Genomic DNA, 55,608 nt, shown 5'->3' with positions numbered 1-55,608 from the left:
CGCGGAAGAACCCGACGGACGACGAGAACAGGTTGGTGTAGTCCAGGGCCTGGTTGCGGAAGTACGCCGCGTCCTCGGTGTAGCCGAGCGCCTGCCCCATCTGCGCGATGCCGAAGTTGTTCGTCGCGTCCTCCAGGGTCCAGGCCGCCGACTCGCCGAGCACGTCGGTCGCCACGTACCCCTTGAAGACCGACGTCTGGATCCCCTTGCGGCCCTTGTTGCCGGCGCCGGAGTACGTGCTCGCGTTCTTCACCATCGAGGCGTACGCCGCCTGGTAGTCGAAGTTGCGGACGCCCTTGACGTACGCGTCGGCGAACGCCAGGTCCTGGTTGGTGCCGACCATGATGTCGATCGAGCCCGGACCGGTCCAGCGTGGCGTCCAGCCGAAGTTCTTGTACGCGTTGACGATGCCGTCGAGCATCTCACCGGTCTTCGTCGGCGCGAGCAGCGTGTACAGCGGCCACACCGCACGCGACGTGTCCCAGAAGCCGTTGTTCACGTACATCTGGCCGTCGTGCACCGTGTTGTCGTAGGGGCTGTGGTACTTGCGGACCCCGCCGACGATCTCGGAGCGGTTGTTCGGGTACATGAACGAGCGGTACATGTTCGAGTAGAACGTGGTCTGGTTGTCGGCGGTGGCGCCCTCGATACGGACCTTGCCGAGCGTCGAGTCCCACAGGGTCGCGGTCTCCTCGCGCACCGTGTCGAAGCTCTTGCCGCCGACCTCCTGGTTGAGGTTGGCGGTGGCCTGCGCGACGCTCATGAACGAGGTGCCGATCTTCAGGGTCACCTGCTCGTTGGCGGCGGTGGCGAAGCGGACCCAGCTGGTCGCGCCCTGGCCGGTGATGTTGCCGGACGCCGCGATCGCCTTGTCGGTGGTCGCCGAGACGTACATCGTCTGACCGCGGTGGTTGATCGAGCCCTGGATCGTCCGGTTGGCGTTGTTGACCGTCAGCGAGCCGCTCGCGCTGTCGACGGTGTCGAACAGGATCACCGACTCCGCCGCGGAGGGGAAGGTGAAGCGCATGACGCCGGCGTGGTCGGTCGGCGCGATCTCCGCCGTGATGCCGTACGTGTCGAGCCGCGTCTTGTAGTAGTGCGCCTTCGCGACCTCGTTGCTGTGGCTGAAGGTCGACCTGCGGGAGTCCGGCGTCGACTTCACCGCCCCGGTCATCGGCATGACCTGCAGCTGCGCGTAGTCGCCGATCCACGGGCTCGGCTCGTGGCTGATCGCGAAGCCCTGCACGGTGGTGGCGTTGTACTCGTACAGCCAGCTGTCGTTGTTGCCGTTGGTCACCGGCGTCCAGAAGTTGAAGCCGTTCGGGACCGTCGCGCCGGGGAACGTGTTGCCGCGCGAGTAGCTGAAGCTCGAGTTGGAGCCGCGCCGCGTGTCGACGTAGTCCGACAGCCGGCCGGCCGTGCCGCCGTCGGCGCTGATCTGGATGTCGTCGAACCAGCCGCGGAACAGGCCCGTGTTCAGCGGCTGGTCGTAGGCGACCATGATCCGGTCGATCGTCTTGCCGGCCCTGACCGCGCCGATGTTCGACGTGACGAAGTTCCAGCGGTCGAAGCCGAGGGTCGAGCCGTTGCCCTGGAACGTCGGGTGGACCCGCACGCCGTACTGGTCCACCGCGCCGGAGTCGCGGAGGTTGGTGCCGTCGGTGAACACCAGGTCGACCGCGACGTCGAGGTGCCCGCCGGACTGGGGGTACACCCAGTAGGACAGCGTGCTGGCCGCACCGACCGGGATGTCGACGTCGAAGACCCGGTTGTACGAGAAGGACGTCGTCGCGCTCAGGTCGTTGCCGGAGTACAGCAGGGCGGTCGTCCCGGTGTGGGCCGTCCCGGTGCCCGGGATGCTCTCCATGCCGGTCAGCGCGCAGCAGTAGCCGCCGATGCCGTTGCTGTTCTCGACGCTGTTGGTCCAGGTGGGCTGCGGGTCGCCGGCCTCGAAGCCGGTGATGAAGTCGCCGGGGGCGGCCACGGCGGGTTCCGTGGTGACGGCGGCGCTGATCAGCCCGGCGGCGAGGGCGACCGCCGCGAACCAGGTGCGTCGCCTGGGGGTGCTGGACCGTCTTCTGCGGGGGTGGCGGATGGTCATTGCGGCAACCTGCCGTTTCGGTGAGGGTTGTCTCGCGCCGCCGGTGCAGACCGTGGTCAACGTTGTCAGCACGCAAGCCATCACCAGCCGTCGATGCCGGGCGGTGGCACGCGCGCGCCTGGCGGGGCGGCGCCTTCTTCAGGTGGGGCGGGGGCGGAAGCGTTCTTACGGAGATTCGCGCCGATATCGAGTTTTGTCAACTCTTGACAAATGCAGTGAGCGGGGGCAGCGGTCCGCCGCCGCCCCCGCCCGTCGTGCCGCTACTGCTTGAGGAACACCTGGGCGGCGCTGCCGTTGCAGTCCCAGAGCTGGAGGCGGGCGCCGTTGCTCACCGAGCCGTTCGGGGAGTCCACGCAGCGGCCCGACTGCGGGTTGCGCAGCGAGCCGTCCGGCTGCGGGACGAACTGCTGGGCGCCGCCGCCGTTGCAGTCCCACAGCTCGAGCAGCGTGCCGTTGGCGGTGCCGTTGCCGGTGGCGTCCAGGCACCGGTTCAGCGTGCGCAGCGCCGTGCCGTCCCAGGTCCAGTGCTGGTCGACGGCGAAGGGCTGGCAGCCCCACAGCTGCACGGCCGCGCCGTTGCCTCCGGTGTCGTCGGCGGCGACGTCGACGCACTGGCCCGCCGGGCCGTTGACGAAGGTCGCGCCGGGCGAGCCGCCGCCGAGGCGGAAGACCTGCGCGCCGCTGCCGTTGCAGTCCCACAGCTGGAGCCGGGCGCCGTTGGCGGTGGAGCCGCTGGGGGAGTCGGCGCACCGGCCGGACTGCGGGTTGCGCAGCGAGCCGTTGCCCTGCGGGACCCACTGCTGGGCGCCGCCGCCGTTGCAGTCCCACAGCTGCAGCAGCGTGCCGTTGGCGGTGCCGTTGCCGGTGGCGTCCAGGCAGCGGCCGAGGGTGCGCAGCGCCTGGCCGTCCCACGACCAGCGCTGGTCGACGGCGTTGAGCTGGCAGTCCCACAGCTGCACGGCCGCGCCGTTGCCACCCGTGTCGTCGGAGGCGACGTCGACGCACTTGCCGCCGGGGCCGGTGACGTTGCGCCCGGGCGGCGGGCCCGCCGTGTTGAGCCGCTTGGAGGCGGCGATGAGCTGCTGGTTGGCGTTGCGGACCTTCGTCTGGTCGAACTTCAGGACCTGCCGGTCGTAGGTCCAGAAGCCGTTGACCTCGCCCTCGACGTCGAAGGGCTGCGTGTAGACCATCCCCGCGAGGCCGCGGGTGTAGATGAGGCCGAGCGCCTGCTGCTGGATGCTCACGTACCGGTCGGTCGCCGACGTGCCGTCCGGGTGCGCCTCGTAGATGAAGTAGCCGCCGTTCGGGCTGTACTCGTGGCCCGGGGAGCGCACGCCGAGGCCGCCGTACTCGCCGAGGACCGCGGTGCGGGTGGCCGTCGGGGTGGGCGAGTTCGGGCCGACGTACCAGTGCCAGTCCTGGATGTCGCCGTTGCCGGGGTCGCCCTTGGAGTTGCAGCAGTTGTAGCCGCTGTGCGGGTTGACCAGCCGGGTCGGGTCCTGGTTCTTGACGTTGTTGACGACCCGGGTCGTGTCGGCGAGGTTCCACTCGCCCCAGCCCTCGTTGAACGGCACGTACACGATGACGGCCGGTGAGGAGCGGTGCTCGTCGACGATCTGCCCGACCTCGGTCTCCCATTGCGCGTGCTGCGCGGCGGTGCCGGGCGCCTCGCCCATGCTCGGCATGTCCTGCCACACCAGCAGGCCCAGCCGGTCCGCGTGGTAGAACCAGCGCTGCGGCTCGACCTTGATGTGCTTGCGGACCATGTTGAAGCCCAGGTCCTTGATCTTCTGCAGGTCGCCGGCGAGGGCCGCGTCGGTCGGCGCGGTGTAGAGCCCGTCGGGCCAGAAGCCCTGGTCGAGCACGCCGGTCTGGAGCACGAACTGCCCGTTGAGCGTCGGCACGAGCCTGCCGTTGACCACGGCCTTGCCGACCTCACGCATGCCGAAGTAGTGCATCGTGGAGTCCACGGTCGCGCCGGAGCCGTTGCGCAGCGAGAGCCGCAGGTTGTACAGGAAGGGATCGTCCGGCGACCAGCGGCGCGCGTTGGGCACCGGGACGGTGAACTCGGTGAAGCCGCCGGTCGCGGTGCCGACCACGGTCGTGCCGTCGAGGGCCTCGGCGTAGACGGAGTGGCCGGTGACGTCGCCTCTGGTGAAGACCCGGATCCGCAACGTGTTGTTCGCGAGGTTGGGGTACAGGTCCGCGCTGAAGATCGACGACGTCGGGGTCGGCTCCATCCAGACGGTCTGCCAGATGCCCGACGACGGCGTGTACATGATGCCGCCCGGGTTGCGCACCTGCTTGCCCCGGGCGATGTTGAGCCCCGGGGTGTCGGTGGGGTCGTAGGCGCGCACGATCAGCTCGTTGGTGCCGCCGTTGAGCTGCGGCGTGATGTCGAACTCGAAGCGGTCGTAGCCGCCGGTGTGGCCGCCGACCTGCACGCCGTTGACCCACACGGTGGCCTGGTAGTCCACCGCGCCGAAGTGCAGCTGGACGCGCCGCCCGGCCCAGCCGGCCGGCACCGTGAACGTGCGGCGGTAGAACAGGTACATGCGGTTGTCGTTCGCGGCCCGCTTGATCCCGGAGAGCGCCGACTCCACGGGGAAGGGGACGTTGACCCGCTCCGGCAAGGTCTGGCCGAAGACGGGGTTGTCGTTGGTCGTCGACTGGCGCAGCTGCCACTCACCGTTGAGGTTGAGCCAGTCGGGACGGGTCATCTGCGGCCGTGGGTACTCCGGCAGGGGCTGGCCGGCGAGCGCCTGGCTCGTCCACGGGGTGGTCAGCGGCGACGGCTGAGCCGGCGCGGCCACGGCGGGCGGTGCGGCGGACACCGCCGTCCCGAGACCGAGCAGCGCGGCGAGGGCCGCGGTGAGCAGCCTCCGCCGGTGATGCGATGCGGACATGAGGGTTCTCCTATGGCGGACGGAGACCGAACCTGGTTGGCGGACAGGTATCGGCGAGTGTTGATGCGCATGCTAACGATGTCACACGAAAATCAACAGAACCGCTCAAGAAGTGGACACAAAACTACGGTGCGCTCGCCGGTCCTGGCGGCCGGCCCGAATGACGTTTCTTAAAGAAGGGTTAACGCCGCAACGCTACGACCTGCGCACATAGAGGTACTTCTTTTGTGAAAGAAACTTAACTGATACGCTCCCTGCCCATCGAACCATCGATGTGGAGGGCTCGCCCATGAGAGCGCAACGTCGAACATTTGCCCTGATTGCCGGTGCGGCGGTGACGCTCGTGGCGGGTCTGGTCATGGCAACGGTCACGCAGGCCGAGGCCGCCAGCAACGCCGCCGCCGCGGTCACGTGCTCGGCGCCCGCCTGGGCCGAGGGCAACACCTATACCGCCGGGACCCAGGTCACCTACGGCGGCAAGCTGTATCAGGCCCTCGTGACCCATACCGCCTACGTCGGCGCCGGCTGGAACCCCGCGGCGACCCCGTCGCTGTGGACGGACCTCGGTGCCTGCACCGGGGGGACGACCAGCCCGACGCCGTCGCGGACGCCGAGCACCAGCCCGACGCCCAGCCGGACCCCGAGCACCAGCCCGACCCCGAGCCGGACCCCGAGCAACAGCCCGTCCACCTCCACGTCGCCGGGCGGCAGCACCTGCGCGGTGAAGTCCCGCCCCGCCGGCAAGGTCCTGCAGGGATACTGGGAGAACTGGGACGGCGCCTCCAACGGCGTGCACCCCGGCCTCGGCTGGATCCCGATCACCGACGCGCGCATCAAGCAGCACGGGTACAACGTGATCAACGCCGCGTTCCCGGTGATCCGCTCCGACGGCACCGTGCTGTGGGAGAACGGCATGGACGCCGGGGTCAAGGTGGCCACGCCCGCCGAGATGTGCGCGGCGAAGGCGGCCGGCGCGACGATCCTCATGTCGATCGGCGGCGCGGCCGCGGGCATCGACCTGAGCTCCAGCACCGTCGCCGACCGGTTCGTCGCGACGATCGTGCCGATCCTCAAGACGTACAACTTCGACGGCATCGACATCGACATCGAGACCGGCCTGACCGGCAGCGGCAACATCAACACGCTGTCGGCGTCGCAGTCGAACCTCATCCGGATCATCGACGGCGTGCTCGCGCAGATGCCGTCGAACTTCGGCCTGACGATGGCGCCGGAGACGGCGTACGTTACCGGTGGCAGCGTCACCTACGGCTCGATCTGGGGCTCCTACCTGCCGATCATCAAGAAGTACGTCGACAACGGCCGGCTGTGGTGGCTGAACATGCAGTACTACAACGGCAGCATGTACGGCTGCGCGGGCGACTCCTACTCCGCCGGCACCGTGCAGGGCTTCCAGGTGCAGACGAACTGCCTCAACAGCGGCCTGACCATCCAGGGCGTCACCATCCGGGTGCCCTACGACAAGCAGGTCCCGGGTCTGCCCGCCCAGGTCGGCGCGGGCGGCGGCTACATGAGCACGTCGCTGGTGTCGCAGGCGTACAACACGTCGCTCAAGGGCCTGATGACCTGGTCGATCAACTGGGACGGCTCGAAGGGCTGGTCCTTCGGCGACAACGTGAAGGGCCTGCAGGGCCGGTAGCTCAACCAGCGTGCGCGGCGGCCACCACGGCCGCCGCGATACGCGACAGATCCGGAGCCGTCGTCACGTACGGCGGCATCGTGTAGATCAGATCCCGGAACGGCCGCAGCCACACCCCGTGCGCTGCGGCCGCCCGCGTCGCTTTTTCCATGTCGACCTCGTGGTCGAGCTGCACGACCCCGATCCCGCCGAGGACCCGTACATCGGCGACCCCCGCGACATCGCGGGCCTCCTGCAGATCCGCGGCCAGGACGGTCTCGATCCTCTTGACGTCGCCCTGCCAGTCGCCCGCGAGGAGCAGGTCGACCGACGCCCCGGCGACCGCGCAGGCCAAGGGGTTGGCCATGAACGTGGGGCCGTGCGCCAGAACCGGCACCGTACCCTGGGAGATGCCGTCGGCGACCTCGGCGGTGCACAGCGTCGCGGCCAGGGACAGATAGCCGCCGGTGAGCGCCTTGCCCAGGCACATCACGTCGGGGCTGACGCCGGCGTGATCGGCGGCGAACAGGGCACCCGTGCGGCCGAACCCGGTGGCGATCTCGTCGAAGACGAGCAGCACGTCCGCGTCGCGGGTCGCCTCGCGCAGCACCCGCAGGTATTCCGGCGCGTGGAACCGCATCCCGCCGGCGCCCTGCACGACCGGCTCGACGATGACCGCCGCGAGCTCGTGCGCGTGCTCGTGGATGAGCGCGGTCAGCGCCGCCGCGTAGGCCGGGTCGAACGCGGCCGGCGGCTCCGGGGCGAACACCTGCGCCGGCAGCACCCCGGTCCACAGGCTGTGCATCCCGCCCTCGGGGTCGCAGACCGACATCGGATGGAACGTGTCGCCGTGGTACCCCCCGCGCCAGGTCAACAGGCGGCGCTTCGCCGGGCGGCCCAGGGAACGCTGGTACTGCAGGCACATCTTGACCGCGACCTCCACCGACACCGACCCGGAGTCGCTGAAGAACACGTGCCGCAGCGGCTCGGGGGTCAGCTCGACGAGCCGCGCCGCGAGCGACACCGCGGGCTCGTGGGTGAACCCGCCGAACATCACGTGGCTCATCCGGCCGAGCTGGTCCGCGGCGGCCGCGTCGAGGACCGGGTGTCGGTATCCGTGGATCGCCGACCACCACGAGGCCATGCCGTCGACGAGCTCGTCGTGGCCCTCGAAGGGCTCCGCCAGGCGGATCCGCACGCCCTCCGCGGAGGTCGCGACGAGCGGGACGCTCCGGCCGGGCATCGGCCCGTACGGGTGCCAGACATGGGCCCGGTCCAACGCCACCAGCTCTTCGACGCGCATGCCCCCGACCCTATCCGGGGAGTACGCAGCGACCTCGCTGAATGACTGGAGTCCGGTTGGTATCCTGCGGCCTCCACCCGCTGATCCCACAAGGAGCCACGGTGTCGCTCTTACCGTTACGCATCACCAGTGCCAGGTCGCTGAGTACCGGTCCACTGGCGAAGCGCTGATCGCAGCGCGAGGTCCGTCATGGACAGCGAGAGCACGGCGGTCCTGGCCACCGCCTCGAAGGTCGGCAGCGTCGAGGACCTCGCCGGGCTGCTGCGGCACCTGCGCCGCCGGCAGGCCAGGCGGCGCGGCGACCCGCCGCAGACCTACCGGGAGCTCGCGGCCCGCACCGGCTGGTCCCACGGCAGCATCGGCGGCTACCTGACCGGCAAGATCCTCCCACCGGCGGACCGCTTCGACGTGCTCGTCCAGCTGCTCGACGCGGCGCCTGAGGAGCTCGGCGCGCTCGCCGACGCCCGCGACCGCGTCGAGGAGCAGGGCAGAGCCGACGAGCAGGGCAACGCCGAAGAACAGGGCAGTGCCGTCGAGCAGGCCGCCGAGAAGACCGCCGAGCAGGCCGGCGGGACGGCCGTCGAGCAGGCAGGCGAGCGTGACCCGTCCGTGCCGCGGCAGCTGCCCGCCGCGCCGGGTGTCTTCACCGGGCGGGACGCGGCGATCGCCCGGCTCGACGCGGCCGTCGACGCCGGCACCGTCGTCGTCATCGGCACCGCCGGAGTCGGCAAGACCGCATTGGCGGTGCACTGGGCGCACCGGGTCACCGAGCGCTTCCCCGACGGCCAGCTGTACGTGAACCTGCGCGGCTTCGGACCGGTCGCCGAGGTGACCGCCGACGAGACCCTCCGGGCGTTCCTCACCGCGCTCGGCGTCGCACCCGACCAGGTCCCGGCCGGGCTGGACGCCAGGATCGGGCTGTACCGCAGCCTCCTGACCGGCCGCAGGGTCCTCGTCGTGCTCGACAACGCCGCCCACGCCGAGCACGTCCGGCCGCTGCTGCCCGGCGGCTCCGGCAGCCTCGCGCTCGTCACCAGCCGCAACCAGCTCGCCGGCCTCGTCGCCACCGGCGGCGCGGTGCCCGTGCCGCTCGACCTGCTCACCGCCGGGGAGGCCAGGCGGTTGCTCTCCACCCGGATCGGTCCGGCCCGGGTCGAGGCCGGACCCGCCGCCGTCGAAGCGATCGTCGAGGCCTGCGCCCGGCTGCCCCTCGCGCTGGTGATCGTGGCCGCCCGCGCCGCCGCGCATCCGGACCTGCCGCTCGACGTGCTCGCGGGGGAGCTGCGCGCCGAGCGGGGCCGGCCCGCGATGCTGCGGGAGGCCGACGTGCGGTCGGTGTTCGACTGGTCGTACCAGCGGCTGAGCGCACCGGCGGCGACCCTCTTCCGGCTGCTCGCCCGCGCGCCGGGACCCGACGTCAGCCGGGCCGCCGCGGCCGCGCTCCTGCCGGATCCGGGCGACGCGTGGCGGGCCCTCGCCGAGCTGACCCATGCGAGCCTGCTGACCGAGCACGCGCCGGGCCGGTTCGCCGCGCACGACCTGCTCCGCGCGTACGCGGCCGAACTGTCCGGCGCGTTCGACGGACCGGCCGACCGGGACGCGGCGACGGTGCGGGTCCTGGAGCACTACCTGCGCACCGCGCACACCGCGGCTCTGCTGCTCGACCCGCATCGCACGCCGCTGCCCGGGGTCCCCGGGCAGGACGCCCCGCGCACCGAGGCGCAGGCGCTCACCTGGTTCGCCGTGGAGCACCACACGCTGCTCGCCGCCGTGCGGGAGGCGGCGGCGACGGGGCACGACACGCACGCGTGGCGGCTCGCCTGGACGCTCGTCGACCACCTCGACCGGCGCGGGCACTGGCCGGACCTGCTCGCCGTGCAGCGCATCGCGCTCGAGTCCGCGCAGCGGGCCGGCGACGCGTCGGGTGAGGCGGTCAGCGCACACCAGCTCGGCCGGGCCTGCATCCGGATGCGCGACTACGACGCCGCCACCGCCCACCTGGAGCTGGCGCTGGACCGCTACGGGCGGATCGGCGACGACGCCGGCCGGGCCCGCGTGCACGGCAACCTCGGCTTCATCGCCGACCGGCAGGCGCGCCCCCGGGACGCGATCGAGCACCTGCGGCGCTCGCTCGACCTGCTCCGCGCCACCGGCGACCAGGCCGGGCAGGGCGCGGCGCTGGCGAACCTCGGCTGGTCCTACGCCGCGTCCGGCGAGCACCGCGAGGCCCTCGACCACTGCCATCAGGCCCTGGAGCTGCAGCAGCGGATCGGGGACCGGACCGGCGAGGCGTACAGCTGGGACAGCATCGGCTTCATCCACCACCAGCTCGGCGAGCACGAGCCCGCCGCCGAGTGCTACCGGCAGGCGCTCGAACTCTGGTGGGAGATCGGCGACCGGTACGGCGAGTCGGAGACCCACACGCACCTCGGCGACCTGCACCGGGCGGCGGGCGCCGAGGCGGAGGCGCGGACCTGCTGGCTCGCCGCCCTCGCGATCCTCGAGGACCTCGGCCACCCCGACGCGGAGCAGGTCCGGCGCCGCCTCGGATGACCCGTGTCAGCTGCGGTCGGCGAGGTCGGCGCAGGTGGCCTCGTCCGGCAGGAACGGGCGGAACGTGACCTGCCACGACGACCCGGCGGAGCGCCACGGGGTGCGGCTGTTGGCCTTGCCGGCGGCGGCGAGGATCAACGCCGCCTGCTCGCCGGTGGCGCTGACACAGTGCACGCCGGGTCGGTCGGCATACGCCTCGCCGGGCAGCGCCGGGCCGGGCCAGTCCACCGGCTGCTGCGGCTCGACGCCCTGGTCGCCGCCCATCTCGGTCCACGGGGCGGCCACCGCCGCGATCCCGGCCGAGGGGAAGGGCTTCGACTCGGACACCGCTGCCCTGCCGAGCGTCGCCGGCAGGTCGGTGAGCGCCTCGACGAGCCGCTGCATGTGCTGGCGGGCTGCGCGGTGCGCCCCGGACAGCTCGTCCTCGCCGATGCCGAGCGCCGGGATGTCGCTGACCAGCTCGCCGGCGCCGGTGCGGACCATGATGTGGGTGGTGGGCGCGTCGGCGACGTTGGGCATGCCGAAGTCGGTCTGCTTGCCGACGCCGGCGTCGACGGCCCGGTCGACGAGCTTCGCCACGTCCGCGGTGCTGATCTGCTGCACCTGGACGTTCGGCAGGGCGGGACCGGGGAAGATCTCGATCATGGGCCCGTTGGTGACGACGCGGCCGTCGCCGTACACGCTGAGCGCCGGGACCTCGGTGACGGTCATCGCGACCGGGACCAGCCCACCGGCCACGTCGACACGCAGGACGAGGTCGTCGGGGGCATACGACACACCGCCGCCGGACGACCCGCCGGACTGTCCGTCGCCGCAACCGGCCAGCAGCGCCAGGGGGAGGGCCAGGGTGGCGGCGAGCGCGCGCAGCTGAGTCATACCCGGTCTGACGCGGCGGGCCACCCTCCGGTTCCGCCCCCGGGTGAGGTTCGCCCCCCGTGACGGTGGGCAGTGCGCCACCATGCCACCAGTGAAGAGCACGACGACAGCGGCGAAACGGAAAGGCAGCAGCCAGCCATGGCTGCACCAGCAGGGGCGGGAGATCCAGCGGTTCGGGACCGTGCGGCAGTTCCCGCTCGCGCTGTCCGTGGACGCCAGGATGTACTCCTGCGAGCGGCTCAATCAGGTGCTCGCCGACACCCAGATCCTGTACGCCTTGTACAAGAAGCACCACTGGCTGATGCGCGGGCCGACCTTCTACCAGCTGCACCTGCTGCTCGACAAGCACGCCGGGGAGCAGTTGGAGCTCGTCGACGCGATCGCCGAGCGGGTGCAGACCATGGGCGGGATCGCCGTCGGCGACCCCCGGCACGTCGCGGAGCTCACCCGGGTCCCGCGGCCGCCGGACGGTGCCGAGGAGGTGCCGGCGATGCTGTCCCGCCTGCTGGAAGCCCACGAGATGATCCTGACCGAGGCGCACGACGCCGCGGCGAAGACGGCCGCGACGGGCGACGACGGCACCAACGACCTGCTGGTCTCCGAGGTGATCCGCACCGGGGAACTGCAGGCGTGGTTCCTGGCCGAGCACCTGGTCGACACCCCGCTCGTCCGGACGGAGGAAGCCACCAAGACCAGACGTTGACGGCAAGGGGGTGTCCTGCCGGCGTGCCGGGCAGTCCGACCCGCAGCCGGGCGTCGACCTGGGGACCACCCACACGGTCGCGGCCGGCCCCTGTCACGCGAGGGCGACGCCAGGAGACCGTCCGACGTGGCCGAGCCCGACGTGGTCGTCAAGTAGGCGGCTCGCCCGGAAAAGCGTCCGGTTCTACCGGTTTCTCCGAACCGGAACGGTAGTCCGACCCCCCGCAGATGGAACCCGCCCATGCGAACCCCCTCGGCTGGGCGACCGGGCGCTGGTGGGGTTCTGGATGATCCGGAAGAGTTTGTGCTGCTATGACGACATGAAGTCTTCCGGATCATGGGAAATAGGCCGTCGTCGATGGGTGGACCGGGGAGTACCACGGTTTGGACGGTGATCTTCGGCCTGGGCGGGCTCGACCGCATGACGGTTTCGGAGCGCGGTGGGGGCACTCGTACACCACCGACGCAGACGGCAACCCCCGCGATGCCATGCGCACGCGTGTGAAGCTGCCGCGCGCTCCGCGCGCTGGCAGTGCGTCGCGGAGCGGCGCATTGGGGGTCCGGGGTGAGAATCCCCCGGCGGGACCCGCGCGGAGCGTGGGGCAGCGAGCCATCGCCGAAGGCGACCGGCGGGAAACAGCTAGCGGGCGCCGCCGTTGACGTAGAGGGTCTGGCCGGAGACGTAGGAGGCCTCGTCGCTGGCCAGGAAGGCGATGACGGCGGCGACCTCCTCCGGCTGCCCGACCCGGCGCAGCGGGGTGCGCGCGGCGACCTCCTGCTGGTGGTCCTCCGGGGTGCTGCCGACGCGGGTGGCCGTGGCGGCGGTCATCGCGGTGGCGATGTACCCGGGTGCGACGGCGTTGACGGTGATGCCGAAGGGGCCGAGCTCGATCGCCAGGGTCGCGGTGAGGCCCTGGACGCCGGCCTTCGCCGCGGCGTAGTTGACCTGGCCGCGGGCGCCCAGCGCGGAGCGGCTGCTGAGGTTGACGATGCGGCCGGAGCGGGCCGGCACCATGTGCCGTTGCGCGGCCTGGCAGCACAGGAACATGCTGGTCAGGTTGGTGGTGAGGACCGACTCCCACTCCTGCGCGGGCATCTTGAACAGCAGGTTGTCGCGGGTGATGCCGGCGTTGTTGACGAGGATGCCGAGCGAGCCGTGGTCCTGCACGACCCGGTCGAACGTCCGGTCGACGGCGGCCTGGTCGGTGACGTCGCAGGAGTACGCGGTGCCGACCCCGTCCGGGACCCGGGACGCGTCGAGGTCGAGCAGCGCCACGGTCGCGCCCTGCGCGGCGAGCAGGCGGGCGGTGGCCAGGCCGATGCCCTGGGCGGCCCCGGTCACGACGGCGGTCTTCCCGGCGAATCTGGACATGATCACCTTTCCACGAGGACGGCGGAACCCTGCCCGACGCCGACGCACATGGTGGCGAGGCCGCGGGTGGCGCCGGTGCGGCGCATGCGGTGCAGCAGGGTGGTCAGGATGCGGGCACCGGAGCAGCCCAGGGGGTGGCCGAGCGCGATCGCGCCGCCCGACGGATTGACCAGCGAAGGGTCGAGGCCGAGCTGGTCGGTGACGGCGAGCGCCTGCGCGGCGAAGGCCTCGTTGAGCTCCGCGGACTGCACGTCGCCGAGCTTCCAGCCGCTGCGGGCTAGGACCCGGCCGGTGGCGGGGACCGGGCCGATGCCCATCACGTCGGGGTGCACGCCCGCGGAGGCGCCGGCGACGTAGCGGCCGAGCGGCTCCAGCCCGAGGTCGCGCAGCGCGTCCTCGCTGACCAGGAGCAGGCCGGCGGCGCCGTCGTTGAGCGGGGAGGAGTTGCCGGCGGTGACGGTGCCGCCCGACCTGAAGACCGGCTTGAGGTTGCCGAGCTTGGCGAGGCTGGTGTCGGCCCGGATGCTCTCGTCGGCGTCGACGCCCTCGACGGGGATGATCTCTTCGGCGAAGTCTCCGGCGTCCCGGGCGAGCGCGGCGAGCTGGTGGCTGCGCAGCGCGAACGCGTCCTGCCGGTCGCGGGAGACGCCGTAGCGGGCGGCGACCTCCTCGGCGGTGTCACCCATCGACAGCAGCCCGTGCAGGTCCTTCATGAGCGGGTTGACCAGGCGCCAGCCGAGACGGGTGTCGGCGATGGCCATCGCGTTGGGCAGGGCGTCGTCGGGGCGGGGGAGCACGAACGGCGCCCGGCTCATCGATTCGGACCCGCCGGCGACCACGACGTCGGCCTCCCCGGCGGCGATGGTGCGGGCGGCGACGGTGACCGCCTCCATGCCCGACGCGCAGAGCCGGTTGACGGTCGCGCCCGGCACCGAGCCGGGCAGCCCGGCCAGCAGGACGGCCATCCGGGCGACGTTGCGGTTGTCCTCGCCGGCCTGGTTGGCCGCGCCCCAGTAGACCTCGTCGACGCGGGCGGGGTCGATGCCTTCGACCAGGGTCCGGATCACGGTGGCGGCGAGGTCGTCGGGGCGGACATGGCTGAGGCCGCCGCGCAGCTTCCCGATGGGGGTCCGCCGCGCGGTGGCGAAGTAGACGGCACGCATGGCCTTAAACTAACACTGTTAGTCTGGGGAGGCGACGGTCGGCTCGGCGCCCTGGACGGCGCGCCACAGCCAGATGCCCGATGCGCGGCGGGACATCAGGCCCGTCACGCGGTAGGGGAACGGGTTGACCGACCCGTCCGGGAGGTGCTCCTCGCCGTCGGCCTCGGCGAGGACGAACGCCCCGCCCGGCACGGTGTGCACGGTCGCGGCGGTCGCCTGCCAGCTGTAGGACTCCGCCCGGGCGAAGAGGCTCTCGAGGAGCTTCTCGACCTCGGTGCGCCCGGTGGCCGACTCGCCGGCCTCGCTGCCCACGTAGGTGATGTCGTCGTCGGGGACGAAGCAGGCCAGTACGCCCGCGACATCCTGCGAAAGGAACGCCATCCCCAACCGGTCGACCATCTCGATGGGGTCACTCATGCCGTCGCCTCCGCTGCGCTCCGGCGCCGGCCTGAGCCGAACCTGCACACATGATGAGTGGTCTCTCCGCTTCGCTCCGGATCACTCATGAGGTGCTCACCACCAGTTGCCGGGGCGAGCGCATGCCCGGCAGGAAGAGGAAGGCGAAGGTCACGATCGCGCCGAGGACACCCGCGCCGACCAGGGTGTTCTGCACGCCGATGGCCGAGGCGACCGGGGCGGCCAGCGCGTAGGACAGCGGCACCAGGGAGATCGAGATGAACCAGTCGACGCTGGACACCCGGCCGAGCATCTCCTCCGGCACGAGCTTCTGCTTCGCCGTCGCCCAGGCGATGGTGCCGGCCGCCTCCAGGCCGTTGACCAGGGCGCACGCGATGGCGAGGTGCCAGGAGGCGGTCGCCATTCCGTAGCCCGCCACGGCGAGGGTGGCCAGGGTCCAGGTGACGTAGATGAAGGGCATGTACTTCTTCGGTACACCACGCTGGCCGACGATCAGCGCGGCCGCGATAGCCCCGATGCCGCCGCTGGCGAGGACCAGGCCGAGGTCGCCCGCGGTGCCGTGCAGCTCGTTCTTCACCACGAACGGCAGCAGGACCTCGGTCGGGCCGATGAAGAGCAGGTAGGCGAAGGTCGCGGCGAGGAAGGTGCCCCACAGCCACACGTTGCGGCGCACGTAGTTCATCCCCTCCCTGAACTCCTCCCAGACCGAGCCGGCCTCCTCGTCGTCCTGCACGCTCGCCACCGGCCGCATCAGCCACAGGCAGGTGGCGGAGATCGCGAACGTGGCCGCGTCCAGCGCGAACGCCAGTCCGCTACCCCCGATCGCGATCAGGATGCCGCCGATCGAGGGTCCGGCCATCTGCAGCGCCGCCGGCCGGACGAACTGGTCCAGGGCGTTCGCCTGGACCAGGTCCTTCGCCGGCACGAGCTGCGGCACGATCGAGTCGAACGCCGGGCCGAAGAAGCCGGAGGCGGCCCCGTAGACCGCCACGAGGGCGACGATGTGCCAGACCTGGACGACGCCGGTCAGGCTGAGCACGGTCAGGACGGTGAGCACCGCGCCCCGCACCAGGTCGGTGCACAGCATGATCTTCCGCCGGTCGAACCGGTCGCTGATCACCCCGCCGAACAGCAGCGTGGCGACCTGGGGCAGCGAGAGGGCGAACCCGACGACGGACATCGCCGCGGGCGCGCCGGACAGCGCGTACACCTGCCAGGCCAGCGCGACGAGCAGGATGCCGTCGCCGATCAGCGAGCTGCTCATCCCCGTCCACAGCAGGCGGAACTCCCGCTCGCGGAGGGGGACGAGCAGCCCGGGCAGCTCCCTGGGAGCACGGTGCTTGGACATCAGGCGGCGTTTCGCAGCTGCTGCCGACCCGCCAGCTCGGTGAGCACGACGTTGAGCTGGTCGAGCTCCTCGTCGGTGTTGGCGGCGGTCACCTGCACGCGGAAGCCGACCTGGTCACGGGGGACCAGCGGGTAGGCGGCCAGGGTGACGTAGATGCCCCGGTCCCAAAGGAACTGCCCGATCCGCTGGATGTCCTGGCCCTCCGCGAGGGGCAGCTCGATGATCGGCGTGGTGCCGGTGTTCGGCGTGTACAGGCCGAGGTCGCGGACGTGGTCGAGCACCTTCATCGTCTTGCGGTACAGGTCGGCGCGGATCTCGTCGCCGCGCTTCTCGTTGACGTCGAGGCCGGCCATGACCGTGGCGAGCGACGCCGTCGGCGACGGGCCCGAGTACAGGTACGGCGGGGCGGCGACCTTGAGGTGGTTCTTCAGCCACGTCGGCAGCGCCAGGAACGCCATCAGCGACGAGTACGACTTGGAGAAGCCGCCGACCAGCACGATGTTGTCGTAGGTCTCGCCGGCGTACTTGACGATCGCGTTGCCGCGGGAGCCGTAGGGCGAGGTCTCGTCCGGGGTGCGCTCGCCGATGACGCCGAAGCCGTGCGCCTCGTCGACGTAGAGCAGCGCGTCGTTCTCGCGGCAGACCTGCGCGAAGCGGGCCAGGTCCGGGGCGAGGCCGGTCATCGAGTTGACGCCGTCCATCGCGACCAGCCTGGTGACCCCGGCCGGCGCGGCCTTGAGCAGCTCCTCGAGGTGCTCCGGGTCGTTGGCGCGGAAGCGGGTGACGGTGGCGCCGAGGCCCTTGGCGTACATGCAGCCGTCGTAGATCGTCTTGTGTGACTGCGAGTCCAGGAAGATCATGCCCTGGCCGGCGAGGATCGGGATCACCGACATGTGGATGTGGGTGATGGTCGGCAGCAGCAGCGTGTCGGGCGCGCCGAGCAGCTCGGTGAGGCGCTCCTCGATCTCGACGTAGGGCTTCGGGTTGCCCAGCAGCCGCGACCAGCTGGGGTGGGTGCCCCAGGTGCGGATGTACGGGTCGACCGCGTCCATGATCTCCGGCTCCAGGTCGAAGCCGAGGTAGTTGCACGAAGCGAAGTCCGACAGCCAGTGCTGGCCGACCCGGATCCGGCGGCCGGCGATCTCCTCGATCGTGGCGTCGTACATCGGGCTGCTCGTGCGCAGGCGCTCCAGGTCGGCCCAGCGCCCGTCACGGCGGATGTAGCTGGCCTCAGTGCTGTGCAGCGGGCTGACGGTCATGCTTCGTCCTGCCTTTCGTGGAAGGGTGGTGCAATCCATTGCAATGGCCGCTCGGAGCCGCGGTGGGTCCGTCCCGGGTGCGGTCCGGTTGGGTGACCTACGCCATCGCGGCGAAGGGCGCCGCTTTGGGGATCAGGGCGAAGGCGTCCGGCTCGGACAGCGGCTTCGCGAACAGGTAGCCCTGGCCGTACGGGCAGCCCATCTCGCGCAGGGCGACCGCCTGCGCGGCCTCCTCGACGCCCTCGGCGACGACCGCCAGGTCGAGCGTCTCGGCGAGGGTGACGATGGCGGTGACGACCGCCCGCTGCTGCTTGGACTCCAGCATGTCGTCGATGAACGACTTGTCGATCTTGAGCACGTCGATCGGCATGTGCTGCAGGTACGACAGTGACGAGTAACCGGTGCCGAAGTCGTCGATCGCGAGCCGGACGCCCATCGCCCGGAGCGCGTCGAAGTCCGCTCTGACCTGTTCGTCGTTGCGCAGCAGCAGGCTCTCGGTGATCTCCAGCAGCAGCGTGCCGGGCCCCACGCCGGAGGCCCGCAGCAGCTGCCGGACCTCCTCGACGAAGCCCGGGGTGCGGAACTGCCGGACGGAGACGTTGACGCTGATGTACCGCAGCGCGCCCGGCGCCGTGGAGCGCTGCCAGCGCCCGACGGTGTTGAGCGCCTGTTGCAGCACCATCCGCCCCATCGGCACGATCAGGCCGCTCTCCTCGGCCACCTCGATGAAGTGGCCGGGCGCGATCATGCCCCTGGTCGGGTGGTTCCACCGCACGAGCGCCTCGAAGCCCAGCGGTGCGCCGGTGTCCAGGTCCACGATGGGCTGGTACTGCAGCACGAACTGCTGCTCCTTGACCGCCTGGTCGAGCGCGGCGCGCAGCTCCAGGCGTTCGAGCACGGCCGTGTGCAGGTCCGACTGGTAGCGCCGCCACTGGCCCTTGCCGGCGCCCTTCGCCACGTACAGGGCGAGGTCGGCCTGGCGCATGAGCTCCTCGGCGGAGCTGGCGTCGACGGTCGTGGACAGCCCGACGCTGCAGATGCCGTTGACGTCCTGCCCGGCGATCTCGAACGACTCGGCGAGCGCGAGGACGATCCGCTCCGCCGCGAACTCCAGGTCGGTCATCGAGTCGGCCTCGATCAGCGCGGCGAACTCGTCGCCGCCGAGCCGGGCGACCGTGTCGGTGGCCCGCAGCGCCGCGGTGATCCGCTCGCCGACCGCGACCAGCAGCGCGTCGCCGACGGCGTGGCCGAGCGTGTCGTTGACGATCTTGAAATCGTCGAGGTCGATGAAGAGCACCCCGACCAGCCCCTGGTCCCGCTCCGCGCGGGCCACGGACTGCTCGACCCGGTCCTGGAACAGCACCCGGTTCGCCAGACCTGTCAGCGCGTCGTGGAACGCCTGGCGGATCAGCTGCTCCTCCAGCTGCCGGCGCTCCGTCACGTCCCGCACGGTGAGCACCAGCCCACCGACCGTCTGGTCGTCGCGCAGGTCCCGGCAGTCGACCTCGACCATCAGGCCCTGGCCGTCGACGCGCTCGGCGCGCAGGTCGATCTGGTTGTGCGCGTGCAGCCCGCCGCGGACCTGGGAGAGCAGCTCCGCGAGGCGGGACCGCTCGTCGGCGGCCACGAACTCCCACAGCTCGAAGCCGGCGAGCCGCTCGTCGCCGAACACGGTGCCCGCCGACGGGCTCGCGTACTGGATGACGTTGTGCTCGTCGACGATGAGGATCACGTCGGACGTGTTGTGGATCAGGGTCCGGAAGTAGGCCTCGCTGTTGCGCCGGTTGACCTCGGCGGTCAGCGTCATGCGCTCCAGGGCCATCGCGGCCTGGGAGGCGAGCACCTCGAACGTGGTCTGCAGCGCCTGGAGCGCCTCGGTCGGCGCGCCGACGTACAGCATGTCGCCCTCGACGCCCATCGGGTGGCGCAGCGCCGAGCTGTACGCGCGCAGGAGCTCCCGCACGTCGGGGTCGAGCCCCGACACGCGGACCAGGCCCGGCTCGTCGGCCCGCTCGGCGCGCACCAGCGTGACGGTGTGCACGACGCCGTCCGGCAGCAGCCGGTCGACCGCGTGCCGCACCGCGGCGAGGGTCTCGGCGGTGTCGGCGGCCGACACCAGCGTGGTGGTCGCCTCGCGGAGCTCCCGCTCGCGGGCCATGGACTGGCGGTGGTTGCCCATCACGCCGGCGAGGCGGGCGAGCACCAGCACGAACATGACGCCGGACATGACGGCGATGACGGCCGCGTCGCGGACCGTGCCGAGGCTCGCCTCGACCAGCAGCACGCCGGGCGCGATCAGCGAGGCCGCGCCGAGCAGCGCGATGCGGCGCACCCCGACGTCGGACGCCTGGGACCTGGCGGGCTCCGTGAGCTCGACCATCGACGGGTGCAGGGCGGCCGCGGCCCAACCGGCGTAGCAGAGCACCCAGCCGAGGTCGGTGGGGCCGCCGACGCGCCAGTCGCCGTTGAGCTGGATGAGGCCGTACGCGACGTCGGCGACGAGCAGCCCGGCGGTGCCGAGGCCCAGGATCACGATCGACGGGCTGCGGCGGCCGCCACCGGTGATCAGCCGCGCGAACACCGCGAGGGTGAGCACGTCACCGAGGGGATACGCGACGGACACCAGCTTCTGCACGAGCGTCAGCTCGGTGCTGCGCACGTACGGGTCGATCAGGAAGATCCAGGACAGCAGCGCCAGCCCGATGGTGAGCGTGGTCGCGTCGAGCAGGCTGTCGCGGTCGTGCCGCCCGGTCCGGGACCGGATGAAGCCGAGCAGGCCGCCGGCGACGAGGGGGTACATCGCCAGGTACAGCACGTCGGAGAACGACGGGAACGGGTTCGCCATCCCGAACACGTCGGTGAGCAGGTTGTAGAGGAAGTCGCCGAAGCCGAACGCGAACAGGCCCGCGGCCAGCAGGAACCACGGCCAGCGCTTGCGCGGGCGGTGCACGAGCACCCCGACGAGCACGCCGGCGGTGCTGGACACGCCGATCGCACCCCACCAGAGCATGTGCTGGCCCGGCCACAGGTAGAACGCCACGGTGAGCAGCGCCATCCAGGCCGCGAACCAGGTGCTGAGCTGGCGTGTCACCAAGTCGCCCGCCTCCATCCCGCTCGCCGTCGTTCGCTTCTCCCCGCGCATGACCAGATCGGTCGGCGGGGGAAGGTCTGAACAAATACCGGGGTGCGGGTCGGGTCGGCTGTGTTGCCGGGCGGTTCGCCCGAACGGCCGACGCCGCTGCCCTTCCGGCTGCCGCGCTGATGCCGGGAACGCCGGGCGCCGGCCTTCGCGAGCCGGCCGAGGGCGATCAGCGCCACGAGCACCGCGAGGACCGGCACCAGGCGGCCCTCGCGCGACCACAGCGCAGGCAGTCCCACCTTCGGCACCCGCAGCCGGGCCAGGCCGCGCAGGTTCGCCACCGGGTCGGGCACCACCAGGTCGCCCGGGGCGATCCCGGGCCGCATCGAGCCGGTCGGCACGACCTGGCTGTCCCAGCCGGACACCGGCGGCGCGAGCGTGGCGGCCGGCAGGGTGCCGGCGCAGGCCGGCGTGGCGGCGGCAATGCCCCGCACGACGATCCTGAGCAGCTCCGGCACGACCTTGTGCTCATCGGCAGCCGATCACCGCACTGAACCTGTTCGCCGCCTTGAACGGCAACCCGGCAGGAGCAGTGTTCCCGTCATGGGGCCGGGCTCGCCGGTCTGCCGGACCGGCCGCCGAGCGGCTACTGCACCGGCGTCATCGACGAGTTCACCGGCGTCATCGACGAGCCGGCGGTGTATGCGGCACAACTGAGCGGGCAGCGGCTCGCCTGGCACTTCCACGCGAACCATTGAGCACGAGGGTCTTCGTCTCGCGGGTGATCTGGTGGTGGTGCTGCGGCTCGGCGTAGAAGCTCAGCCCGATGACGCTGCCGAGGGTGACCACGAAGCCGGCCGCCACCAGCCACTCCCGGCCGGGCCAGACGCCGTCGCCGAGGAACAGCAGGCCCACCACGGCGGCGGGCACCGCGCCGGCCGCGTCCATGGCGGCGACCGCGGCGGTGGTCGAGCCGCGCTGCATCGCCAGGCCGAGCAGCAGCTGGCCGACGAGCGAGTGGGCGATCAGCAGATAGGACAGCGGGTCGGTGAAGAACTGCCCGAGATTGTCGGCGGAGGCGAGGGGCCGCGACGCGACCGCCGCCGCGCCGAAGGCCACGCCGGACAGCGCGCCGAGGGCCACAGATCCGGGGGCTCCGTGGAGTCGCACCGCGAAGAAGCCGGCGACGGCGAGCGCCCCGAGCGCGACGATGAGCCCGATCACGCCGGCCGTGCCGAGCTGCCGCGACGGGGCGGGCTTCGCGGCCAGCACCAGCGCGGCGATGCCGAACGCCAGCATGACCAGCAGCGCGAGCTCGGTCCTGGGCAGCTTCCACTTGAGGATGAGCACGCCGAGCAGGGCGGTGACGCCGAGCCCCGCGGCCATCGCCGACTGCACCAGGAACAGCGGGAGGTCGCGGCGGGCGAAGAAGGCCAGGGCGAAGCCGCCGAACTGGCAGGCGACCCCGATCAGATACGACTTGTGGCGTCCCAGCCGCAGCAGCAGCATCGGGTGGAACCCGTGGTGCAGATCGGTGCGTGCTGCGGCGACGGACTGCAGCAGGTTGGCCACCCCGTAGGCAGCGATCATCGCGCCGAGGAAGAACCAACTCCATGATGCCACCCGGAGAGGATAGACCCGGTTCGGAGCGGCGGCATGCGGACCTTTCGGTTTAGCCTGACAAACCGGACAATCTGGGGCTTCCCAAACGGGTGAGAACGTCCTCGTGAAGGTGACCGTTCGTAGCGACGGCGCTCCCACCGCCGGGCCCGGGCTCGCCCTGCAGGTCGGTGAACGTGCCGCCGGCCTCGGTGACGATCGGCACCAGGGCCGCCAGGTCCCACAGCGACAGTTCCGGCTCGACCATGATGTCGACCGCGCCCTCGGCGAGCAGCATGTAGCCGTAGAAGTCGCCGTAGGCCCGCTGGCGCCAGGTCCGGCGGGTCAGGTCGAGGACGGCGTTGAGCCGCCCCGCCTCCTCCCAGCCGCGCAGCGACGAGTAGCAGAAGCTCGCGTCGGCGAGCCGGTCGACGCCGCTGACCCTGATCGGCGTCGCCGCGGCCGTGTGGCGTCCCGCATACGCACCGTGACCTAGCGCGCCCCACCAGCGCCGCCCCAGGGCCGGCGCCGACACCAGGCCGACCACCGGCTGGGCGCCCTCCATCAGCGCGATCAGCGTCGCCCAGATCGGCACCCCGCGGACGTAGTTCTTGGTGCCGTCGATCGGGTCGATGACCCACTGGCGGGTCCCGGGGCCGGCGGCCGCCTCGGTCGCGCCGTACTCCTCGCCCAGCACGCCGTCGCGCGGCCTGGCCCGCTGCAGGGTGGCGCGCAGCGCCTTCTCCACCGCCGTGTCCGCCTCCGTCACCGGCGTCAGGTCCGGCTTCGTCGACACGTGCAGATCCTGGGCGCGGAAGCGCGGGACGGAGATCGCATCCGCGGTGTCGGCAAGCATGTGAGCAAGGGCCAGGTCGTCCGCGTAGCGCGCCATGCGCGGAAACTTAGCCGACGATCGCCATCTTCTGGCAGTACTGTCGCCGTTTGTGACCTCCTCACCCGCCCACTCGCCTGCCGCGCTCTGCGGCCTGCTCGCCGAAGAGGACCGGCTCCGCGTCTATGCCGCCGTGGTGCTCGGTGCGCAGGGCCTCACCGCGATCGAGGCCGCGACCGGTCTGCCGGCCCGCGCCGTCGCCGCCGCCGTCGGCCGCCTCCAGCAGGGCGGGCTGCTCGGTGTCGTCGACGGCGCCCCGCACGCCGATGTCGAGGTCTTCAAGGACTCCGTCCGCGCGCACGCCGCGACCCCGGCGACGGTCGAGCCGATGGATCCCGACCGGCAGCGCGACCAGATCCTGCGCACGTTCGTCGTGGACGGCAGGCTGACCCAGATGCCGGCCGCGCACGGCAAGCGCATGGTGGTGCTGGAGCACATCGCCTCGTCGTTCGAGCCGGGCATCCGCTATCCGGAGCGCGAGGTCAACGCCGTGCTGCGGGCCTGGTTCGACGACTATGCCGCACTGCGCCGGTATCTGGTGGACAGCGACCTGCTGTCGCGCGCCGACGGCACGTACTGGCGCAGCGGCGGCCCGGTCGTCCTGTAGCGGTCCGGCTCAGGGCAGCGGGAGATCCTCGTTGCCGGCGTCCTGGGGGTCGTGGGTGCCTTCCTTGGAGGCCAGGAGGCGGCGGAACGACGCGAGGCGCCTGGGGTCCGCGCCGCCCTCGGCGACCAGCATGTCCAGGCCGCACTCGCCGCCCGCGCCGGTGTGGTCGCAGTTGGGCGCGCATCTGGTCGACGCCTCGACGAGGTCCGGGAACCCGTGCAGGACGCTGTCCGCCGACACGTGCGCCAGGCCGAACGACCGGATGCCCGGGGTGTCGATGATCCAGCCCAGATCCCCGGGCAGGCGCAGCGCCACCGCGCTGGTCGACGTGTGCCGGCCCTTGCCCACGGCGCTGACCACGCCGACCGCCCGGTCGGTGCCGGGGACAAGCCGGTTGACCAGGGACGACTTGCCGACCCCGGAATGGCCGATCATCACCGACAGCTTGCCGCTGAGCGCCTCGACGAGCTCGTCGAGGGGCGCGTCCGGCCGGCACAGCACATACGGCAGGTCGAGCTCGGAGTAGTAGTCGAGGACCGCCTCCGGCCCCGCCAGGTCGCCCTTGGTGAGGCACAGCAGCGGCTCGATCTCGGCGTCGTACGCCGCCACCAGGCACCGGTCGATGAAGCCGGTCCGCGGCGGCGGGTCGTGCAGCGAGTTGACGATCACCAGCTGCTCGGCGTTGGCGACCACGACCCGCTCGAAGCGGCCCTCGGTGGTGCCCTCCTCGTCGTCGGCCGTGCGCATCAGCATCGAGCTGCGGTCGTCGATGCGGACGATGCGGGCGAGGGTGTCGGGGCGCCCGGTGACGTCGCCCACGATCTGGACGTTGTCGCCGACGACGACCCCGCGGCGGCCGAGCTCCCGGGCCCGCATGGCCGTCACCACGGCATCCGTTTCCGCGACGTGGCAGGTGTACCGGCCGCGGTCGACCGCCACGACGAAGCCCTCGACGGCGTCGCTGTGCTTGGGGCGGGTGCGCGTGCGGGGTCGCGAGGACCGGCTCGGGCGGACCCGGACGTCATCCTCGTCGTACTCGCGCTTACGCGTCAGCCTTGCCCTCCAACCGAGCCCGGACCATGCACCATCGTTGACCATAGCCGGGGAAACTCCGGCATTGTCTTCGCGGTGCATGTCACGTCGTCGAGCCGGACCCCGTCGACGGCGAGCCCGATGACGGCGGCGGCGTGCGCGAGGCGGTGGTCGTCATGGGTGGCGAACGTGCCGCCGTGCAGCGGGCGGGGCCGGATCCGCAGGCCGTCGTGGTCCTGGGTCACGTCGGCGCCGAGGCTCGTCAGCCCCTCGACCAGCGCGGCGACCCGGTCGGTCTCGTGCCCGCCCAGGTGTGCCATGCCATAGAGGTGGGAGGGGGAGTCCGCGACGGCGGCGAGGGCGGCGAGCACCGGGGCCAGCTCCGAGACGTCGGTCAGGTCCGCGGTGACGCCGTGGACCGTGCCGGTGCCGCGCACGACGAGCCCGTGCCGGGTGACCGCGGGCGAGCCGCCCATGTCGCGCAGCAGCTCCAGCAGGCGCGCGCCGGCCTGGATGCCCGAGCGCGGCCGGCCCGCGACGGTCACGGTGCCGCCGGTGACGATCGCCGCGGCGAGGAACGGCGCGGCGCCCAGCAGGTCCGGTTCGATGTCCCAGGCGCGGCCGTGCAGCCGGCCGGGCTCGACGACCCAGACGTCGGGCCGGCTGTCGTCGATCCCGGCGCCGGCGGCGCGCAGCATCTGGACCGTCATCCGCAGGTGGGGCGCGCGGGGGACCGGCGGCCCGGCGTGCCGCACCGAGAGGCCGCGGTCGAACTCGGGCGAGGCGAGCAGCAGCCCCGACAGCAGCTGGCTGGAGGCGGACGCGTCGATGGTGACCGAGCCGCCGGTGACCCGCCCGATGCCGTGCACCGTCAGCGGCAGCCCGGCGGTGAAGTCGACCCGGGCGCCGAGGCTGCGCAGCGCGCCGATCAGCGGCGCCATCGGGCGGGTCCGCGCGCGCTGGTCGCCGTCGAACGTGACCCGCCCGTCGGCGAGCCCGGCGACCGGGGGCAGGAAGCGCAGCACCGTGCCCGCCGCGCCGACGTCGATCCGGGCGGGCCCGCCGAGCGGTCTGGGGCGCACCAGCCACAGGTTGTCGTCGGCGGTGGACACGTGGCTGCCCATGGCGCGCAGTCCCGCGGCCATCAGCTCGGTGTCGCGGGCGCGGAGCGGGCCGCGCAGGGTGCTGGCGCCGAGGGACAGCGCGCCGAGGACCAGGGCCCTGGCCGTCATCGACTTCGAGCCTGGGAGCCGGACGGTGGCGGTGACCGGCCCGGAGGCGGTCGGCGCGGTCCACGGCAGATGTGCGGGGGCGGTCAGGTTCGGCACGCGTTCAGTGTGCGGCCCGTCTCCGTGCGTAGCGACCGCTGGGGATGTCTTCCTGGCCGTGATCGGTACCGTAACGGATATGTGTGGTCGGTATGCGACATCCCGCAGCAACGTTGACCTGAGCGCGCTGTTCGAGGCCGCCGACGAGACCGACGGGCTCGAGCCCGACTACAACGTCGCGCCCACGGACCAGGTGCCCGTCGTGCGCGTCTCGCAGTCCGCCGGCGGCCGGGTCCTGACCGCCGCCCGCTGGGGCCTCGTCCCGTCGTGGGCGGCCGATCTGAAGGTCGGCGCCAAGATGATCAACGCGCGGTCCGAGACGGTCGCGGAATCCAAGGCATTCGCACAGTCGTTCGCCAAGCGCCGCTGTCTTGTCCCGGCCGACGGCTGGTTCGAATGGAAACGCGGCGACGGCGCCGGTTCGGGCAAGCAGGCGTATTTCATGACGCTCGGTGACGACGAGCCGTGCGTATTCGCCGGAATCTGGACGGTCTGGGGTCAGGGCGACGGCCGGGTGCTCACGTGCAGCATCATCACCGCCCCTGCCGTCGACGATCTGACGCTCATTCACGACCGTATGCCGCTGCTGCTGCCCGAGTCGCGGTGGGACGAGTGGCTGGCGGCCCCGGTCGATGAGCGGCTGCTCGCGCCGACGCCGTCCGAGCACGTCGGACGGCTGGAGCTCCGCCCGGTCGGCGCGCGGGTGGGTGACGTACGTAACGACGGCCGTGATTTGCTGGACCGCGTGCCGGCGCCGGCGCTGCGGCCGGGCGATGTGGAGTCGATCGATCTGACCCTCTTTTAGGCCGTACGTCCACTTTCTCCCCGGCAAGTTTTGCCGATCCGCGTGAAAACTCTTGTATTTGCAGGTGTTTGTGCGATAGAACACAGCGCCGGTAGGTCAATGTCGGATGGGGGCATCCCGACGTTTTCCTGCCTTGTGTTCGTTTGACCCACGGGGGAGGTGGGTGTATGACCCGGGCGAGGATGCCACGCCCGCATGAGGTCGCTGCCGCCAAACGCGATCCGCGCCTTTTGCGCGCGGTTCGCGAACAACAGGGCGATGATGCCTGGCGGACACGCGGCGCGTGCCAAACCGTAGATCCGGAGACGTTCTTTCCGGCCCCGAGCGAGCCCGCCGACGCTGCCGTCGCGTTGTGCCGCACCTGCGACGTCCAGGGCGCGTGTCTCGCCTGGGCGCTGGAGGTCGGCGACTGCCACGGGGTGTGGGGAGCGACCACACCGCGTGAGCGGCGTGCGATGCTCGTCGCATGGCGCAGCGACGCTCCACAACCCGCCCTGACGGGCGCGGCACAGGGACCCGAGCATCGGGTGGGCCCGGTGGCGTGCCTGCCGCTGGTGCCGATCCAGCGGCGGGACCCGGTGGGAGCCGCCAGCGGCTGACCGGCGGCGTTCCGCCGGGCTCTTCAGCCGACGACCTGTCGAGCTTGCCGGCCGGGTCCCGATCCGGCCGGCCGGCTCGCCCTTCTGCCGGTCCGCAGAGTGGTCCGCGGCGCCGTCCGCAGAGCCGCTCGCGGGCCCGGCGGTCGCTCGCCGGGCAGGAGGTCGAGACCCCGCACGGGGTCGCGCGCTTCTCGCTCGACGTGCCCGCCGGATACACGGGGACACTGCTCGTGCTGGGCCACGGTGCCGGCGGCGACGTCGACGCCGTGGACCTGGTCGCGGTCCGCGCCGCCGTGCTCGAAGCCGGCGCCGGGGTCGCGATGGTGACCCAGCCCTACCGGGTCGCCGGCGCCCGCCGCCCGCCCGCACCCGCCAGGCAGCTCGACGCCGCCTGGCTCGCCGTCCTGGCGGAGCTGCGCCGCCGGGTGGCGGTCGACACCCTCGTCGTCGGCGGCCGGTCCAGCGGCGCCAGGGTCGCCTGCCGCACCGCGGTCGAGGCCGGTGCCGACAGGATCGTGGCGCTCGCCTTCCCGCTCCACCCGCCGGGCCGCCCCGAGGTCACCCGCGCGGATGAACTGCTCACCGGCGTGCCGACGCTGGTGCTCAACGGCGACCGCGACGCCTTCGGTGTCCCGCCGGCGGGACCGTCCGTCCACGTCGAGGTGCTGCCCGGCGAGACCCACGCCCTGTCCAAGGCGCCGGCCGTGCTCGCGCGACTTGCCGTGGCGTTCGTCACCGCTCCCGGCGTCCCTCGTTGAACAGGATGTGACCGGTGCAAATCGGACACACTCTCCACACCGCGGACCGATGTCGTTTCCGCGAACTCCCAGGCCCTTCCTGTTCCCGGCGGCCGGCCGGTCCCGAATGCAATGGCCGGCCGCCGGGACAGGCGGGTAGGAATTGCCGGGCGGGTGCGGGCGTTACACAGTCCGTGCGACGCTGCAGAGGCGTCGCCTGTGGAGGGAAATCTCGTGGCCATCCTTGAGCGCGAGGATCAGCGCATCCGCGAGTTGCTGTTCAGCCCGTCGTGGCCGGCGGCGACCGACGCGGAGCCCGATCCGTCCTGGCAGCCCATCGCCCGCGAGCGGTTGACGGGCGCCACAAACTCAGAAGTCGCTCAGCAACTCGGCGTATCCTCGTCAGGACGGTCGAGGGTTGGAGTCGCACGAGTGGTCAGCAGCGAGAGCGCGGTGCAGCAGCGCATCCGGTTCGAGCACGACGCGTTGCCCTTCATCGATCAGCTGTATGCGGCGGCCCTGCGCATGACGCGCAACCCCGCCGACGCGGAGGACCTCGTCCAGGAGACGTTCCTCAAGGCGTATGCGGCGTTCCACCAGTTCGAGACGGGCACCAATCTCAAGGCCTGGCTCTACCGCATCCTGACCAACACCTACATCAACTCCTATCGCCGCAGGCAGCGCCAGCCCGTCCAGGCGCCGACCGAGGAGATCACCGACTGGCAGCTCGCCGAGGCCGAGTCGCACACGTCCAGCGGTCTGCGCTCCGCCGAGACCGAGGCGCTGGACCGGCTGCCCGACTCCGACGTCAAGGAGGCGCTGCAGTCGCTGCCGGAGGAGTTCCGGCTCGCGGTCTACCTCGCCGACGTCGAGGGCTTCTCCTACAAGGAGATCGCCGACATCATGAACACGCCCATCGGCACTGTGATGTCCCGTCTGCACCGCGGCCGCCGCAACCTGCGGCGCTCGCTCGAGACCTATGCTGCCGACCGGGGCTTCACCCGCACCCCGTCCGCTGAGCCGAGCGAGGTCTGAGATCGATGAGCTGTGGAGACCCGCACGAGACTGACTGCGGCGAGGTCCTCGCCGAGGTGTATATCTACCTCGACCTGGAGTGCACCGACGACCGCCGGTCACTGATCCGCGACCACCTCGACGAGTGCTCGCCCTGCCTGCGCGAGTTCGGCATCGAGCAGGAGGTGAAGGCCCTCGTCGCCCGCTGCTGCGGCTCCGAGCTGGCCCCCGCCGAGCTCAAGAGCCGCCTGCGGTCCAAGCTGTCCGAGCTCGTCGTCAACGCCGAGGCCCGAGAGCTGCGCACTGAATAAGCCCCACCGCAAGCGGTGGAGCCCGGGGGATTCTCACCCCGTACCCCCAATGCTCGCTCTGCTCGCACTGCCTGCGCTGCGCGCGGCAGCTTCGGACGCTTGCGCGTGGCATCCGGGGGCGGCCCCGTCCGGGAGATCTTGTGCACCTCTGACCGCACAAGGTCTTCCGGATCACGGCGTTTGTTCCGCCCCCCAGCTGACCCTGGCCTGCGCGGCGGTGCTGTGCTGCTTGCCACACCGTGATCCGGAAGAGTTCGTGCGGCTGTTGGTGCGCGAGGTCTTCCGGATCACGGGTCACTGTCAGCGGAGGCGGAAGACGGGGGCGCGTGGGGTGAAGGGGAGGCGGGCGGTGGCCGGGATCAGGAACGCGTGCTCGCGGCGGACGCGGACCGGGTCGCAGTAGCCGTCGGTGATGACGAGGATCGGGGCGTCGGCGGGGAAGTCCGGGGCGCGTTCCAGGAGCCGGACGCCCGGCTGGAGCACGGTGCCGCCGCGGCCCTTCACCCTGACCCTGCCGGCGATCTCGGCGACGGGGAGGTAGCCGGCGTCGTAGGCGGCCGCGTCGCAGAACACGACCCGCGCGGCGGGCACGTCGCGGGCGGTGGCGTAGGAGGCGATCGCGCCGAGGGCCTTGCCGAGCAGGGTGTGGTCCATCGAGCCGGAGGTGTCCAGCACGACGCCGAACGTGACGCGCGCGACCTCCTCCTCCGGCGGCCGGAGCCACCCGGGCCGGGGGATGTCCGGGGTGACGCTCTGCCGGCGGGACGCGCGGGCGTAGGAGCGGCGCGGGGCAGGCCCGCGGACGTGCTCCTCGAACCAGCGGGCGAGCTGCGCGTCCCAGGGCAGCGGCGGGTGGTCCAGGGCCTGGATCTCCTGGACCAGGCCGGCCGGCAGCCGGCCGCGGCCGTTGGACTCGTGGTAGGCCAGGCCGGTGGCGAGGGCCCGCCGGTAGTACTCGTCGAGGTCGGTGCCCCGGTGTGCGCCGCGGCCGTCGCCGAGGATGTCGCCGAGGCCGCGGCCGCGCAGGGTGCCGAGCCGCCGCAGCCGGCGCAGGTCGGTGGCGATCAGGTCGTACACCTCCTCGGCGCCGGAACCGGAGAACCTCGGGTCGTGCAGGGCGCCCTCGGGCAGGTCGCCGACGGCCATCTCGACGAGCCAGCCGTTGATGACGTAGTCGGTGGCGACATTCCAGAGGTACGGGTCGCGGTGTGCGACCCGGTCGCCGTGGCGCAGGGCGGCGTGCAGCATCTCGTGCGCGATGACGAAGCGGCGCTCGGCGTCGGTGAGCGGCGCGAACGGGTTGACGTAGATCTCGGCCGCGGACGGGTCGACGGCCGCGACGCTGATCGACAGGTCGCGGGCCACGGCGGCGTCGCTGACGATGGTGAACCCGGCGGCGAGGCCGGCCAGCAGCGGGTACGACGACACGAACCAGCGCCGCGCGGTCTCCCACGCCCCGTCGACCTTGCCGGCGGCAGGGGACCGGAGCGCGCCGGCCTCGTCGACGGCGGCGGCCGCGGCCTGGCCGAGTCCCAGGGCGAAGCGGTCCGGCCACGACATGACGGTCGCCACGGCCGGCGGCATCGGCGCGAACGGGGTCAGCTCGGTGTCGGCGCCGGCGCCGCCCGTGGAGCAGCCGGGCATGCCGTCCGGCACGCCGGAGATCCGCCAGCGGTCGGCGAGCTGCTCCTCGGGCGCGGTCGGCAGCTCGGGCAGCAGGACCGGCGGGCGGCCGAGCCGCAGCGCCTCCTGGAAGCGGGCCACCACGACGCAGCGGGCGACGGCGAGGTCGGCGTCCGCGAAGGCGTCACCGTCGAGGTGGCCGAAGCCGAGGTGCAGGGCGCAGTGCGCGAACACCCAGATCCACTCGTCCGGCTCCAGCGGCGAGTGCTTGTTGACGACCACGGTGCCGTCGGCGTGGACCCGGGCGTGGCCGCGGTCGCGGATCAGCTGCGGGTCCTCCGCCCACCGCATGCGCAGCACGCGAGGGTCGGCGCCGGTCGGGTCCCTCGAGAGCGCCTGGAACATCGAGTTGTCCGAGACCGCCGACCAGGCGTGCCGGGCCACTTCGAGGCGCCGGTCGACCTTCCTGTCCGGTCTCATGTGCGTGCGGCGACCAGGCGCGGCAGGTCGCGGGTCACCTCGACCAGGAACCACGCCGGCATCGCGGGCATGCCGTTCTCGTCGGTGGCGACGACGAGCTGCGCGCACTCGAGGGAGATCTCGGCGAGCTCGACCAGCAGCCCCTTCGCCCGGACCGAGAAGCGGCGCACCGACGGCGAGGCGTGCTCGCGGCTGGCCGGCAGGTCCTTGACCAGCCGGGCCCGGAACGCCTCGGCGAAGAAGTACAGCAGGTCACGGTCGGTCGGGTCGCGGGGCCACGGCGCGTCGCCGCGGACGATGGCGTCCAGGCCGTAGCGGTGGCGGACGGTCTTGACGTACGCACAGAACGCCGACGCGTGCGAGGGCGTCAACGTGCCGGCGGTGAGGACCCGCAGGACGTCCTCGTCGAGGTCGCCGCCGAAGGACAGCAGCGCGTCGGACAGCATGTGCCAGGAGCGCGGGGTGGAGAACGGCTCCTCGGTCTTCGGTGGCTTCGACCAGAGGTGGTCGGGCCGGGCCGTGAGGTATTCGATCACCCAGGCATGCAGACCGGCGCCCACGGCCCACCCCAGCCAGTCGTCGGCGCTGGCCCGCAGGTGTACGTGGATGAGCCGGTTGAGCAGCGCCGACGCCATCGGGCGGGCGAGCGCGTTGTCGGAGGCCCGGTTGCCCGCGCCGATCACGATCGACCCGGCGGGCAGCTCGTACGCGCCGATGCGCCGGTCGAGGATGAGCGAGTAGAACGCCTTCTGCACCTCGGGCGAGGCGGAGTTGAGCTCGTCGAGGAACAGGCAGTAGGGCTCGTCGCGGGCGATCGACTCCGGCGGCGCGAAACGGCTCCGCCCGTCCCGCAGCTCCGGCACCCCGATGAGGTCCTCGGGCGCGAGCTGCGTGCCGATGAGCGTGACGCAGTCCAGCCCGAGCGCCGCCGCGAACTCCTTGACCAGCGAGCTCTTGCCGATGCCCGGCTGCCCCCACACGAAGACGGGCCGCACCACCGCGACGTGCAGCAGCACGCCGGGCAGGCCCGCCGGGGTCACCGTGATCGCCGATTCCACGCCGCCATGATGCGTTCGCCCCGGCACTGAGCGCGACCTGGTTTCGCGCGGATATGCTGCGGTCGCAGATCCGATGTCAAAGGAGACCGGGATGTCCGACGAAGTCCGTGCCGAGATGGTGGCGAACGTATGGAAGATCACCACTGAGGTCGGTGCCGAGGTCAGCGAGGGGGACACCCTGGTGATTCTCGAGTCGATGAAGATGGAGATCCCCGTCATCGCCGAGTCGGACGGCACGGTCAGCCAGATCGCCGTCAATGAGGGCGACGTGGTGCAGGAAGGCGACCTCATCGCCGTGATCGGGTGACGCACGAGGTGCCGGCGGTCCGGCGAGCGGTGCCGGACGACTACGCGGAGGTCGCGCGGCTGACCGTCGAGGCGTATCGCGCCGACGGTCAGCTCGAGGAGGACCACGGCTACGGCGCGCGGCTCGCCGACGTGCGGACCCGCGCCGAGCACAGCGAGGTCCTGGTCGCCGAGGACAGCGGGGTGTTGCTGGGCGCGGTCGCGTTCGTGCTGCCGGGCACCAGCTATGCGGAGCTTTCGAAGCCGGATGAGGCCGAGTTCCGCATGCTCGCCGTCGACCCCGCCGCGCAGCGGCGCGGGGTGGCCCGGGCGCTGGTGCGCGCCTGCGTCGAGCGGGCGGCCGTGCTCGGCTGCGGGTCTCTGGTGATCTCCACACGGGACCGCAACGCCGCCGCGTTCGCGCTCTACGACAGCTTCGGCTTCGTGCGTGAGCCCGCCCTGGACTGGTCGCCGGTCGAGGGCGTCCGGCTGCTCGGCCTGCGCCTGAAACTGCCGGCCGCCGCGACCTGACCGCCCGGGGCCGCCGCCGGCCGTCAGTCGAAGCCGGCCGTCAAGCGAAGCCCGGCCGTCAGTCGAAGCCGGCGGTCGTCATTCGGAGGCAGCGGCGGCCGCCGCCTGGCGCATCAGGTCCTCGGCGACCACCAGTGTCGCGTCGCGGCGCTCCTGCGGGGTGAGGTCGTCGCGGCCGCGGAGCACGAAATGCCCCGCGTGGATCGTGAAGATCGCCATCGCGCGGCGCATCTGCTGAACGGTGGACTCCGAGGGGTCCATGATGAAGGCGAAGACCCGCTCCATCTGCCCCTTCATGAGCTTGCCGGCGGGCAGGGTGTTGATGAGCGTCTGGTTGCGCTCGAAGAACCGGATCACGTGCTCGTGCTTGGCGACGTCGTGCAGCACCGAATAGCGGCGCACGAACTCCATGCGGGTCGGCTCGTCGCGCGGCTGCGCCTCCGCCCACTCCATCAGCGCGTCGACGGCGGCGATGCGGTGCTCGATGAGGCTGTTGACGATGTCGTCCTTGGTCGGGAAGTGGTAGTAGAGCGCGGCCTTGGTGACGCCGAGTTTCTCCGCGATCTCCCGCAGCGAGGTCTTGTCGTAGCCCTCTTCGATGAACAGCTCCAGGGCGACACGCTGGATGTGCGAGCGCACGTCGTCGGAGCCCGCGTCCGCGGTGCGGATCCGGTTCCGGCCCCGCACCACACGGGCGGCGGTCTGGTTCTGCTCCATCGGGACCATCCTACTGAACCGGCTTGACGAGCGGCTGGTAGCCAGCTTACCGTGCGGCTAGTAAGTTAACTAGCCGGCCGACAAGTAAGGTGTGCCGCGATGTCCGACAAGCGCATTCGCGTGGTTCTCCCAGGGCTGCTCATGGCGATGCTCCTGGCGATGCTCGACAACGTCATCGTCGGCACGGCGATGCCCCGCATCGTCGGCGACCTCGGCGGCGTCGACCATCTGTCCTGGGTCGTCACCGCGTATGTCCTCGGTGCCACCGTCTCGACCCCGATCTGGGGCAAGCTCGGCGACCTCTACGGACGCAAGACCGTCTTCCTGACCTCGATCGTGATGTTCCTGCTCGGCTCGGCCCTGTGCGGGTTCGCGCAGGACATGGTGCAGCTCATCGGCTTCCGGGCCTTCCAGGGCCTCGGCGCCGGCGGGCTCATGGTCGGCGCGATGGCCGTCCTCGGCGACCTCGTGCCGCCCCGCGAGCGCGGCAGGTATCAGGGCCAGATGGCCGCGGTCATGGCCGTCGCGATGGTCGGCGGGCCGCTCGTCGGCGGGTTCATCACCGACCACGCCGACTGGCGCTGGGCGTTCTTCGTCAACCTCCCGCTCGGCGGCGCGGCCCTCGCGCTGCTCGCGCTGCGGCTCGACCTGCCGAAGCGGCGCACCGAGCACCGCATCGACTGGGTCGGCGCCGCGCTGCTCTCGGTCGGCGTGACGTCGCTGGTGCTGATCACCACGTGGGGCGGCAACCAGTACGCGTGGGGCTCCGCGCAGATCTTCGGGCTCGCCGCGCTCGCCGTGGTCACGCTCGCGACGTTCGCGATCGTCGAGCGCCGGCACCCGGAGCCGATCCTGCCGCTGGGCATCTTCCGCAACCGCAACTTCAGCCTGATCTCCGGCGTCGGCTTCCTGGTCGGCTTCGCGATGTTCGGCGCCATCACCTTCCTGCCGCTCTACCAGCAGATCGTCCAGGGCGCCTCGGCCACCAACTCCGGCCTGCTCCTGCTGCCGATGATGGGCGGCCTGCTGGTCACCTCACTGGTCTCCGGCCGGCTGATCACCAAGACCGGGAAGTACCGGGCGTATCCGATCATCGGCGGTCTCGTCATGGTCGTCGCGATGGTGCTGCTGTCGCGCCTGGACTCGGACACCTCGAAGCTCGAGTCGGGGATCTACATGGCCGTCCTCGGCCTGGGTATGGGCTTCCTGATGCAGACCTCGATGCTCATCGCGCAGAACAGCGTCGAGCTCAAGGACCTCGGCGTGGCGAGCAGCACCGCGACGTTCGCCCGCTCGATCGGTGGTGCGTTCGGCGTCTCGGCGTTCGGCGCGATCTTCAACCACAAGCTGCACGACCTGCTGGCGGGCAAGGTCGGCCCGCAGGCGGCGGAGCAACTGTCCGGCGGCGGTGGCGGCGGCGCCACGATCGGCCCGGCCACGCTCGGCCGGCTGCCCGCCGAGGTGCGCACCGCGGTCATCGACTCGATCGCCGGCGCCACCTCGAGCGTGTTCCTGTGGGCGGTCGCGGCGACGGTCCTCGTGCCGGTGCTCGCGCTGTTCGTCCGCGAGATCGCACTGCGCGGCGGTCCCGAGAAGCCGGACGGGGCGTCCAAAGACCCGGACGCGCAGCCGGAGAGCACGCTGGTTGCGCAGGAGGGGTAGTTTCGCGCACGCAATGCGCGAATAAGCAGGAGAAACTGGCGTCTGGTGCGCGAAGCTGGCAAGCTTTGAGCAGTAACGCGCACCAGACGATCAGAGGAGACAACCGTGACGGAGCAGCCCGGTGCCGGAATGCAGGCGGACATCGCCGAGCAGCCGGCGGTGTTCGCAAGGCTCGTCGACGAGCAGGCGGGCGCCATCGCCGCCGTCGCCGAGCAGATCGCGCGGTGGCAGCCGCGCAACGTGATCTTCACGGCGCGGGGCACGTCGGACCACGCCGCCCTCTACGCGGCGTATCTCACCGAGATCCGCCTCGGCATCCCCGTCGGCCTGGCGTCGCCGTCGGCGATGACGCTCTACGGCGCCCGCCCCGACCTGCGCGACACGCTCGTCGTCGGGGTCAGCCAGAGCGGCGGTTCACCCGACCTGCGCGAGGTGCTGCGGGTCGCCGGCGAGCAGGGCGCGCACACCCTCGCCGTCACCAACAACGCCGCGTCGCCGCTGGCCGAGGTCGCCGAGCTGCACGTCGACGTCGTCGCCGGGCACGAGGTCGCGGTCGCGGCCACCAAGACCTACACCGCCGAGCTGCTCGCGCTGCTCATGCTGGTGGAGAGCATCAAGGGCGGCGGCGCGCTGCCCGCCGAAGAGCTCGCCGCGCTGCGCGAGCTGCCCGGTCACGCGGAGCGGGTCCTGGCCGACAGCACGGCCGCCGACCTCGCCGCCCGCTACCGCTTCGCGGACCGGATCGTCACCACCGGCCGGGGCTACGCGTATCCGACCGCCCGGGAGACGGCGCTCAAGCTCATGGAGACCTCCTACGTGGCGGGTCTCGCGTTCTCCGGCGCCGACCTGCTGCACGGCCCCCTGGCCATGGCCGACCCGGACGTGCCGGTCCTGGCGGTCGTCGGCGGCGGCCCCGCCGGCGCGTCGATGCGCGACGTGGTCGGCCGGCTCGGCGAGCGCCGCGCCGACGTGGTCGTCTTCGGGCCGTCCGCGGTCGACGGCGCCGCGGGCTGGGTGCCGACCCCGGCGGTCGACGAGCGTTACGCGCCGCTGCTGGACATCCTGCCGCTGCAGCGGCTCGCGCTGTCCCTCGCCCTGCACCGCGGCGAGAACCCGGACGCCCCGCGCGGCCTCAAGAAGGTGACGTCGACGCTGTAGCGACGTCGACGACGGCGGGCCGCCCCTCGCGCAGGGCCCGCGTCTCGAACGACACCGGGGGCCGGTCGCCGACCAGGATCTGGTAGGTCGGCCGGCTCCCGGACAGGTTCAGCAGCTCGAAGGAGAAGTTGCAGCGGTACGCCCCGCCCGCCGCCGCCAGTACACCCGCCGCCAACGTGGTCACGGCGACCACCTTGCCGTCCTGATCGGCCACCTTCACCGTGGCGCCCGAGACGATGTCCTGCGCCGCGGCGAAGGGGGCCAGGCACGGCGTGCCCGGGACGCCGGTCGCCGCGCCCGCCACGCTCACATAGCCGTGCAGCAGGAAGCCGTCGGGCTTGCTGGTCTCGTCCGCGCGGCCCACCCATCCGCAACCGCCGAGCGTGAGCACGAGGGCGAGGGCAGGCAGCAGACGGCGCACCGGCCCACCATAGTCTGTAGTGGTGTCGACCCTGCGTGACCTCGTCGAGGAGCACACCTCCCTCGCGCCCGAGGACATCGAGCACCTGCACCGCCTCGCCGGCGACTGGCAGATCGTGTCCGACCTGTCCTTCGCCGACCTGCTCATGTGGGTGCCGATCGCGGACCGCGGCGAGTTCCTGTGCGTCGCGCAGGTGCGGCCCACCACCGCCCCGACCGCCTATCAGGACGACCAGGTCGGGCGGGTGTCCGGTGGTCCCGAGGTCGCGCACCTGGCGATCGTCCGGTCGCAGGGGCGGATCTGGCGCGAGGGCGACCCCGTCTGGTACGGCGACATGCCCGCCCGCCACGAGGCCATCCCCGTCCGCCGGCGCGACGAGGCGCAGGTCATCGCCGTCGTCGGCCGCGACACCAACCTCAGCACCGCGAGGACCCCGGCGCAGCTGGAGCTCAACTACCTGACCACCGCCGACGACCTGGCGCAGATGATCGCCGACGGCACGTTCCCGCCGCCGCGGCACCCGGGGGAGACCACCAGCGCCCCGCGCATCGGCGACGGCCTGGTCCGGCTCGACGCGTCCGGCAAGGTCACCTACGCCAGCCCGAACGCGCAGTCGGCCTACCGGCGGCTCGGGCTCGCCGCGCACCTGGTCGGGGAGAGCCTCGCGGAGATCACCGGCCGGCTCGTCGACGACCCGCTGGAGGGCAAGGACGCGACCGACCGGGTCCACTCCGCGCTGCGCGGCGACGCACCCGCCCGCAAGGAGCTGGAGGCGCGGGGCGCGACCGTGCTCATGCGCGCCCTGCCGCTGATGCCCGCCGGGGTGCCGATCGGCGCGCTGGTCCTGGTCCGCGACATCACCGAGGTCCGCCGCCGCGACCGGCAGCTGATGACCAAGGACGCGACGATCCGGGAGATCCACCACCGGGTCAAGAACAACCTGCAGACCGTCGCCGCGCTGCTGCGGCTGCAGGCGCGACGGGTGGGTGTGCCGGCCGCCCGGCACGCGTTGGAGGAGTCGGTCCGCCGCGTCGCCTCCATCGCGCTGGTGCACGAGACCCTGTCGATGTCGGCGTCGGACAGCGCGGACGAGGCGGTCGAGTTCGACGGCATCGTGGACCGGGTCGCCGCCGCGGCCGTCGAGGTCGGCGCCGCCGACTTCCTGGTGGCGCTGCGCCGCGACGGCGACTTCGGGGTGTTGCCGGCAGAGATCGCCACGCCGCTGGTCATGGTGCTCAACGAGCTGCTGCAGAACGCCGTCGAGCACGCCTTCGAGCCCCGCCCGGAGGGCGTCGAGCCCGAGGTCGTCGTGTCGGTGCACCGCTTCCGCAAGCAGCTGCACGTCACCGTCGCCGACAACGGCCGGGGCCTGCCCGAGGGGTTCGACCTGGACAGCAGCGAGCGGCTCGGGCTGCAGATCGTGCGCACCCTCGCCACGGGGGAGCTGCGCGGCACCATCGAGCTGCGCACCCGCGCCGGCGGCGGCACCGAGGCCGTGATGGTCGTCCCGCTGGCAAAACGCTGAAACCTACCGCACTGTGGGACTCGTTGTTCGAGCACGTCGCGGTTCAGGTGTTTCCGGGCTGCTTTTCCTATCGGCTGAGTCGTATTTTTGTTGCTTCCCGGTTACGTGGGTTTGAGACAACCCTCACGCCGACGTGGCGTAAGGACCGGTCGGCGTGGAAGACTGCACCCTATGCACGCTGCTTCTCTGCGGCTCGTCAGCCGCCGACACGTCGACTACGGTCGCGTGCGCAGCGCCATGTGTCCGGCTTGCTGAACGCCGCCCGTTGATATTTTCCCGGGCGCGCGACTTCGCGCCGGATTTCCTATGACATCGACGTCATCCATCGCGCATCTTCCGCGATAGGCCGGCGCAGGCTCGCGTGCTCTCAACCCTGAGAGGACGCCGACATGACGGTGAACACCGTCCCGGCAGAAAACGCCGCACCCGCTCCCCGCCCCGCCGCTCGCGGACGGGCCGGAGCCGGTGGGCGCCCTCGCGGCGAGGGGCAGTGGGCGCTCGGTCACCGTGAGCCGCTCAACCCCAACGAGCGCAGCAAGAAGGACGACAACCCGCTCAACGTCCGGGCCCGCATCGAGAACATCTACGCGCACGGCGGCTTCGACTCGATCGACCCCGCCGACCTGCGCGGACGGTTCCGCTGGTTCGGCCTGTACACGCAGCGCAAGCCCGGCATCGACGGCGGCCGCACGGCGATCCTCGAACCCGAGGAGCTCGACGACAAGTACTTCATGCTGCGCATCCGCAGCGACGGCGGCCAGCTCAGCCTCGCCCAGCTGCGCACCATCGCGTCGATCGCCACCCGCTTCGCCCGCGACACCGCCGACATCACCGACCGGCAGAACATCCAGCTGCACTGGATCCGCGTCGAGGACGTCCCGCGGATCTGGCAGGAGCTCGAGGCCGTCGGCCTGTCGACCACCGAGGCCTGCGGCGACACCCCGCGCGTCGTGCTCGGCAGCCCGATCGCCGGCGTCGCGGAGAGCGAGGTGCTCGACCCGACCGAGGCGATCACCGAGATCACCGCGAAGTTCGTCGGCGACCCGACGCTGTCCAACCTGCCGCGCAAGTTCAAGTCGTCGATCTCGTGGCTGCCCGACACGCCGTACGAGGCGAACGACATCTCCTTCGTCGGGGTCATCCACCCCGAGCACGGCCCCGGCTTCGACCTGTGGGTCGGCGGCGGCCTGTCGACCAACCCGATGCTCGCCCAGCGCCTCGGCGTGTGGGTGCCGCTGCACGAGGTCGTCGACGTGTGGCACGGCGTCATCCAGATCTTCCGCGACTACGGCTACCGCCGGCTGCGCAGCCGCGCCCGGCTGAAGTTCCTGGTCGCGGACTGGGGCGTGGCGAAGTTCCGCGAGGTCCTGGAGGCCGAATACCTCAAGCGCCCGCTGATCGACGGCCCGTCCCCGGACCTGCCGGAGAAGCCGATCGACCACATCGGCGTGCACAAGCAGTGGGACGGCAAGTTCTTCGTCGGCGCGGCGCCCATCGCGGGCCGCAGCTCCGGCAGCCAGCTGGCGGAGGTCGCCGACCTGGCCGAGCGGCACGGCAGCGACCGGGTGCGGCTCACCCCGTACCAGAAGCTCATCGTCCTGGACATCGCCGAGGCCGACACCGAGGCGGTCGTCCTGGGCCTGCGCGAGGCAGGGCTGGAGGCGCGCCCGTCGACCTGGCGGCGCAGCACGATGGCCTGCACCGGGATCGAGTTCTGCAAGCTCGCGATCGTCGAGACCAAGGCCCGTGCCGCCGAGCTCATCGAGCACCTGGAGGCGAAGGTCGCCGAGCTCGACGCCGACATCTCCATCCACCTCAACGGCTGTCCGAACGCCTGCGCCCGCACCCAGGTCGCCGACATCGGCCTCAAGGGCATGCTCGTGAAGGACGACACGACCGGCGACATGGTCGAGGGCTTCCAGATCCACCTCGGCGGAGGCCTCGGCATGGCGGCCGGGCAGAACGCCGGCTTCGGCCGGAAGCTGCGCGGCCTGAAGACCACCGCCGCGGACCTGCCCGCATACGTCGAGCGGGTCGCCAACCACTACCTCGCCGAGCGTGAGTCCGGCGAGTCCTTCGCCCGCTGGGTGATGCGGGCCCCCGAGGAGCAGTTGCGATGAGCGAACGCATGGCGCCGCTCTATTGCCCGTACTGCGGGGACGAGGACCTACGGCCACACGAGGACACGCACGGCGCATGGGAGTGCCGCAGTTGCGCGCGGGTCTTCTCACTGAAATTCCTGGGGCTTGCGGCACACATGTTGGAGGCGAAGCGATGAGCACAGCCGTTGCACGTACGAGGGAAGAGTCCATTGCGTTTGCCAAGGAGGCGTCCGCGCGCCTCGAAGGGCAGACCGCCGACAAGATCGTGGAATGGGCCGCCGGCGAGTTCGGCGACCGGTTCTGTGTGACCAGCTCGTTCGCCGACGCCGTCCTCGCCCACGTCGTGTCGAAGGTGGTGCCGGGCGTGCCGGTCATCTTCCTCGACACCGGCCTGCACTTCGCCGAGACGCTGCGGGTCCGTGAGGTCGTCCAGCGCACGCTGCCGGTGACGGTCCGCTCGATCCGTCCGCGGCAGACCGTCGCGGAGCAGGACGCCGAGTCCGGCCCCCGCCTGTACGCCCGCGACCCCGACGAATGCTGCTTCCTGCGGAAGATCGAGCCGCTGGAGCGGGCCCTGGACGACTACGACGCGTGGGCCGCCGGCCTGCGCCGCGACGAGTCGCCGAGCCGCGCCAACACGCCGATCGTCAGCTTCGAGCAGGCCCGCGGCAAGTTCAAGGTGTCGCCCCTCGCGCAGTGGTCGCAGGCGGACGTCGACGCGTACATCTCCCGCTACAACGTGCCGGTCAACGCGCTCATGCGGCAGGGCTACGCCTCCGTCGGCTGCTGGCCGTGCACCCGGCGGACCCCTCCGGGCGGCGACCCGCGCGGTGGCCGCTGGCCGATGTTCGACAAGACCGAATGCGGTCTGCACGCCGGATGACCGCGGTTTTACTGGTGGCGCACGGGTCCTCCGACCCGCGGGCGGCGGCCTCGACGAGAGCCCTCGCCCGCGCGGTCGCGGCCCAGCGCCCCGGGCTGGACGTCCGGACGTCGTTCCTGGACCACGCCGGTCCGCGTCCTGACGGGGTGCTGATCGACATGCAGCGGCTCGGTCACCGGTCGGCGGTGGTGGTGCCGCTGCTGCTCACCTCCGCGTTCCACGGCCGGGTCGACCTGCCGGGCGTCATCGACCGGGCCTACGCGAACGGCCTGGCCATGCGGGTGCGGGTCACCGACGTCCTCGGGCCGGTGGGCGGTGCCGTCCCACCGCTGCTCGTCGCCGCGTTGCGCCGCCGGCTGCCGTCGCTCGGTGCCGACGGGGCCGACGGGGTCGTCATGGTCGCCGCCGGCACGAGAGACGACCTGGCCAGGCACACCGTCGACCTGACCGCCGCCGAGCTCGGGCGGGCGATCGGGCTGCCGTGCCGGGCCGCCTTCGCCTCCGGGTCACCGGTCACCGGAGCGGTTGCGGTGTCCGCGCTGCGGGCGCAGGGCTGCACGCGGATCGCGATCTCCTCGTACTTCCTGGCCACCGGCAAGCTGCACGAGAGCGCGATCGCCTCCGCGGTGTCCGCCGGCGCGCTGGAGCCGGCCGCGCCGCCGCTCGGCCGCGCGCTCGACCTGGCCCGGCTCGTCGTCGCCAGGATCGGCCGGGTGTCGCCGGAGACCGTGCACCTCGCCGCCTGAGCGCTCCCATGGTGGCGGGCGGCTACCTTGGACGTATGCAGATGACATGCCCGAAGTGCCGCGGCGAGATGCGGCAGTACGAGCGCAGCGGTGTCACCATCGACCAGTGCCTGGAGTGCCGGGGGATCTTCCTCGACCGCGGTGAGCTGGAGAAGATCACCGACGCGGAGAACGCCTGGCGCGGGCGTCAGCAGCAGCCCGGTGCCCCCGGTGTCCCGCCCGCCGCCCCTGGGTTCCCGCCGCCCGGCGCCCCGCAGGCGTATCCGCAGCAGCCCGCCTACGGCCAGCAGCCCTACGGCCAGCCAGCGCACGGCCAGCCGGGCTACGGCCAGCCGGTCCACGGCCAGCCCGGATACGGTCAGCCGGCCTACGGTCAGCCTGCGTACGGCCAGCCGCAGCACGGTCAGCCGCATTATCCGCGGGCGCACGGCCACTACGGTCACCACAAGAAGCGGAAGAAGCACCACCGCGAAAGCTTCTTCGAGGAACTGTTCGACTGAGCCGCACCCGCGGGCCGGGAGAACGGCTGATCTCGCGCTTGGTGGCCGAGGGCTACCTTGGGGGTATGCAGATGACATGCCCGAAGTGCCGCGGCACGATGCAGCAGTACGAGCGCAGCGGCGTCACCATCGAACAGTGCCTCGAGTGCCGGGGGACGTTCCTGGACCGGGGTGAGCTGGAGCGGCTGATCGACATCGAGGGCGGCGCCATGCGCGGACAGCAGTATCCGCCCGGTTACCCGCCACCCGGCTACGGTCAGCCCGGATACGGCGGCTATGGGCAGCCCGGCTATCCGCCGCCCGGCTACGGCCAGCCGCCATACGGTGCCCCCTACTACGACGGGCCGAACTTCCCGCCGCCCGGCCCGAACGACCCCCACTATCGTGGGTAGTCCCCATTTGTTGCGGCCCGCACGTGAAACGCCCCGGCGCATAGGCCGGGGCGTTTTCGTCTTCATCGCCGCTCTGCTCTTCGGCGCGCTTTCGGCTTCGGTGCGCCTCGGGGCGGAGCTGCGATGTATTTGGTGCGCTTACGGGAAGGCTATGCGGAGTGAGCGCGGACCCGGAGGCCGCCGCGACGCTTCATCAAGCGACGCTCGTCTTCGCTCATTCCGCCCCAGACACCTGCGTCCTGACCCGAGTCGAGTGCCCATTGCAGGCAGTCACTGGTCACGGAGCAGCGCTGGCAGACTGCCTTCGCCTGCTCGACCTGCAGCAATGCCGGGCCCGAAGTCCCAATGGGGAAGAACAGTTCCGGGTCCTCGTCGCGGCAGAGGGCATGGTGGCGCCAGTCCGACATGGCGGCAACACTCCTTGTTGTTTTCGCGGATCGTTGTTAATGATTCCCTATGTGCATCTCGCGTACGTCTCGGCTAGGCGGAGCCTGAAGATCCGTAACGCGCCTGCGGGCAACGCTCAGTGTTCGTTTCGCTTGTGAATGCTTTCACGAACTACCGCGATGTCAAGGGGTCCAAACCAAGAAAATCCAAGTCGGTGAGCAAGCTCACGCGCTGTTTGTCCGATTTTATTGTATTTAGGGACCATGAATCGCAACAGCCAGTTACCAATGTAGTACGGTTCGGTCAACGACCGGAGGGGTTTCGGAGATGCGGCCGCGGTGTCTCTCTCGCGACTCTCTGCAACTTTCTCCCCCCTTCGGTGGATGATCGCCCGGGGTGACTCAACACACTACGCGTAACGCCCCCGGCACGGACGCGAAATCCAACTTGTCGCACTCTCCGAGGTACTCACCGTCAACCTGGAAAGCGATCGGTTTGGCAGCGGTGAGCGTGAACCCGGCGAGATCGTGCATCCGCAGCACCTGTCTGCCCTTCGGATCTGCGCCCCGCACCAGCTGGGCCATCGTCCGGGCCGTGCTCCCGACCTGCATCTGCAGCAGGCCGAGCACGTCGAGACCCGTGTCGAACGAGGCCCGCGGATTCGGATCCACCGGCCGCTCGCCGATGTATGTCCACGGTGCGGTGTTCTGCACCAACATCCACGTTAGCCCGGATCGGGCCGGTTCGCCCGGTAGCTCGAGCGTGAGCAGCGGCACGCGCCGGTTCGTCGACGCGTACTGCTGCGCGATCGCCCGGAAATACAGCCACGGCGTCGACGTCGAGCCCTTGTGCCGGGCCTGATCCACGCGCCGCACGACCTCGGCGTCCAGGCCCATGCCGGCGCAGAACGTGAAATACCGGTCGTCGGCGCGGCCGAGCCCGATGATCCGCTCCCGCCGGTCGCGCAGCGCCTCCAGAATGGCGCCGGTGCCCTCGGCCCAGTCGCTCGGCAGGCCCAGTGCCCGCGCGAACACATTCGTGGAGCCACCCGGCACCACCGCGAGCGCCGGGCGATCCTGCGCCCGCCCCTCGGCCGGACCCGCGTCGAACGTCATCAGACCATTGACGGCTTCGTTGACGGTGCCGTCGCCGCCGAGCGTCACGACGAGGTCGAAGCGCTCCCGGGCGGCGTCGCGCGCCAGCTCCACGCCGTGGCCTTTGCGCTGGGTGTAGGCCACCTCCAGGTCGACCTGGCTGCGCAGCGCACGCACCAGGATGTCCCGGCCGCGCTCGGTGGTGGTCGTCGCGTTCGGGTTGACGACCAGGAGGGCACGCATGGGCGGCACTGTACCCGCTCTCCTGCGCGATAAGGTGAGGTGCACGGACCGGGTCGAGCGAGGGGAATGCCAGGTGAGCGGCACGGCAGCGGCGGAGCGGGAGCCGGCGACCCTGCGGTGGGCGGTGCGGCTGCTGTTCGCCGAGGGCGTGGGACTCGCCCTGCTCACACTGGTGATCGTGTATCTCGACGTCACCAGCGAGACGACGTTCCTGTCCGTGGCGCTGTCCTTCACCGGCTACCTGGCGCTCATGACGGTGCTGTTCCTGGGCATCGCCGTGGCGCTGCACCGCCGGAAGCGGTGGGCCCGCGGGCCCGGGATCGTCACGCAGATGCTGCAGATGCCGATCGGCTGGACGATGCTCACCAACGGCCAGCCCTACATCGGCGCGCCGCTGTTCGCGCTCGGCCTGGCCGGCGCGATCCTGCTCTTCGCGCCTTCGACCCGGATCGCGCTCGGCATCCGCTGAATTTCGGCACTTGTTCCGGCCGAACGTAGGAGGCTTGGCCCAGCCGGTCCCCATCACGGCCGGTGTGACCTACCCTCGGATCTCGTGACGGTCGCACCCGCGTATCAGCTGCTCGCCGACCGGCTCCGCGTCGAGATCATGTCCGGTCGACTCCTGCCCGGCGCGCGGCTGCCGACCGAGCCGCAGCTGTGCGAGCAGTCGGGCCTGAGCCGCTCCACCGTCCGCGAGGCGCTCCGCCTGCTCAGCAGCCAGCACCTGATCGTCACCACCCGCGGGGTCAACGGCGGCAGCTTCGTCGCCGAGCCCGACGCGCACACGCTCGGCCAGTTCCTCACCGACGGCGTCGGTCTGCTGCTGGCCAGCGGCTCGGTCAAGGGCGACGACTTCCTCGAGGTCCGGCGGATGCTCGAGGTCCCGGCGGCCGGTCTCGCCGCCGCCCGCCGCGAGCCGTCCCACCTGCGGGAGCTCGATGCGGCGATGTTCGATCCGGACACCGCCGGCCTCGACGAGCGCATCGCCGCGCACGCGGCCTTCCACCTCGCCGTGGCCAGCGCGTCGGGCAACACGCTGCTCTGTCTGATGGTGCGTCCGCTGTACACCGTGAGCGACCGCAAAGCGGCGGCCCACAACGCACCGTTGCCGATGTGGAGGGTGATCGACCAGGATCACCGGGCCCTGCTGGCGGCGATCCGCGCCCAGGACGTGGAGCTGGCGATGGAGCTCGCCCGCGGGCACATCGACAACGTCCGGCCGTCGGAGGTCCCTCCCGAGCACACCCGCCGGCCGGTGCCCGGCGTGGCGGCGCTCAAGCAGCGGGTCGTCCCCTGAAGGCCTACTTCGGGCGGCGCTTCGTCAGCCGGATGCTCGCCTGATGCCCGTCGACGGACGCCGACACCTCGTCGGCCAGGGCGCTGAGGACCTGCCACGCGAACGACTCGCCACCGGGCAGCCGCTCCGTCGGCGAGCCCAGCGGCACGGTCGTCTCGACCGTCAACGCGTCGACCGTCACCGTGAAGCGGCAGGCCAGCTCGACCGTGTCGCCGAGCTGCGGCGTCTCGCTCGCCACCGCGAGCAGCATCGCGCACGCCTCGTCGACGGCGATGCGCAGGTCTTCGATCTCGTCGAGCGTGAACTGCAGCCGCGCGGCCAGACCCGCCGTGGCGGTGCGCAGCACCCCCAGATAGGCGGGTGAGGCGGGCACGGCCAGCAGGACGACGTCGTCGCCGTCCGAGCCCGACCTCTTCGAAACGACCTGAGTCACGCGATGAACCCCCTTGCCCGCGACTCTACGACGTGGCCGCACGCGCCGTTGCGGCGAGTGCGTCCCCGGAGAGCCGGTAGGGCAGCCAATCCGACTTGTGTCGCGCGCCGAGCGCCTCGTAGAAGCCGCGGGCCGGGTTCCAGTCCAGCACCGACCACTCCAGCCGCGGGTATCCGGACTCCACGCAGATCCGCGCCAGGTTCGCGATCAGGGCCTTTCCGGCACCCGTACCGCGGGCGCCCGGACGCACGTAGAGATCCTCCAGGTAGATGCCGTGCACGCCCTCCCACGTGGAGAACGTCCTGAACCACAGCGCCATCCCGACCGTCTCGCCCCCGGTGCGGGCGACGTGGCAGAACACCGCCGGCGCCGGCCCGAACAGCGCGGCCCGCAGCTGCTCCGCGGTCAGGTGGCACTCCTCGGCGGCCTTCTCGAACTCGGCGAGCTCGTGGACCATCGCGACGATCGCCTCGACGTCCTCGTCCCGTGCCTCGATGACTTCCACGCTCATCTATGCGCCTCCGGTAAAGAAACGCCCCCCACCCCGCCGTGGCGGGGTAGGGGGCGCCGGTTGCCTCGCAGGTCAGGCCTGCTTGGTCTCCCAGAAGATCTTCGCGATCTCGTCGATCTTCCCGAGCAGCTGCTCGGCCACGGCCGGGTCGACCGAACCCTTGGCGCCCGACGCGCCCGCGAGCTTCGTGGCCTCGTTGAACAGGCCGTGCAGCTGCGGATACTTCTCGAAGTGCGGCGGCTTGAAGTAGTCGGTCCACAGCACCCACAGGTGGTGCTTGACCAGCTCGGCGCGCTGTTCCTTGATCAGCAGCGCCCGGGTGCGGAACTCGGGGTCGCTGTTGGCCTGATACTTCTCGCTGATTGCCTTGACGGACTCGGCCTCAATTCGGGCCTGCGCCGGGTCGTAGACACCACACGGCAGGTCGCAGTGGGCGCTCACCACGGTGCGCGGGGTGAAAAGCCGCGACAGTCGCATCGAACCCTCCAGGGTGATTTGCGATGATCCTCAGTTGGTGACCCTACTCCTATCCAAGTCCGGGGATTTCATGCGGCTACCGTGGTTCACGGCACTGGTGAACGGCCCGTCGATGGTGCCGACGCTGCGCCACGGCGACCGGATCCTCGTCCGCCGCACGCGCGGGGCCCGCCCGGGTGACGTCGTCGTCGGGTCTTTCCGCAGCCGGCCCGGCCTTCTGGTGGTCAAGCGCGTGGCCCGCGCCGAGGCCAGCGGATGGTGGCTGACCGGCGACAACTCCTTCGGATCCGATGATTCGGCGTCGTACGGCGTCGCCGACGTCATCGGACGTGTGACATTTCGCTGGTGGCCACAACCGGTGCGGTTGCGGCGGACCGCGGCGTAAGGTGATGCGGATACCGGGTCACCCCCGCTGAATCGCATCTTGAGCGCTTTCACCACCCGAGCGCTTCGCGGAAACACCAGCATTGTCAGACGTGGCAAAGGAGCCCCCGTGTCTGCACCCGTGACCAAGCACTTCGAGGCGCATACCGTCGAAATCGACAGGTCGTTCGCGAAGGACCCCCATGCCCTTGAAGGGCCCGTTTTCGACCTGCATCGGGGCGGCAAGATGTCCGTCCAGTCCAGCGTCCCGCTCGCGACCCGTGAAGATCTCGCTCTGGCGTACACGCCGGGCGTCGCCCAGGTCTGCGAGGCCATCGCCGCCGACGAGTCACTGGTCCATGAGCTGACCTGGGTCGGCCGCGCCGTCGCCGTGGTCACCGACGGATCCGCCGTGCTCGGCCTGGGCAACATCGGCCCGCGGGCCGCGATGCCGGTCATGGAGGGCAAGGCCGTCCTCTTCAAGCAGTTCGGCGGGGTGGACGCGGTGCCGATCTGCCTCGACACCCAGGACCCGGACGAGATCGTCGCGATCGTCACCGCGCTCGCACCGTCGTTCGGCGGGATCAACCTCGAGGACATCTCCGCGCCGCGCTGCTTCGAGATCGAGCGCCGGCTGGAAGCGACCCTGCCGATCCCCGTCTTCCACGACGACCAGCACGGCACCGCGATCGTCGTGCTCGCCGCGCTGCGCAACGCCGCCCGAGTCCTCGGCCGCGAGCTGCGCGACCTGCGCATCGTCGTCAGCGGGGCCGGCGCCGCCGGGGTCGCGGTCACCAAGATGCTGATCAGCGGCGGCGCCGACGCCGGCGAGATCGTCGTGCTCGACTCTCGGGGCTGCCTGCACAACGGCCGCACCGACCTCAACCCGGAGAAGGCCGCCCTCGCCGCCCTCACCAACGCGGGCGGGATCACCGGGGACATCGCCAACGCCCTGCGCGGAGCCGACGTCCTGATCGGTGTCTCCGGCGGCACCATCGGCGAATCCGCCCTCGCGGGCATGTCACCCGGTGGAGCGATCTTCGCCCTCGCCAACCCGACGCCCGAGGTGCACCCTTCGGTGGCGTCGCGCTACGCGGCGGTCGTCGCCACCGGCCGCAGCGACTTCCCCAACCAGATCAACAACGTGCTCGCGTTCCCCGGCATCTTCCGTGGCGCCCTGGACGTCGGCGCCACCCGCATCACCGACGGCATGAAGGTCGCCGCCGCCTCGGCCATCGCGTCGGTGCTGGCCGCCGAGGAGCTGAGCACGGACGCGATCGTCCCCAGCGCCCTGGACCCGCGCGTCGCCCCGGCCGTCGCCGCCGCGGTCAGCGCTGCGGCCCGCCACGACGGTGTGTTGAGATAACCGTTATGCGTGCCGCTTTCGCGTCCAGCTTCAACGACGCCGACCCTCTCGCCGGCCTCACCGTCGGCGACGCGCCAGCGCCGGCCCCGCAAGACGGCTGGGTCGTGGTGGACGTGCGCGCCAGCGCGCTCAACCACCACGACCTGTGGTCGCTGCGCGGCGTCGGCCTGCGCCCCGAGCAGCTCCCGATGATCCTGGGCTGCGACGCCGCCGGCATCGGCCCCGACGGCGCCGAGGTCGTCGTGTATCCGGTCGTCTTCACCCCCGGCGGAGACTTCTCCATCCTGTCGGAGCACTACCAGGGCACCGTCGCGGAGCAGGTCACCGTCCCCGCGTACAACCTGGTGCCGAAGCCCCCGGAGCTCACCTTCGCCGAGGCGGCCTGCCTGCCCACGGCGTGGCTGACCGCATACCGCATGCTCACCACGAAGGGCCGGATCGAAGCCGGCGGCGCCGTCCTGGTGCAGGGCGCCGGCGGCGGGGTGGCCACGGCCGCGGTCCTGCTCGCCAGGGCCCTCGGCGCCCGCGTGTACGCCACCTCCCGCGACGCCGCGAAACGGGACCGGGTGGCCGCCCTGGGCGCCACCGCCCTCGACTCCGGCGCCCGCCTCCCGGAACGCGTCGACGTAGTGATCGAAACGGTCGGCGAGGCCACCTTCGACCACTCTCTGAAGTGCGCCAAGTCCGGCGCCCGCATCGTCGTCTCCGGCGCCACCAGCGGCCACCTGCCGGCGGTGAACCTGCGCCGGCTGTTCGCCTCACAGCTGGAGATCCTCGGCACCAGCATGGGCACCCCCGAGGAACTCGCCGACCTGATGACCCTGCTCGCCAAGACCGGCGTACGGCCCCTCATCGACTCGGTCATCCCCTTCTCCACCGCCCGCACCGCCTTCGAAAAACTCCACTCCGGCGACGTCTTCGGCAAGATCGTCCTGGACCACACCACCTGACCCGCTGCTCATCCGTCCCCGAGGGGCGTGCCCGGCCCAGCCTTCCGCTGCCTCCGGGGCACGCCCCTCGGTCCTTTGCCGGCCTGCTCCCCGAACCCACCCCCACGCGCGGAGTGACCGGATGACTTCACAACTGGTCGTCGAAGGAGGAGGAGGAGTGGGGGAGCTGGCGGCGGGCGGAGAGGTCGCCGTACAGCGAGAGGCGCAGGAAAGCGAGCGTCACGGTGCGGACCTCGGTGAAGGACCGCATGTCCGGGCGGAGGTACGGGTCGTTGTGGTTGCCGCCGGGCACGGTCAGCATGGCCTTGGACCAGGGGACGACGTCGTACGTGGCCTTGCCGGAGGCATAGGAGACCATGGGGTCGGCGTCGCCGTGGACGAAGAGGAGGGAGGCCGGCGTGCCGGTGAACGCGGTGCCCACGCCCAGGCCGCTGCCGGCCAGGATGATGCCGGCGTGCAGGCGGGCGTCGCGGTCGGCGGTGAAGAGGCCGACGGTGGTGATGGCGCCCGCGGAGTGGCCGGCGGCGGCGAGGCGGGTGCCGTCGATGCGGTTGCCGAGCGGGCCGGCGAGGACCTGGCGCAGCACGAAGGAGGCGTCGGCGGGCTGGTTGAGCACGTCGTAGACGTCGAGGCGCGGGGCGCTGCGGGTCGTGTTGGGGTACGCCGGGGCGATCACCGCGAACCCCGCCGCGGCCCAGGCGGTGAGCAGCGGCTCGAACGACTCGGGCGTGCCGTTCAGGCCGTGGCTGAACACGACCGCGGGGACCTTGGCCGTCGTGGCCGGCTGCCAGATGACGGTGCGCAGGACGCGCCCTTGCCGGTTGTACGTCACCTCCTGCCGCGAGACGTCGAGCGTGCCGCGCGGCAGTGGCAGCGGCGACAGCGGCGTGACCTGGGCGAGGTGGGGAGCGATGGTCGGGGGTGGCGGGGACGGCGTCACCCACCGGGCGGGCGCCGGCCGGACCGTGCAACCGGACAACGACAGCAGCAGGGCCACACACAAAAGCCGGCGCATGGCACCAACCGTACGAGGCCGCCGCCCCGGCGAAGGCTGGCCCGGAGGGCGATTTCCGGCTAGGTTGCGGCCATGTCCGTCGTCTTCCGGGCGCTCATCGCGGTGAGTGCGCTGGCCGGGATCATCCTGCTGCTCGACTACACCCACGGTGACGGGGGAGTGTTCGTCTACTTCACCGTGCAGAGCAGCGTGATCATCGCCGTGGTGTCGGCGTCGGCGACGATATGGACGGTGCCGGCCTGGGTGCGCGGGGCGGCGACGCTGTACAGCTGCATCACCGGCACGGTGTATCACGCGCTGCTGGCCAACCCGTCCAGCCCGTTCCACGTGGTCGACTCGGGGGCGCACGCTCCGCACAACCTGCTGCTGCACACGGTGACGCCGATCCTCGCGGCGGTCACCTGGCTCTTCGTCGACCGCGAGCCGGTCCGCTGGTGGTTCGCGGCGGTCTGGCTCTGCTATCCCCTCGCATATCTGGCGTTCGCGCTGGCACGAGGTGCGATCGTGCACGAGTATCCGTATCCGTTCGTGGACGCGGGCGAGCTCGGGTACGGCGGCGTGACGATCTCGGCGCTCGGCTTCACCGTGGCGTTCTTCCTGCTCGGGCTGCTGCTCATCGGGCTCGGCGCGGGCGTGCGCAGGCTACTGCGGCAGCAGCAGCGCACCCGGGTTGAGGATCCCGCGGGGGTCTAGCGTGCGTTTCGCGGCCCGCAGCACGTCGGTGAAGAGCGGGTCCCGGGCCAGCCACGGCAGGTGGTCCCGGCCGACCGCGTGATGGTGCGTGATCGTGCCGCCGGCGGCGGTGATGGCCGAGCTGACCTCGGCCTTGATCTCGTCCCAGATCGTCACCTCGGCGCCGCGCCGGGCCGGCGTGATGACGGTGAAGTACGGCGCGGGCCCGTCCGGATAGGCATGGGTGATGCGGCAGGTGACCACGGCGACCCTGGCCGGCGCGGCGGCCTGCGCGGCGGCGGTCACGGCCGCGTGCAGCGCCTCGAACCGCGTCCAGGTGCACGCCGTCTCCACCGTCTCGACGATGAGGCCGAGCCTGATGAGGGCGTCGCGCGTGTACGGCGCCCGCAGGAACGACGATCGCCAGACGCCCTGATCACCGGAAGCGCCGTCGCCGATCCGGTTGAGCCGGCCCAGGTCGAGGGAGATCCACGGCGCGTCCCCGCGGTATTCGACGCCGCCCACGACGGAGGTGCCGCCACCGTACGGGACGACGGCCGCCCCGACCGCCTCCGCCCAGTCCAGCGTGGCGACGACGTCATGGGCGGTGCGCGGGAAGCAGACCAGGTCGGGCGGGTGGTCGAGCCGGCCGTGCAGGGCCCGGACCACGTCGCGGAAGGCTTTGCCGTACGTGTGCGCCGCCCGCGTCATCGCGTCGGCGGCGAACGCCTCCTGCATGATCGACGGCGGGATCAGCCGCGGCGGGGGCAGGACCGGGTCGTACGGCACCGGCAGCACCGACCCGTCGATCGGCATCCACGGCCGCAGCGACGTCTCCGCCAGGCGCCGGCACGCGTCGTCGTCGAGAGCCTCGTCGGCCCAGCCCCAGCCCCACCACGACCGCTCACGCCAGCTGGCCATTGACGGAGAGTGCCACAATCCGACACGTTCGGCCACTGTTCCCAGGTCAGGTCATAGGTATTCTGTCGGCCATGCCCGATGAGCGCATTGACCCAAGTCAGAACACTCAGGCATTCCAGGCATGGGTGGACAACAACAACACCAACCAGGCGCCTCAGCCCGCCGCGACCGGCTCCAAGCTCGGCCTCATCGTGGGCGCCGCCGTCGTCGCGGTCGTGGTCGTCGTCGTGGTGCTCGTGCTGGTGCTGTAGATCCCGACCGATTCGAAGCGCGTCACACCGTCGAGCGTGGCGTCGTTGCTCAGCCGGAGCCGGGCGCTGTCGTCACCGTCGAGTGCCCAGGTGAGGAAGTCGAGCAGGGTCGCCATCGCCTGGTGGTGGCCGCGCTCCGCGTCGTTGGTGCCGGCGCCGTGCTCGCCGCCGATGATCGTCAGGAACGCCTTCGGCCAAGGGTTCGCGGCGTAGGACGTGCGGCCCTGCTCGTAGGCGACGACGGGGTCCTTGTCACCGTGGATGAACAGCAGCGGCACCGGGCTGCCCTGGTACTTCCCGGCGGGCCGGCCCGCGAAGATGACGCCGGCCCTGAGGCGCGGGTCGCGGTGCACGGTGAACAGGCCGTCGGTGGTGGTGCCGCCGCCGGAGTGCCCCACGGCCGCCATCCGGCCGGGGTCGATGCTGTCGGCCAGCGGGTTGCCGGGCTGGAGCATCTGCGTGATGACGAACGACGCGTCCAGCGACTGGTTCGGTACGTCGAGCTTGTTGAACTTCGGCGTGTCCTTCTTCGTGAAGGGGTACGCCGCGGCGACGACCACGTATCCCGACTCAGCGAGGAACTTGGTCATGCCTTCCTGCATCTGCGGATTGCTGTAGAAACCGTGGCTCCACACGATCAGCGGCAGCTTCCCCGGCAGCGGCGCGGCGTCGCGCTGCGCCTGCCCCTTGGTCCTGCGGGCCGAGCCGCGCGTCGGATACCACACGGTGGTGGGCAGCGGACGGTCCTTGCCCCGGGCAAGATCGAAGTGCCGCACGCCGATCGCATGGCTGCTCGCGCCGGCGGCCTGGGCTCCCGCCGCGGCGGTGAGGGGCTCGCTGGGCGTGTCGGCCCCTGAGGCCGAAAAAGCGCCGCCCAGGAGGAGCAGGGCGGCGGCCAGGAGCGACACGGTTGCAGAACGGTTGCGACTCGGGGGCACGTACAGAATGTAGGTGGCCGATGCGCTAAGGCGTTATCACCCGTCTGGGGACAATCGATTGGCTTGCCGGACTACGCCAGCTTGTACTTGTACGACCCATTTGGTGGACATGACCGGCGCCGACGATCGAAGGACCGCCGGCGCCGGCACGCTAGTCAGCCGGTGACGACGGTCACTCCGAAGTCCCGGAACGCCGTCAGTCCTCGTCGTCGTCCAGGCGGGCCAGGTGGACGGCGAGCCGCTCGATCGGGACCTCGAACTCGGGGTTCTGGTCGACGAACTCCCGCAGCCGCTCGGCCAGCCACTCGAACGTGACTTCCTCCTCGCCCCTGCGGGTGGCGAGCTCCTCGATGCCGCGGTCGGTGAAGTACATGACGCCCCCAAAGAAACCGGGGAGGGCGCGAGCCCTCCCCGATACGGATACCACGAAAGAACGGATCAGCGCTTCGGCAGCGCGGCCTCGATCAGGGCCTGCTGCTCGGCGTCGTGCAGCTTCGTCGAGCCGACCGCCGGGGCGGCCGCCGCGGGCCGGGAGATGCGGCGCAGCCCGACGCCCTGCAGGTGCTCCAGGAGGTTGAGGGCGATGAACGACCACGCCCCCTGGTTCGCCGGCTCCTCCTGGACCCAGGCGAAGTCCTCCGCGTCGGGGAACTGGGCCAGGGCCTCGCGCAGCTCCTCGACCGGCATCGGGTAGAGCTGCTCGACCCGGATGATGGCGGTGTCGGTGATGCCGCGCTCGGTGCGGGCCTGCAGCAGGTCGTAGAAGACCTTGCCGGAGCAGAGCAGGACGCGCTTGACGGCGGCGTTGTCCAGCGCCGTGCCCTTGATGCCGGGGTCGCCGAGGACGGTGGCGAAGGTGCCGGTGGTGAAGTCCTCGACCGGGGACACGCACAGCCGGTGCCGCAGCAGCGACTTGGGCGTGAAGACGACGAGCGGCTTCTTCTTCGGCGACAGCGCCTGTCGGCGCA

General features: G+C 71.4%; 54 protein-coding genes (2 of these 54 running past the window's edge). 25 read left to right on the top strand and 29 right to left on the bottom strand.

Going from position 1 to position 55,608, the window contains the following annotated elements:
* On the bottom strand, positions 1-2,101 hold the 5' portion of the coding sequence (locus tag ABZS58_RS22675) for a GH92 family glycosyl hydrolase (RefSeq protein ID WP_354784444.1). It extends 1,178 nt beyond the left edge of the window; 2,101 of the gene's 3,279 nt are visible here — the first part of the coding sequence; it begins with the start codon at positions 2,099-2,101; the stop codon falls past the left edge of the window.
* 260 nt (positions 2,102-2,361) lie between these two features.
* Positions 2,362-5,007 (bottom strand): ricin-type beta-trefoil lectin domain protein, encoded by a 2,646-nt coding sequence (locus tag ABZS58_RS22670; protein WP_354784442.1) that lies wholly within the window; start codon positions 5,005-5,007, stop codon positions 2,362-2,364.
* Between the two features lie 289 nt (positions 5,008-5,296).
* Between ABZS58_RS22670 and ABZS58_RS22665 the strand changes: the two genes are divergently transcribed.
* A complete protein-coding gene (locus tag ABZS58_RS22665; RefSeq protein ID WP_354784440.1) occupies positions 5,297-6,664 on the top strand; it encodes a glycosyl hydrolase family 18 protein in 1,368 nt (455 codons plus the stop codon).
* Position 6,665: 1 nt separating this feature from the next.
* Here ABZS58_RS22665 and ABZS58_RS22660 read toward each other — a convergent pair whose 3' ends face one another.
* Positions 6,666-7,946, bottom strand: a complete 1,281-nt coding sequence (locus tag ABZS58_RS22660) for an adenosylmethionine--8-amino-7-oxononanoate transaminase (RefSeq protein ID WP_354784438.1) — start codon at positions 7,944-7,946, stop codon at positions 6,666-6,668.
* A 189-nt stretch (positions 7,947-8,135) separates the two neighbouring features.
* On the opposite strand from ABZS58_RS22660, the gene ABZS58_RS22655 reads away from it, so the two are divergent.
* Positions 8,136-10,499 (top strand): tetratricopeptide repeat protein, encoded by a 2,364-nt coding sequence (locus tag ABZS58_RS22655; protein WP_354784436.1) that lies wholly within the window; start codon positions 8,136-8,138, stop codon positions 10,497-10,499.
* A gap of 6 nt (positions 10,500-10,505) precedes the next feature.
* Here ABZS58_RS22655 and ABZS58_RS22650 read toward each other — a convergent pair whose 3' ends face one another.
* On the bottom strand, positions 10,506-11,375 hold the full coding sequence (locus tag ABZS58_RS22650) for a hypothetical protein (RefSeq protein ID WP_354784434.1): 870 nt from the start codon (positions 11,373-11,375) through the stop codon (positions 10,506-10,508).
* Between the two features lie 91 nt (positions 11,376-11,466).
* Between ABZS58_RS22650 and ABZS58_RS22645 the strand changes: the two genes are divergently transcribed.
* Positions 11,467-12,078, top strand: coding sequence for a DNA starvation/stationary phase protection protein (locus tag ABZS58_RS22645; RefSeq protein ID WP_354784432.1), 612 nt, complete (start codon positions 11,467-11,469; stop codon positions 12,076-12,078).
* Between the two features lie 639 nt (positions 12,079-12,717).
* Here the strand turns inward: ABZS58_RS22645 and fabG are convergent.
* From fabG to hisN, 9 genes are all read right to left on the bottom strand, one after another.
* A complete protein-coding gene (gene fabG / locus ABZS58_RS22640; protein WP_354784430.1) occupies positions 12,718-13,449 on the bottom strand; it encodes a 3-oxoacyl-ACP reductase FabG in 732 nt (243 codons plus the stop codon).
* A gap of 2 nt (positions 13,450-13,451) precedes the next feature.
* Positions 13,452-14,612, bottom strand: coding sequence for a thiolase family protein (locus tag ABZS58_RS22635; protein ID WP_354784428.1), 1,161 nt, complete (start codon positions 14,610-14,612; stop codon positions 13,452-13,454).
* A gap of 18 nt (positions 14,613-14,630) precedes the next feature.
* Positions 14,631-15,029, bottom strand: a complete 399-nt coding sequence (locus ABZS58_RS22630; protein WP_354784427.1) for a nuclear transport factor 2 family protein — start codon at positions 15,027-15,029, stop codon at positions 14,631-14,633.
* Between the two features lie 85 nt (positions 15,030-15,114).
* Positions 15,115-16,377: an MFS transporter gene (locus tag ABZS58_RS22625; protein ID WP_354784425.1), complete on the bottom strand. Its 1,263-nt coding sequence runs from the start codon at positions 16,375-16,377 to the stop codon at positions 15,115-15,117.
* Positions 16,377-17,636 carry a pyridoxal phosphate-dependent aminotransferase family protein gene (locus ABZS58_RS22620; RefSeq protein ID WP_354784423.1) on the bottom strand — a complete coding sequence of 420 codons (1,260 nt, stop codon included), beginning with the start codon at positions 17,634-17,636 and terminating at the stop codon, positions 16,377-16,379. Before ABZS58_RS22620 ends, ABZS58_RS22625 begins: the two co-directional genes overlap by 1 nt.
* A gap of 97 nt (positions 17,637-17,733) precedes the next feature.
* On the bottom strand, positions 17,734-20,727 hold the full coding sequence (locus tag ABZS58_RS22615; protein ID WP_354784421.1) for an EAL domain-containing protein: 2,994 nt from the start codon (positions 20,725-20,727) through the stop codon (positions 17,734-17,736).
* The gene (locus ABZS58_RS22610; RefSeq protein ID WP_354784419.1) at positions 20,724-21,233 is read right to left on the bottom strand and encodes a hypothetical protein; all 510 of its coding nucleotides are present in this window, start codon (positions 21,231-21,233) and stop codon (positions 20,724-20,726) included. Before ABZS58_RS22610 ends, ABZS58_RS22615 begins: the two co-directional genes overlap by 4 nt.
* Before the next feature lie 163 nt (positions 21,234-21,396).
* The gene (locus ABZS58_RS22605; protein ID WP_354784539.1) at positions 21,397-22,305 is read right to left on the bottom strand and encodes a hypothetical protein; all 909 of its coding nucleotides are present in this window, start codon (positions 22,303-22,305) and stop codon (positions 21,397-21,399) included.
* Between the two features lie 82 nt (positions 22,306-22,387).
* Positions 22,388-23,206, bottom strand: coding sequence for a histidinol-phosphatase (gene hisN, locus ABZS58_RS22600; protein WP_354784417.1), 819 nt, complete (start codon positions 23,204-23,206; stop codon positions 22,388-22,390).
* A gap of 52 nt (positions 23,207-23,258) precedes the next feature.
* Between hisN and ABZS58_RS22595 the strand changes: the two genes are divergently transcribed.
* Positions 23,259-23,813: a DUF2087 domain-containing protein gene (locus ABZS58_RS22595; RefSeq protein ID WP_354784415.1), complete on the top strand. Its 555-nt coding sequence runs from the start codon at positions 23,259-23,261 to the stop codon at positions 23,811-23,813.
* 9 nt (positions 23,814-23,822) lie between these two features.
* Here the strand turns inward: ABZS58_RS22595 and rsgA are convergent, their stop codons facing one another.
* Positions 23,823-24,911 carry a ribosome small subunit-dependent GTPase A gene (gene rsgA / locus ABZS58_RS22590; RefSeq protein WP_354784413.1) on the bottom strand — a complete coding sequence of 363 codons (1,089 nt, stop codon included), beginning with the start codon at positions 24,909-24,911 and terminating at the stop codon, positions 23,823-23,825.
* Complete coding sequence (gene aroA, locus ABZS58_RS22585; protein ID WP_354784411.1) at positions 24,863-26,173, bottom strand: 3-phosphoshikimate 1-carboxyvinyltransferase; 1,311 nt, start codon at positions 26,171-26,173, stop codon at positions 24,863-24,865. The genes rsgA and aroA overlap by 49 nt, the downstream gene beginning before the upstream one ends.
* A 79-nt stretch (positions 26,174-26,252) precedes the next feature.
* Between aroA and ABZS58_RS22580 the strand changes: the two genes are divergently transcribed.
* The 5 genes from ABZS58_RS22580 to rsrA all read left to right on the top strand — a co-directional run bounded on the left by ABZS58_RS22580 (position 26,253) and on the right by rsrA (position 29,639).
* Positions 26,253-26,978 carry an SOS response-associated peptidase gene (locus ABZS58_RS22580; RefSeq protein WP_354784537.1) on the top strand — a complete coding sequence of 242 codons (726 nt, stop codon included), beginning with the start codon at positions 26,253-26,255 and terminating at the stop codon, positions 26,976-26,978.
* Positions 26,979-27,145: 167 nt separating this feature from the next.
* Positions 27,146-27,577: a WhiB family transcriptional regulator gene (locus ABZS58_RS22575; RefSeq protein ID WP_354784409.1), complete on the top strand. Its 432-nt coding sequence runs from the start codon at positions 27,146-27,148 to the stop codon at positions 27,575-27,577.
* 200 nt (positions 27,578-27,777) lie between these two features.
* Positions 27,778-28,335: an alpha/beta family hydrolase gene (locus ABZS58_RS22570; protein ID WP_354784407.1), complete on the top strand. Its 558-nt coding sequence runs from the start codon at positions 27,778-27,780 to the stop codon at positions 28,333-28,335.
* 198 nt (positions 28,336-28,533) lie between these two features.
* Complete coding sequence (locus ABZS58_RS22565; protein ID WP_354784405.1) at positions 28,534-29,349, top strand: sigma-70 family RNA polymerase sigma factor; 816 nt, start codon at positions 28,534-28,536, stop codon at positions 29,347-29,349.
* Positions 29,350-29,354: 5 nt separating this feature from the next.
* Positions 29,355-29,639 carry a mycothiol system anti-sigma-R factor gene (gene rsrA, locus ABZS58_RS22560; protein WP_354784403.1) on the top strand — a complete coding sequence of 95 codons (285 nt, stop codon included), beginning with the start codon at positions 29,355-29,357 and terminating at the stop codon, positions 29,637-29,639.
* A 300-nt stretch (positions 29,640-29,939) separates the two neighbouring features.
* Here the strand turns inward: rsrA and ABZS58_RS22555 are convergent, their stop codons facing one another.
* Both ABZS58_RS22555 and ABZS58_RS22550 read right to left on the bottom strand, forming a co-directional pair.
* On the bottom strand, positions 29,940-31,742 hold the full coding sequence (locus ABZS58_RS22555) for a hypothetical protein (protein ID WP_354784401.1): 1,803 nt from the start codon (positions 31,740-31,742) through the stop codon (positions 29,940-29,942).
* Positions 31,739-32,782 (bottom strand): AAA family ATPase, encoded by a 1,044-nt coding sequence (locus tag ABZS58_RS22550; protein ID WP_354784535.1) that lies wholly within the window; start codon positions 32,780-32,782, stop codon positions 31,739-31,741. The genes ABZS58_RS22555 and ABZS58_RS22550 overlap by 4 nt, the downstream gene beginning before the upstream one ends.
* 109 nt (positions 32,783-32,891) lie before the next feature.
* On the opposite strand from ABZS58_RS22550, the gene ABZS58_RS22545 reads away from it, so the two are divergent.
* Together ABZS58_RS22545 and ABZS58_RS22540 are read left to right on the top strand one after the other, a co-directional pair.
* Positions 32,892-33,107, top strand: a complete 216-nt coding sequence (locus ABZS58_RS22545) for a biotin/lipoyl-binding carrier protein (RefSeq protein WP_354784399.1) — start codon at positions 32,892-32,894, stop codon at positions 33,105-33,107.
* On the top strand, positions 33,104-33,616 hold the full coding sequence (locus ABZS58_RS22540) for a GNAT family N-acetyltransferase (RefSeq protein ID WP_354784397.1): 513 nt from the start codon (positions 33,104-33,106) through the stop codon (positions 33,614-33,616). Before ABZS58_RS22545 ends, ABZS58_RS22540 begins: the two co-directional genes overlap by 4 nt.
* 78 nt (positions 33,617-33,694) lie before the next feature.
* On the opposite strand, the gene ABZS58_RS22535 is transcribed toward ABZS58_RS22540, so the two are convergent.
* Entirely contained in the window at positions 33,695-34,333 is a 639-nt protein-coding gene (locus ABZS58_RS22535; protein ID WP_354784395.1) for a helix-turn-helix domain-containing protein, read from the bottom strand.
* Between the two features lie 99 nt (positions 34,334-34,432).
* Between ABZS58_RS22535 and ABZS58_RS22530 the strand changes: the two genes are divergently transcribed.
* On the top strand, positions 34,433-35,995 hold the full coding sequence (locus tag ABZS58_RS22530) for an MDR family MFS transporter (RefSeq protein WP_354784393.1): 1,563 nt from the start codon (positions 34,433-34,435) through the stop codon (positions 35,993-35,995).
* A gap of 129 nt (positions 35,996-36,124) precedes the next feature.
* Positions 36,125-37,153: an SIS domain-containing protein gene (locus ABZS58_RS22525; protein WP_354784533.1), complete on the top strand. Its 1,029-nt coding sequence runs from the start codon at positions 36,125-36,127 to the stop codon at positions 37,151-37,153.
* Here the strand turns inward: ABZS58_RS22525 and ABZS58_RS22520 are convergent.
* A complete protein-coding gene (locus tag ABZS58_RS22520) occupies positions 37,128-37,574 on the bottom strand; it encodes a hypothetical protein (RefSeq protein ID WP_354784391.1) in 447 nt (148 codons plus the stop codon). The genes ABZS58_RS22525 and ABZS58_RS22520 overlap by 26 nt on opposite strands.
* Positions 37,575-37,596: 22 nt before the next feature.
* On the opposite strand from ABZS58_RS22520, the gene ABZS58_RS22515 reads away from it, so the two are divergent.
* From ABZS58_RS22515 to ABZS58_RS22490, 6 genes are all read left to right on the top strand, one after another.
* A complete protein-coding gene (locus ABZS58_RS22515) occupies positions 37,597-39,099 on the top strand; it encodes a histidine kinase N-terminal domain-containing protein (protein WP_354784389.1) in 1,503 nt (500 codons plus the stop codon).
* Positions 39,100-39,488: 389 nt separating this feature from the next.
* The gene (locus tag ABZS58_RS22510; RefSeq protein ID WP_354784387.1) at positions 39,489-41,219 is read left to right on the top strand and encodes a nitrite/sulfite reductase; all 1,731 of its coding nucleotides are present in this window, start codon (positions 39,489-39,491) and stop codon (positions 41,217-41,219) included.
* 154 nt (positions 41,220-41,373) lie between these two features.
* Positions 41,374-42,084 carry a phosphoadenylyl-sulfate reductase gene (locus ABZS58_RS22505; protein ID WP_354784385.1) on the top strand — a complete coding sequence of 237 codons (711 nt, stop codon included), beginning with the start codon at positions 41,374-41,376 and terminating at the stop codon, positions 42,082-42,084.
* Positions 42,081-42,830 carry a CbiX/SirB N-terminal domain-containing protein gene (locus tag ABZS58_RS22500; RefSeq protein ID WP_354784383.1) on the top strand — a complete coding sequence of 250 codons (750 nt, stop codon included), beginning with the start codon at positions 42,081-42,083 and terminating at the stop codon, positions 42,828-42,830. The genes ABZS58_RS22505 and ABZS58_RS22500 overlap by 4 nt, the downstream gene beginning before the upstream one ends.
* 35 nt (positions 42,831-42,865) lie before the next feature.
* Positions 42,866-43,330, top strand: a complete 465-nt coding sequence (locus ABZS58_RS22495; RefSeq protein WP_354784381.1) for a zf-TFIIB domain-containing protein — start codon at positions 42,866-42,868, stop codon at positions 43,328-43,330.
* 65 nt (positions 43,331-43,395) lie between these two features.
* Positions 43,396-43,722 (top strand): zf-TFIIB domain-containing protein, encoded by a 327-nt coding sequence (locus ABZS58_RS22490; RefSeq protein WP_354784379.1) that lies wholly within the window; start codon positions 43,396-43,398, stop codon positions 43,720-43,722.
* 149 nt (positions 43,723-43,871) lie between these two features.
* Here ABZS58_RS22490 and ABZS58_RS22485 read toward each other — a convergent pair whose 3' ends face one another.
* Together ABZS58_RS22485 and ABZS58_RS22480 are read right to left on the bottom strand one after the other, a co-directional pair.
* Complete coding sequence (locus ABZS58_RS22485; RefSeq protein WP_033358446.1) at positions 43,872-44,129, bottom strand: WhiB family transcriptional regulator; 258 nt, start codon at positions 44,127-44,129, stop codon at positions 43,872-43,874.
* 381 nt (positions 44,130-44,510) lie between these two features.
* Positions 44,511-45,446, bottom strand: a complete 936-nt coding sequence (locus tag ABZS58_RS22480; protein WP_354784377.1) for a diacylglycerol kinase family protein — start codon at positions 45,444-45,446, stop codon at positions 44,511-44,513.
* Positions 45,447-45,519: 73 nt separating this feature from the next.
* Here ABZS58_RS22480 and ABZS58_RS22475 point away from each other — a divergent pair, with 73 nt between their 5' ends.
* Positions 45,520-45,915, top strand: coding sequence for a hypothetical protein (locus ABZS58_RS22475; RefSeq protein WP_354784375.1), 396 nt, complete (start codon positions 45,520-45,522; stop codon positions 45,913-45,915).
* Positions 45,916-45,999: 84 nt separating this feature from the next.
* On the top strand, positions 46,000-46,743 hold the full coding sequence (locus tag ABZS58_RS22470; RefSeq protein WP_354784373.1) for an FCD domain-containing protein: 744 nt from the start codon (positions 46,000-46,002) through the stop codon (positions 46,741-46,743).
* A gap of 4 nt (positions 46,744-46,747) precedes the next feature.
* Here the strand turns inward: ABZS58_RS22470 and ABZS58_RS22465 are convergent, their stop codons facing one another.
* The 3 genes from ABZS58_RS22465 to sodN form a co-directional block, all read right to left on the bottom strand.
* Positions 46,748-47,176 (bottom strand): ATP-binding protein, encoded by a 429-nt coding sequence (locus ABZS58_RS22465; RefSeq protein WP_354784371.1) that lies wholly within the window; start codon positions 47,174-47,176, stop codon positions 46,748-46,750.
* Positions 47,177-47,201: 25 nt separating this feature from the next.
* A complete protein-coding gene (locus ABZS58_RS22460; RefSeq protein WP_354784369.1) occupies positions 47,202-47,687 on the bottom strand; it encodes a GNAT family N-acetyltransferase in 486 nt (161 codons plus the stop codon).
* A 72-nt stretch (positions 47,688-47,759) separates the two neighbouring features.
* A complete protein-coding gene (gene sodN / locus ABZS58_RS22455) occupies positions 47,760-48,164 on the bottom strand; it encodes a superoxide dismutase, Ni (protein WP_354784367.1) in 405 nt (134 codons plus the stop codon).
* 70 nt (positions 48,165-48,234) lie between these two features.
* On the opposite strand from sodN, the gene ABZS58_RS22450 reads away from it, so the two are divergent.
* The 3 genes from ABZS58_RS22450 to ABZS58_RS22440 all read left to right on the top strand — a co-directional run bounded on the left by ABZS58_RS22450 (position 48,235) and on the right by ABZS58_RS22440 (position 50,843).
* Positions 48,235-48,549 (top strand): S24/S26 family peptidase, encoded by a 315-nt coding sequence (locus ABZS58_RS22450; RefSeq protein WP_354784531.1) that lies wholly within the window; start codon positions 48,235-48,237, stop codon positions 48,547-48,549.
* A gap of 225 nt (positions 48,550-48,774) precedes the next feature.
* Entirely contained in the window at positions 48,775-49,893 is a 1,119-nt protein-coding gene (locus ABZS58_RS22445; protein WP_354784529.1) for an NADP-dependent malic enzyme, read from the top strand.
* The gene (locus tag ABZS58_RS22440) at positions 49,890-50,843 is read left to right on the top strand and encodes a zinc-binding dehydrogenase (RefSeq protein ID WP_354784527.1); all 954 of its coding nucleotides are present in this window, start codon (positions 49,890-49,892) and stop codon (positions 50,841-50,843) included. Before ABZS58_RS22445 ends, ABZS58_RS22440 begins: the two co-directional genes overlap by 4 nt.
* A 127-nt stretch (positions 50,844-50,970) precedes the next feature.
* On the opposite strand, the gene ABZS58_RS22435 is transcribed toward ABZS58_RS22440, so the two are convergent.
* A complete protein-coding gene (locus tag ABZS58_RS22435; protein ID WP_354784366.1) occupies positions 50,971-51,858 on the bottom strand; it encodes a chlorophyllase in 888 nt (295 codons plus the stop codon).
* Positions 51,859-51,930: 72 nt separating this feature from the next.
* Between ABZS58_RS22435 and ABZS58_RS22430 the strand changes: the two genes are divergently transcribed.
* Positions 51,931-52,551 carry a Pr6Pr family membrane protein gene (locus ABZS58_RS22430; RefSeq protein WP_354784364.1) on the top strand — a complete coding sequence of 207 codons (621 nt, stop codon included), beginning with the start codon at positions 51,931-51,933 and terminating at the stop codon, positions 52,549-52,551.
* On the opposite strand, the gene ABZS58_RS22425 is transcribed toward ABZS58_RS22430, so the two are convergent.
* The 4 genes from ABZS58_RS22425 to ABZS58_RS22410 form a co-directional block, all read right to left on the bottom strand.
* Positions 52,501-53,451, bottom strand: coding sequence for an FAD-linked oxidase C-terminal domain-containing protein (locus tag ABZS58_RS22425; RefSeq protein WP_354784362.1), 951 nt, complete (start codon positions 53,449-53,451; stop codon positions 52,501-52,503). The genes ABZS58_RS22430 and ABZS58_RS22425 overlap by 51 nt on opposite strands.
* A gap of 154 nt (positions 53,452-53,605) precedes the next feature.
* Positions 53,606-54,610 carry a chlorophyllase gene (locus ABZS58_RS22420; RefSeq protein ID WP_354784360.1) on the bottom strand — a complete coding sequence of 335 codons (1,005 nt, stop codon included), beginning with the start codon at positions 54,608-54,610 and terminating at the stop codon, positions 53,606-53,608.
* A gap of 226 nt (positions 54,611-54,836) precedes the next feature.
* A complete protein-coding gene (locus ABZS58_RS22415; RefSeq protein ID WP_354784358.1) occupies positions 54,837-55,013 on the bottom strand; it encodes a DUF6104 family protein in 177 nt (58 codons plus the stop codon).
* 65 nt (positions 55,014-55,078) lie between these two features.
* Positions 55,079-55,608: the final stretch of a multifunctional oxoglutarate decarboxylase/oxoglutarate dehydrogenase thiamine pyrophosphate-binding subunit/dihydrolipoyllysine-residue succinyltransferase subunit gene (locus ABZS58_RS22410; RefSeq protein WP_354784356.1), read on the bottom strand. The gene runs 3,193 nt beyond the window's last position; only the last 530 of its 3,723 coding nucleotides appear in the window; the start codon falls outside the window, past its right edge — the gene reads right to left on this strand; the stop codon is at positions 55,079-55,081.

It is taken from the genome of Dactylosporangium sp. NPDC005555, from assembly GCF_040605635.1.
Classification (GTDB): domain Bacteria; phylum Actinomycetota; class Actinomycetes; order Mycobacteriales; family Micromonosporaceae; genus Dactylosporangium.
Note: the sequence above shows the minus strand (reverse complement) of the source record. Positions and strands in the feature narration are given on the sequence as shown.

Bases quoted from the DNA above. Each gene is read 5' to 3' on its own strand.
- ABZS58_RS22630 (WP_354784427.1), bottom strand. From the start codon at position 15,029: ATGAGTGACCCCATCGAGATGGTCGACCGGTTGGGGATGGCGTTCCTT.
- ABZS58_RS22490 (WP_354784379.1), top strand. From the start codon at position 43,396: ATGCAGATGACATGCCCGAAGTGCCGCGGCACGATGCAGCAGTACGAG.
- fabG (WP_354784430.1), bottom strand. From the start codon at position 13,449: ATGTCCAGATTCGCCGGGAAGACCGCCGTCGTGACCGGGGCCGCCCAG.
- ABZS58_RS22555 (WP_354784401.1), bottom strand. From the start codon at position 31,742: ATGAGACCGGACAGGAAGGTCGACCGGCGCCTCGAAGTGGCCCGGCAC.
- ABZS58_RS22580 (WP_354784537.1), top strand. From the start codon at position 26,253: ATGTGTGGTCGGTATGCGACATCCCGCAGCAACGTTGACCTGAGCGCG.
- ABZS58_RS22435 (WP_354784366.1), bottom strand. From the start codon at position 51,858: ATGCGCCGGCTTTTGTGTGTGGCCCTGCTGCTGTCGTTGTCCGGTTGC.
- ABZS58_RS22500 (WP_354784383.1), top strand. From the start codon at position 42,081: ATGACCGCGGTTTTACTGGTGGCGCACGGGTCCTCCGACCCGCGGGCG.
- ABZS58_RS22635 (WP_354784428.1), bottom strand. From the start codon at position 14,612: ATGCGTGCCGTCTACTTCGCCACCGCGCGGCGGACCCCCATCGGGAAG.
- ABZS58_RS22670 (WP_354784442.1), bottom strand. From the start codon at position 5,007: ATGTCCGCATCGCATCACCGGCGGAGGCTGCTCACCGCGGCCCTCGCC.
- ABZS58_RS22525 (WP_354784533.1), top strand. From the start codon at position 36,125: ATGCAGGCGGACATCGCCGAGCAGCCGGCGGTGTTCGCAAGGCTCGTC.
- ABZS58_RS22480 (WP_354784377.1), bottom strand. From the start codon at position 45,446: ATGCGTGCCCTCCTGGTCGTCAACCCGAACGCGACGACCACCACCGAG.
- ABZS58_RS22445 (WP_354784529.1), top strand. From the start codon at position 48,775: ATGTCCGTCCAGTCCAGCGTCCCGCTCGCGACCCGTGAAGATCTCGCT.
- ABZS58_RS22535 (WP_354784395.1), bottom strand. From the start codon at position 34,333: ATGGAGCAGAACCAGACCGCCGCCCGTGTGGTGCGGGGCCGGAACCGG.
- ABZS58_RS22620 (WP_354784423.1), bottom strand. From the start codon at position 17,636: ATGACCGTCAGCCCGCTGCACAGCACTGAGGCCAGCTACATCCGCCGT.
- ABZS58_RS22650 (WP_354784434.1), bottom strand. From the start codon at position 11,375: ATGACTCAGCTGCGCGCGCTCGCCGCCACCCTGGCCCTCCCCCTGGCG.
- ABZS58_RS22655 (WP_354784436.1), top strand. From the start codon at position 8,136: ATGGACAGCGAGAGCACGGCGGTCCTGGCCACCGCCTCGAAGGTCGGC.
- ABZS58_RS22605 (WP_354784539.1), bottom strand. From the start codon at position 22,305: ATGATCGCTGCCTACGGGGTGGCCAACCTGCTGCAGTCCGTCGCCGCA.
- ABZS58_RS22660 (WP_354784438.1), bottom strand. From the start codon at position 7,946: ATGCGCGTCGAAGAGCTGGTGGCGTTGGACCGGGCCCATGTCTGGCAC.
- ABZS58_RS22495 (WP_354784381.1), top strand. From the start codon at position 42,866: ATGCAGATGACATGCCCGAAGTGCCGCGGCGAGATGCGGCAGTACGAG.
- ABZS58_RS22665 (WP_354784440.1), top strand. From the start codon at position 5,297: ATGAGAGCGCAACGTCGAACATTTGCCCTGATTGCCGGTGCGGCGGTG.
- ABZS58_RS22530 (WP_354784393.1), top strand. From the start codon at position 34,433: ATGTCCGACAAGCGCATTCGCGTGGTTCTCCCAGGGCTGCTCATGGCG.
- ABZS58_RS22450 (WP_354784531.1), top strand. From the start codon at position 48,235: ATGCGGCTACCGTGGTTCACGGCACTGGTGAACGGCCCGTCGATGGTG.
- rsgA (WP_354784413.1), bottom strand. From the start codon at position 24,911: ATGGTCAACGATGGTGCATGGTCCGGGCTCGGTTGGAGGGCAAGGCTG.
- sodN (WP_354784367.1), bottom strand. From the start codon at position 48,164: ATGCGACTGTCGCGGCTTTTCACCCCGCGCACCGTGGTGAGCGCCCAC.
- hisN (WP_354784417.1), bottom strand. From the start codon at position 23,206: ATGGCGCGCTACGCGGACGACCTGGCCCTTGCTCACATGCTTGCCGAC.
- rsrA (WP_354784403.1), top strand. From the start codon at position 29,355: ATGAGCTGTGGAGACCCGCACGAGACTGACTGCGGCGAGGTCCTCGCC.
- ABZS58_RS22510 (WP_354784387.1), top strand. From the start codon at position 39,489: ATGACGGTGAACACCGTCCCGGCAGAAAACGCCGCACCCGCTCCCCGC.
- ABZS58_RS22460 (WP_354784369.1), bottom strand. From the start codon at position 47,687: ATGAGCGTGGAAGTCATCGAGGCACGGGACGAGGACGTCGAGGCGATC.
- ABZS58_RS22485 (WP_033358446.1), bottom strand. From the start codon at position 44,129: ATGTCGGACTGGCGCCACCATGCCCTCTGCCGCGACGAGGACCCGGAA.
- ABZS58_RS22505 (WP_354784385.1), top strand. From the start codon at position 41,374: ATGAGCACAGCCGTTGCACGTACGAGGGAAGAGTCCATTGCGTTTGCC.
- ABZS58_RS22415 (WP_354784358.1), bottom strand. From the start codon at position 55,013: ATGTACTTCACCGACCGCGGCATCGAGGAGCTCGCCACCCGCAGGGGC.
- ABZS58_RS22425 (WP_354784362.1), bottom strand. From the start codon at position 53,451: ATGGCCAGCTGGCGTGAGCGGTCGTGGTGGGGCTGGGGCTGGGCCGAC.
- ABZS58_RS22430 (WP_354784364.1), top strand. From the start codon at position 51,931: ATGTCCGTCGTCTTCCGGGCGCTCATCGCGGTGAGTGCGCTGGCCGGG.
- ABZS58_RS22575 (WP_354784409.1), top strand. From the start codon at position 27,146: ATGACCCGGGCGAGGATGCCACGCCCGCATGAGGTCGCTGCCGCCAAA.
- ABZS58_RS22545 (WP_354784399.1), top strand. From the start codon at position 32,892: ATGTCCGACGAAGTCCGTGCCGAGATGGTGGCGAACGTATGGAAGATC.
- ABZS58_RS22625 (WP_354784425.1), bottom strand. From the start codon at position 16,377: ATGTCCAAGCACCGTGCTCCCAGGGAGCTGCCCGGGCTGCTCGTCCCC.